This window comes from Pseudomonas sp. GW821-FHT02B10 (genome assembly GCF_059421865.1).
The window spans coordinates 395,657-451,419 of sequence record NZ_JBWKVU010000005.1; the positions used below are offsets into that span (position 1 = coordinate 395,657).

Genomic DNA, 55,763 nt, shown 5'->3' on the forward strand with positions numbered 1-55,763 from the left:
GCTCGCCGAAGAGATCCTGTCGCGCTGGAACACCAGCGACGGCATGCTCGCGCAGATGAGCAAGTTCCCCAACCAGCGCTACGCCGACTCCCATGAGGCCATCGCCGACCTGCTGCGGGTCCAGGTCACCGCGCTGGACACCCTGAAGAAGAAGCTCGGCACGCCGATGGGCCGTCAGAGCAAGGGCATTCCACAGCCGTTCCAGGCCGACGCCTGGCGCAGCCAGTCGTCCATGCAGAGCCTGGAAGCCAGCCTCGCCGCGGCCCAGACCGTCTGGGCCGGGGTCGACAACAAGGGCCTGCGCGGCCTGTTGCCGGCCGAGCAGAAGCCGCTGGCCGACAAGATCGACGCCGCCTACACCGCCTCGCTGAAGCTGTTCGCCAGCACCCAGCGTTCGCTGACCGAGCTGCTGGCCGACGACGCCGGCCGCCAGCAACTGAACGATATCTACGACAGCCTCAACGTCGTCCACCGCCTGCACGAAGGCGAACTGGCCAAGGCACTGGGCATCCAACTGGGCTTCAACGCCAACGACGGTGACTGATCATGCTGCGACGTCAGGCTTTGGCACTCGGCAGCCTGCTGCTGAGCGCCGTCACGCTGGGTGGCTGGACGCTGTTCAAGCACAAGGACCAAGGCCCGCTGCTGCTCTCGGCGCGCGATGACGGCGACGGCAAGCACTACGCCGTCGGCTATCGCCTGGACGGCACGCAAGTGTTCGCCACCCGGGTCGGTCAACGCTGCCATGACATCGTCAACCACCCGACGCTGCCGATCGCCCTGTTCGTCGCCCGTCGCCCGGGCACCGAAAGCTACCTGATCGACCTGCGCGACGGCACCCTCCTGCAAACCCTGGCCTCGCAGCCGAACCGGCACTTCTATGGCCACGCGGTGATCCACAAGAGCGGCGACTGGCTGTACGCCACCGAGAACGACACAAGCGATCCGGGTCGTGGCCTGCTCGGGGTATACCGGTTCGAGGGCGAACGCCTGGTGCACAGCGGCGAGATCCCGACCCACGGTATCGGCCCGCACCAGGTGTCATGGATGCCGAACGGCGAAACCCTGGTGGTGGCCAACGGCGGGATTCGCACCGAAGCAGAAAGCCGCGTCGAGATGAACCTCGACGCCATGGAACCGAGCCTGGTGCTGATGCAGCGCGACGGTAACCTGCTGAGCAAGGAAACCCTGGCCCAGCAGATGAACAGCGTGCGCCACATGGGCATCGCCGGCGACGGCACCATCGTCACCGGCCAGCAGTTCATGGGTGACGTCCATGAGTCGTCGCAACTGCTGGCGATCAAGCGCCCGGGCCAACCGTTCCAGGCCTTCCCGGTGGCCGAGCACCAGTTGCAGGCGATGGGGCATTACACCGCCAGCGTCGCGGTGCACAGCGAACTGCGCCTGGTGGCCCTCACCGCCCCGCGCGGCAACCGCTTTTTCATCTGGGACCTGGACAGCGCCGAAGTGCGCCTGGACGCGCCCTTGCCGGACTGTGCCGGGGTCGGTGCGGTGGCGGATGGTTTTGTCGTGACCTCGGGCCAGGGGCGCTGCCGCTTCTATGACTGTCGCCAGAAACAACTGGTGGCAAAACCCCTGGATTTGCCGGCAGGGCTCTGGGACAACCATTTGCACCTGGTCTAGTTTTTCGCCGCCGCGCAGGATTGGAAAACAGGACTCTGGATGACCGGACTGTCATCTGGAAGCCCCCGAAAAGTCGGAGTAATGTCTTCGGCAATCAGCTTGGTTTTCCCAGCTTCGTTTTCCAAGGAACCGGAATATGCTGCGTCGCCGCATGTTTATCATGTTGGGTGTCGTCCTGCTGATCGTGCTGTTGCTGGCAGGCTACAAGGCCTTCTCCATCTATCAGCAGGTCAAGCTCTTCTCGGTGCCCAAGCCGCCGATCAGCGTGGCCGTGGCCACGGCTCGCGAACAACCGTGGCAAACCCGCCTGCCCACGGTCGGCACCCTCAAGGCCCTGCAGGGGGTCAACCTCAGCCTGGAAGTGGCCGGGACCGTCAAGGAGCTGCAGTTCGAGTCCGGGCAGAAGGTCAGCGCCGGGCAGCCCTTGCTGCAACTCGACAGCGACGTGGAAAGCGCCCTGCTGGAAACCGCCCAGGCCGACCTGGGCCTGTCCCGGCTGGACTTCGGCCGCGGCAGCCAACTGGTGGGCAGCCAGGCGATTTCCCGTGGCGAATACGATCGCTTGTCGGCACTGCTGCAAAAGAACAAGGCCACGGTCAATCAGCTCAAGGCTTCGCTGGCGAAAAAACGCCTGCTCGCGCCCTTCAGCGGCACCATCGGCATTCGCCATGTGGATGTCGGCGACTACCTCGCCAGCGGCACGGTGATCGCCACCCTGCAAGACCTCAGCAGCCTGTACGTGGACTTCTTCGTCCCGGAACAGGCCGTGCCGAAAATCGCCCTGGGCCAATCGGTCAGCGTGATGGTCTCCGCCTATCCGGAGGAGCAGTTCAGCGCCACCATCAGCGCCATCAACCCCAAGGTCGAAGACACCACGCGCAACGTGCAGGTGCGCGCCACCCTGGCCAACCCAGACGGCAAGCTGCTGCCGGGCATGTTCACCAACCTGCAGGTGCTGCTGCCCGATCCGCAGCCCCGGGTGGTGGTACCGGAGAGCGCCATCACCTACACCCTGTACGGTAACTCGCTGTACGTGGTGGCCGAGAAAAAGGCCGCTGATGGTAGCCCCGAGAAAGACGACAAGGGCCAGCCGGTGCTGGTCGCCGAGCGGCGTTTCATCGAAACCGGCGAACGGCGCAACGGCCTGGTGCTGATCAACAAGGGCGTGCGCAGCGGCGAACAGGTGGTGAGCGCCGGGCAGATCAAGCTGGACCATGGCGCGCACATCGCCATCACCCCGGACAAGATGCTACCCCCCGAACAGAGCGGCCAGCCACGCGCGAACTGATCAAGGAATCCTCATGGCTTTTACAGATCCGTTCATCCGTCGTCCGGTGCTGGCCACCGTGGTCAGCCTGCTGATCGTGCTGCTGGGCTTCCAGGCCTGGAGCAAACTGCCGCTGCGCCAGTACCCACAGATGGAAAACGCCCTGATCACGGTCACCACCGCCTACCCCGGAGCCAACGCCGAGACCATCCAGGGCTATATCACCCAGCCGATGCAGCAGAGCCTGGCCAGCGCCGAGGGGATCGACTACATGACCTCGGTCAGCCGCCAGAACTTCTCGGTGATCTCGGTCTACGCCCGCATCGGCGCCAACAGCGACCGCCTGTTCACCGAGCTGCTGGCCAAGGCCAACGAGGTGAAGAACAAGCTGCCCCAGGACGCCGAGGACCCGGTGCTGAGCAAGGAAGCCGCCGACGCCTCGGCGCTGATGTACATCAGCTTCTTCAGCCAGGAGCTGAACAACCCACAGATCACCGACTACCTGTCGCGGGTGATCCAGCCGAAGCTGGCAACCCTGCCGGGCATGGCCGAGGCCGAGATTCTCGGCAACCAGGTGTTCGCCATGCGCCTGTGGCTGGACCCGGTCAAGCTCGCCGGCTATGGCCTGAGCGCCGGCGACGTGACTAGCGCGGTGCGCCGCTACAACTTTTTGTCCGCGGCCGGCGAGGTCAAGGGCGAGTACGTGGTCACCAGCATCAACGCCAGCACCGAACTGAAATCCGCCGAGGCCTTCGCCGCCATTCCCCTGCGGACCGAGGGTGACAGCCGGGTGCTGCTCAGCGACGTGGCACGGGTCGAGATGGGCGCGGAGAACTACAACGCCATCAGCTCCTTTGGCGGCATTCCTTCGGTCTATATCGGCATCAAGGCAACCCCCAACGCCAACCCGCTGGACGTGATCAAGGAGGTGCGCAAGATCATGCCGGAGCTGGAGGCCCAGTTGCCGCCCAACCTCAAGTCGGAGATCGCCTACGACGCCACGCTGTTCATCCAGGCCTCGATCAACGAGGTGGTGAAGACCCTGTTCGAAGCCGTGTTGATTGTGATCGTAGTGGTGTTCCTGTTCCTCGGCGCACTGCGTTCGGTGGTGATCCCGGTGGTGACCATTCCGCTGTCGATGATCGGCGTGATGTTCTTCATGCAGTTGATGGGCTACTCGATCAACCTGCTGACCCTGCTGGCGATGGTGCTGGCCATCGGCCTGGTGGTGGACGATGCGATCGTGGTGGTGGAAAACATCCACCGCCATATCGAGGAAGGCAAGACGCCACTGGACGCGGCCCTCGAAGGCGCCCGGGAAATCGCCATGCCGGTGGTGTCGATGACCATCACCCTGGCGGCGGTCTACGCCCCCATCGGCTTCCTGCAGGGGCTCACCGGGGCGCTGTTCAAAGAGTTCGCCCTGACCCTGGCCGGCGCGGTGGTGATTTCCGGCATCGTCGCCCTGACCCTGTCGCCGATGATGTGCGCCCTGCTACTGCGCCACGATGAAAACCCCAGCGGCCTGGCCCACCGCCTCGACCTGATTTTCGAAAGCCTCAAGCGCCGCTACCAGAGCCTGCTGCATGGCACCCTCAACACTCGGCCGGTGGTCCTGGTGTTCGCCCTGATCGTGCTGTGCCTGATCCCGGCCCTGCTCACCTTCACCAAGTCGGAACTGGCCCCGGACGAGGACCAGGGCATCATTTTCATGATGGCCACCGCGCCCCAACCGGCCAACCTGGATTACCTCAACGCCTACACCGACGAGTTCCTGGAGATCTTCAAGACGTTCCCCGAGTACTACTCCTCGTTCCAGATCAACGGCTTCAACGGCGTGCAATCGGGTATCGGCGGCTTCCTGCTCAAGCCCTGGAACGAGCGCAAGCGCACGCAGATGCAGATCCTGCCCGAAGTCCAGGCCCGGCTCGCGGGCATCGCCGGGCTGCAGGTCTTCGGTTTCAACCTGCCGTCCCTGCCGGGCACCGGCGAAGGGCTGCCGTTCGCCTTTATTATCAATAGCCCCAACGATTACGAGTCGCTGCTGGAACTGTCCGACCGGGTGAAGAAGCGCGCCATGGAATCGGGCAAGTTCGCCTTTGTCGATATCGACCTGGCCTTCGACAAGCCGGAAGTGGTGGTCGACATCGACCGCGCCAAGGCGGCGCAGATGGGGGTGTCGATGCTGGACCTGGGCGGAACCCTTGCCACCTTGCTCGGCGAGGCGGAAATCAACCGCTTCACCATCGAGGGACGCAGCTACAAGGTCATTGCCCAGGTCGAACGGCCTTATCGCGACAACCCCGAATGGCTGAACAACTACTACGTGAAAAACGCCAAGGGCGAGGCGCTGCCGCTGTCGACCCTGATCAGCGTCCACGATCGGGCCCGCCCGCGACAGCTCAACCAGTTCCAGCAACTCAACGCCGCGACCATTTCCGGATTCCCGGTCGTGAGCATGGGTGAAGCGATCGATACCGTACGCCAGATCGCCGAGGAAGAGACCCCACCAGGCTACGCCTTCGACTATGCCGGGGCGTCACGACAGTTCGTCCAGGAAGGCAGTGCGCTATGGGTGACCTTTGGCCTGGCGCTGGCGATCATTTTCCTGGTGCTGGCGGCGCAGTTCGAGAGTTTCCGCGATCCGGTGGTGATCCTGGTGACGGTGCCGCTGTCGATCTGCGGGGCCTTGATCCCACTGTTTCTCGGTTGGTCGAGCATGAACATCTATACCCAGGTCGGGCTGGTGACCCTGATCGGCCTGATCAGCAAGCACGGGATCCTGATCGTCGAGTTCGCCAACCAGCTGCGCAAGGACCAGGGACTGACGCCGCGCGAGGCCGTGGAAGCTGCCGCGGCCATTCGCCTGCGGCCGGTATTGATGACCACCGCGGCGATGGTCTTCGGCATGGTGCCGCTGATCCTGGCCACGGGTGCCGGCGCGGTCAGCCGGTTCGACATCGGCACGGTGATCGCCACGGGAATGTCGATCGGCACCCTGTTCACCCTGTTCGTGCTGCCTTGCATTTACACCCTGCTGGCCAGGTCGGACAAGTGAAGGACGCGCAATAAAAAAGGCCTCGCGATGCGAGGCCTTTTTATCGGGCTTGATGGTCTTCAACTCTGTGGCCTCATTCCCTGAGTCAGGCCGAACATGAACAACAACAGGTCACGATCGGGCTGGGCTCCCTGGGTCGTCTTGACGACCCGTGGCAACGGGCAATGCGCATCACCCTGCGCCGTGCTGAGGACTTCCATGCGTGGCTGCTCCCAGGCAGCCACCGCCAAGGATGCAACTGCCAAGGCTCCTACTAAAAACAAACCTCGTGCAATTTCGAGCTTCATCACTATAAGCCTTTGATAGCGCTGCCAAACGCCGTTCTATAAAAATAGTAGAGTTTGTCCCAGTCCGTGGTGCTCCACGACGAGTGGCGCCGCAATTGTTTGATGTCATGGGCCGCAGCCCGTTTAGCGGTCAGGCGTTGGCGGCATTTCTCGAAATCCAGCAGCGCGATATCCACTTTCGCCGCTTCGCCCTCACCCATGACCCGCACGAACACATGCTTGCTATACAGGCAGCCATGCTGCCAGCGGCCCCGGTGCATGCGCGCCAGCGTGGCTGCCAGTTCCTTGAGCACACGCTCGTGCAGGGCCTCGCCGTGGCGCTCGCGCTCGCCAGCGGCGTACCAGTGGTCGATTTCCACGAAGCCGTCCAGCGCCTCGGTCACCAGCAAGGCACGCCACTGGCCCTGGGAATCACGCTGCGCACCACAGAACACCAGGTGCGGCACCGCCACGTTGAGCTGGCTCAGGCCCTTGAGCGCATCCTGCTCGCGCAGCACCGTGGGGCGGCCGAAGGGGTGCAACCAACTGCGATAGATATGGCCGACCTGGCGCTTGGCATACAGCACACGCCCGTCAGTGCCCGGAAGACGTTGGACGCCACTTTCCCCGCCTCGACGTTGATTGGGCTCTTCGACCCACTCCCCCTGTTGACTCCAGAAGTAGTCGAAACGGTCTGCAGCAGCGACTTCCATTCCCGGTGCACATTCAACGGCCATCCTGTTACCTCTTGCGTAATACGTAGACTCGCCACATGGCGTAGAGCGGAAAAAAGTCCAGATGATCCTGAACGCGAAACCCGGCCTGCTTGAATTCTTCTTCAACCGTGGCAGCCGGTAACACAAAACGGTTCTGGTAACCTTCCTGCCCGGATTCTTCCTTGCGCCGGACTTCCATGCGCTTGCGTTTCCAGGCCTTGAAATTGCCGTCGACCCACAGTGAAACGATCACGCTGTCCCGGGTAACCCGCTGGAACTCCCGGAGCAGAGCCAGGCGATGAGACGACTCGCCAATGTGGTGCAGCAGGCGCATGCAGAAAATGCTGTCGACGGCGTTATCCGGCAAGTCGATGTCGAAGGCAGACGTCTGCAAGGGTTGTACCCGTTTCACCACGTCGGCCGGTTGCGCCACCGTGGCGATCTTCAACATCGCCGCGGAATTGTCCGCACCGATGATCACGCGGTTGGGTTTCTCCGCCAGCAACGGCCAGAAACGCCCGGCACCACAGGGCAGGTCAAGCACCAGCCCCGGCTCTCCGGCCATGGCCAGCGCCGCACGCGCCAACTGCTCGTCGCGCTTGTGGGACAGACGGCGAGCGACGCCATCCTGATGTTTGAGCAGATACTCCTGAGCGTGCTGTTCGTCGTACTTCTCGGAAAATTCCAGCTTGATCGGGGTTGCCATCACACAGTCTCCTGAATCTGATGGCCCCACCTTAGGCAGCGGCTTGTCAGTGTCAGGTCATGTCTTTGTGAAAACTTCGTCCGGTCCAGAGTGGAAATATTTCAGAGTTTTACAGGCTCCCATAAGTGGCCTGGGGCCATCAACCGGGGAAATTCCCGTGATGACCCGCGCAGTAGTCATGGAGACCCATCATGCCGTGCGGCGGTTCAATTCGACATGAAACCGGCAGCCGTTGGGCTCCATGGTGCTGAGGCTGACGCTCCAGCCCTGGTCCTCGCAGATCCGCTGCACCAGCGACAGGCCCAGGCCCAGGCCCTCGCCGCGCTTCTCGTTGCCACGCACGAAGGGCTCGAACATCGCCTCGCGTTTCTCCTCGGGAATGCCCACACCGCTGTCCTCGACCACAAAGCCGCTCGGCTCAAGGCTCAAGCGAATGAAGCCGTGCTCGGTGTAATGCAAGGCATTGCGCAGCAGGTTGCCCATCACCGCGTGCAAAAAGGTGGCGTTATAGCGGGTGTCCAGCGGCTGGCCGGCGTCGAAGATCAGCTCCAGGCCCTTTTGCCGGATCGGTCCGCCCCACAGGCCCATCAGGTCTTCGGCCACCTGGCTCAAGGTCGCCTGGGGCGACATGCCGCCGTCTTCGCGCTGGGCACGGGCCAGCATCAGGAAGGTCTGGACCAGCTCGCGCATTTCGCCGCATGCCCGGGCGATACGCTCGACCTGCGCCCGACCACGCTGATCGATCGCCGGGTTTTCCAGCAACAGCTCGCAGGAACTGGCCAGCACCATCAGCGGCGTACGCAGTTCGTGGCTGACATCGCTGGTGAACAGGCGCTCGCGGTTCAGGGCCTGGCGCAAGCGCCCCAGGGTGGCATCGAAGGCCACTGCCAGCTCCCCCACTTCGTCGGCCGCGTAGTCCGGTGCCAATGGCGGCGCCAGCCCCAGCAGCTGGTCGCGATGGCGCACCTGCCGCGCCAGCCTTACCACCGGCGCCATGACCCGACGCGCCAGCACCCAGCCGAGGAACACCGCCAAGGCCAGGCTCAGTACAAAGCCCACCAGCACCACCGCGAAGAGCACCCGTTCGCGCTCTTCGAAATCGCTCTGGTCCTGCAGCAGCACATAGCGTCGACCGTCGACCACTTCGACCATGGCGTGATACGACAGCTGTTCGCGGAAGACCTCATGAAAGCCCGGATCCAGATGCCGCAGATCCTTGGGCAGCTCGAAATCGCCGCGCCCGCCGCTGAAATAAAACAGCTGGTCCGGCTCGGGACGGTGGCTCCAGTCGGAAACGTTGTCCATCAACAGCAGACGCTGAAGGTCACCCCCCAGGCCCGCGGAAATCAGCTTCTCTTCCACCAGGTGCACCGTCGCCACGATACCCAGGGCGAAGGCTCCAGCGACCAGCGCGCTCATCAGCGCAAAGGCGATGATGATCCGCTGGGAAAGGCTTTGCTTAAACTCCATCACGACCCTCGGCCAGGCGGTAACCGACGCCGTGCACGGTATGCAGCAACGGTTTGCCGAACGGCTTGTCGATCACCTGGCGCAATTGGTGGACATGGCTGCGCAGGCTGTCGCTGTCCGGGCAGTCGTCGCCCCACAGCGCCTCTTCGAGAATTTCCCGGCGCAGCACATGGGGGCTCTTCTGCATCAGCACCGCCAGCAACTTGAGCCCCACCGGGTTGAGCTTGAGCAGGCGCCCTTCGCGGGTGACCTCCAGGGTGTCGAGGTCATAACTCAGGTCGCCGACCTGCAGGGCCCGGCGCCCGCCGCCCTGGGTCCGGCGCATGACCGCCTCGACCCGCGCGGCCAGCTCGGACAAGGCGAAGGGCTTGACCAGGTAATCGTCGGCCCCGGACTTGAAGCCCTGCAGGCGATCGTCCAGTTGATCACGGGCGGTGAGCATGATCACCGGCGTATCGCGGCGGGCATCTTCGCGCAGGCGCTTGCACAGGGTGTAACCGTCGATACCCGGCAGCATGATGTCGAGCACGATCAGGTCGTAATGTTCGGTGGCGGCCAGGTGCAGGCCCGACAGACCGTCCTGGGCGCAGTCCACGGTGTAGCCTTTTAGCCCCAGGTAGTCGGCCAGGTTGGCCAGAATATCGCGGTTGTCTTCAACCAGTAGAATTCGCATGGGCACTCTCTCCACACACAGTTACGGCCGTCTTGGCTCGCGCAGCTTAAGGCCAAGCGTGGCTGGCGGCTAGGGTTGTTCAAGCCCCCGCGGCGAATGCCGCCGCAGGGTTCCAGGGCCTTGACGAGTTTTTCACCCAGGGTTCACACGCTGACGACAAGGGCCGCTCCAGACTCCGCGGGAACCCGCGACCGCAACGCTTCCCTCGAAGGACTTTCCATGGCTTTGACCCTCGCTCGCCCCGCCTCCAGAGCGCTGAACTGGTGGATCTGCCTGGGCATACCCGCCCTGGCTGCCGTCATCCTGCTGCTGCTTGAACTGACCACCCTGGACATGGACCTTGCCCGGTACTTTTATGACCCCGCCGCTGGCGGTTTCATCGGCGGCCATAGTTATTTCCTGGAAAATATCCTGCATGACCGGGCCAAGCAGCTGGTCATCGTCTTTTCGGTGCTGGCCATTGTCGGCTTCATCGGCGCCTTCTTCGTCCAGCGTCTCAAGCCGTTCAAGCGCGAGCTGGGTTGCCTGGTGCTGTCCCTGGGCCTGGCCACCGCCTTTGTCACCCCAGTCAAGGCGGTCACCGCCGTGCAATGCCCGTGGAGCCTGAAAGAGTTCGGCGGCAAGGAAACCTACAGCGAACTGCTCAGCCCCCGGCCAGCGACCGACAAGCCTGGTCGCTGCTGGCCAGGCGGCCATGCCGCCACCGGTTTCACCCTGTTCGCGCTGTTTTTTGTCCTGCGTGATCGCCGCCCGCGCCTGGCGCGCAAGGCGCTGGTGTTCGCCTTTGCCCTCGGCACGGTGTTCTCGGTCGGGCGCATGCTGCAGGGCGCGCACTTCTTCTCCCACAACGTCTGGACCGCGATCTTCTGCTGGCTGATCTGCCTGGGGGCGTACTACTTCATTCTCTATCGACCGGCAGCCAAGGTTGAGCCGGTGGTGGAGGCGGAAGCGGTCAACGCCTGAGGTCTTTTCGCGAGCGAGCCCTCCCTACGAAACCACGCACACCTGTAGGAGCGCGCTTGCTCGCGGCGATGGCCCAGGCAAAAACTCCCACCCATAAAAAAGCCCCGCCGGCTTTCGCCGGCGGGGCTTTTTCGTACAGGGGTAAGGCTGGCTTACATCATGCCGCCCATGCCACCCATGCCGCCCATGTCTGGCATGCCGCCAGCCGCAGGCTTGTCTTCAACGATTTCAGCAACAGCCGCTTCGGTGGTCAGGATCAGACCGCCGATGGAGGATGCCGCTTGCAGCGCCGAACGGGTCACCTTGGTTGGGTCCAGGATGCCCATTTCGATCATGTCGCCGTATTCGCTGGTAGCAGCGTTGTAACCGTAGTTACCTTCACCCTGCTTGACCTTGTCGACCACTACGCTTGGCTCGTCGCCGGAGTTGGCAACGATCTGGCGCAGAGGTGCTTCGACAGCGCGACGCAGAACAGCGATACCCACGTCCTGGTCGGCGTTGTCGCCTTTCAGGCCGCTGATCGATTGCAGGGCACGGATCAGGGCTACGCCACCGCCAGGTACCACGCCTTCTTCAACGGCTGCACGGGTAGCGTGCAGGGCGTCTTCAACGCGGGCTTTCTTCTCTTTCATTTCAACTTCGGAACCGGCGCCAACCTTGATCACCGCAACGCCGCCGGACAGCTTGGCCAGACGCTCTTGCAGTTTTTCACGGTCGTAGTCGGACGAAGTGTCGGCCACTTGTTGACGGATCTGGGTCACACGAGCCTGGATGTCCGCTTCAACGCCAGCACCGTCGATGATGGTGGTGTTTTCTTTGGACAGGATCACGCGCTTGGCGTTACCCAGGTGCTCCAGGGTGGTGCTTTCCAGGCTCAGGCCGATCTCTTCGGAGATGACGGTACCGCCGGTCAGGACGGCGATGTCCTGCAGCATGGCCTTGCGACGGTCGCCGAAGCCTGGTGCCTTGACGGCAGCGACTTTGACGATGCCACGCATGTTGTTCACAACCAGAGTCGCCAGGGCTTCGCCTTCAACGTCTTCAGCCACGATCAGCAGAGGGCGGCCGGCTTTGGCAACGGCTTCCAGCACTGGCAGCATTTCGCGGATGTTGGAGATCTTCTTGTCCACCAGCAGGATCAGCGGGCCGTCCAGCTCGGCGACCATGGTGTCCGGCTTGTTGATGAAGTAAGGGGACAGGTAGCCACGGTCGAACTGCATGCCTTCAACGACAGACAGTTCGTTTTCCAGGCCCGAGCCTTCTTCAACGGTGATCACGCCTTCTTTACCGACTTTTTCCATGGCTTCGGCAATGATGTCGCCGATGGAGTTGTCGGAGTTGGCGGAGATGGTGCCGACCTGAGCGATGGCCTTGGAATCGGCGCATGGCTTGGACAGACCTTTCAGCTCTTTGACGATGGCGATGGTCGCCTTGTCGATGCCGCGTTTCAGGTCCATCGGGTTCATGCCGGCAGCGACAGCTTTCAGGCCTTCGTTGACGATCGACTGAGCCAGTACGGTGGCGGTGGTGGTACCGTCGCCGGCGTCATCGTTGGCACGGGAAGCAACGTCTTTTACCAGCTGCGCGCCCATGTTTTCGAAGCGATCTTTCAGCTCGATTTCTTTGGCGACGGAAACGCCGTCCTTGGTGATGGTCGGAGCGCCGAAGCTCTTCTCGATGATCACGTTACGGCCTTTCGGGCCCAGGGTCGCTTTTACCGCGTCAGCCAGGACGTTAACGCCAGTGAGCATTTTCTTGCGGGCGGAGTCGCCGAATTTAACTTCTTTAGCAGCCATGATCGATATTCCTTAAATACTTTGTAGTAACGGGAAAATGAGCGGGTAATCAGCCTTCGATAACGGCGAGAATTTCGTTCTCAGCCATTACCAGCAGGTCTTCGCCGTCTACCTTCACAGTGTTGCTGCCGGAGTAAGGGCCGAACACAACCTTGTCACCCACTTTCACGGCCAGCGCACGTACTTCACCGTTTTCCAGAGCGCGGCCTGGACCTACAGCAAGAACTTCACCGGTGTTGGCTTTTTCAGCAGCCGAACCTGGCAGAACGATACCGCCAGCGGTTTTCTTCTCTTCTTCGCTGCGACGGATAACGACGCGGTCATGCAGAGGACGAAGCTTCATTGTCGATCTCTCCTAATTATGGTTTTCAGCGGCCGGTGTCGTTACCGGCGGGTTAACAAATCCGGCGTGGCCGGTTGCGGCTCGACGAGCGAGACGCGGAAGTCTGTCTGGTGTCGCCACCAGAAACCTTGCGGTGACCGATACATGTGGGCGCATATGCTTATTACAAGGGCTGCCCAGTGAATTTTTTTAGATTTTCAGTCGGGCAAAACGAACACGGCACCCGAAGGTGCCGTGTCGATCATTGAGAGACTCAGGAATCGCGGTGCTCGAACTCGCCTTCGATCACATTCGGCTCACGCCCCAGAGGGCGCTGCGGCGCGGGTCCGCCACGGGCGGCCTGCATGTCGTCGGCAAAGGCACGCTGACGAATGGCCTGTTCTTCGGCACGCTGGCGCATCTTGTTGGCCAGCAGGCGACGGGTGATCGGCAACAGCATGAACAGGCCGAAGATGTCGCTGATGAAGCCAGGCAGGATCAACAGGCCGCCCGCCAGGGCCAGCATCAGGCCTTCGAGCATGGTCTGGGCCGGCAGCTCGCCGCGGTTCAGGCTTTCACGGGCACGCAATGCCGTGGCCAGCCCCGCGACGCGCAAGACCAGCACACCCAGCATCGAGCCCAGGATGATCAGCAGCAATGCCGGGAAAAACCCGATCGCACCGCTGACTTTGACGAAGACGAACAGCTCTAGCACCGGGAACAGCAGAAAGAGCAACAGAAAAGGGCGCATCAAATGGTTTCCTCTACGGAAGAATGCCTTCCAGTAGACCCTAGATGACGTCGGCAATTCGTGAATTCAAGCCTCGGCCCCGGCATTTTTCGGCCATTGCTCGGCGTGAGCCAGAAAAACCAAGGCCTCGCGTACTTGTGTCGGCGTATTACAAGGGCTTGGGAACGGCAGCCAGTACACCCCCTGGCCGATCCGCAGGTGCATGCCTTCGGTATCGATGCCAGCCAGTTGCGCCGCAGCAGTTTTCGGCAGGCCGGCCAGGTCCACGTAATGGGCTATCGCCTTGGCGTGATCGCTGTTCATGTGCTCGACCATGCTCAGCTCGGCCTTGCCGGCGAACGGATTGGCCAGCGTCACCTGGTCGATCCAGTGGATCGCGCCAAAGCCGCCGATGTAGCGATGACGTACCGGCTTGAGCCGCCAGAAATCGAAATCGTGGGCCTTGTGGTAGTTCCGCGACTCCGGGAAATAGCGGTAGTAGCGTTCGGCGGCCGCCTCGATCGCCGCGGCGTCTTCGAGTTTTTCGGCTTCGGCCAGATAGGTCAGGCGCCCCACTGCCTGGACGTCCTCGGCTTCGCGCTCGCCCACCAGCAGCGAACACTTGGGATCCTTCTGCAGGTTATGGGTGTGCTGGGCAATGCGGCTGATCAGGATCAGCGGCTGCCCCTGCTCGTCCAGGCAATAGGGAACCACCGAGCCAAAGGGAAAACCCGGCATGGCCTTGGAGTGCGTCGACAGCACGCCACGGTATTCCTTGAGCAGTAATTCTCGTGCATGCTTCGCAGCTTCAACGCTCAATTTATGACTCCTTATATAGAATCCGTCTAAAACGGACGGGCGTCTGGAGCAAAGTTCCAGCGACGCCATCGGGGCAATTCTCAATCTGCAGCCAGGCCATGCCCGACGCACAAGAGAGGCGCCTTGAAGGACACCACTCCAGTTCTGCTTTCGGAGCATGCGAATGCAACTCAATGACAAAGTAATCATTATCACCGGCGGTTGCCAGGGGCTGGGCCGCTCCATGGCGGAGTATTTCGCCAGCAAAGGCGCCAGGCTGGCGCTGGTCGACCTGAACCAGGAAAAGCTCGACCAGGCCGTTGCCGCCTGCCAGGCCGCGGGAGTCGAAGCCCGCGCCTACCTGTGCAACGTTGCCAATGAAGAGCAGGTGGAACACATGGTCGCCCAGGTCGCCGAAGACTTCGGCGCCATTCATGGCCTGATCAACAACGCCGGCATCCTGCGCGACGGCCTGCTGCTCAAGGTCAAGGACGGCCAGATGAGCAAGATGAGCCTGGCCCAGTGGCAGTCGGTGATCGACGTCAACCTGACCGGCGTGTTCCTCTGCACCCGCGAAGTCGCGGCGAAGATGGTCGAGCTGAAAACCAGTGGCGCGATCATCAATATTTCCTCGATTTCCCGTGCCGGCAATATCGGCCAGACCAACTACTCCGCCGCCAAGGCCGGGGTCGCCGCGGCGACCGTGACCTGGGCCAAGGAGCTGGCGCGCTACGGCATTCGCGTGGCCGGCATCGCACCGGGCTTCATCGAAACCGAAATGACCCTGGGCATGAAACCCGAAGCCCTGGAGAAAATGACCTCCGGCATTCCGCTCAAGCGCATGGGCAAACCGGAAGAGATCGCTCATTCGGCGGCCTACATCTTCGAGAACGACTATTACACCGGCCGGATCCTCGAGCTGGACGGCGGCCTGCGGATCTGAAACCCGCCCATGAAATGCTCATAAAAAAGCCCGGTGCAGCGCACCGGGCTTTTTTGTTGGCCCAACCGGCTCAGTCGTCGCTGACGGTGATGTTCGGCATCGCCGGTGCCGCGGCTTCCTGCAGCACGATGCGCGCGCCGACATGGCGGGCCAGTTCCTGGTAGACCATGGCGATCTGGCTTTCCGGCTCGGCGATCACAGTCGGCTTGCCACCGTCGGCCTGCTCGCGAATCAACATCGACAGCGGCAGCGAGGCCAGCAGCTCGACACCGTACTGGGTCGCCAGCTTCTCGCCACCGCCCTCGCCGAACAGATGCTCGGCGTGGCCGCAGTTGGAGCAGATATGCACGGCCATGTTTTCCACCACGCCCAGCACCGGGATGTTGACCTTGCGGAACATCTCCACGCCCTTGCGCGCGTCCAGCAACGCCAGGTCCTGCGGGGTGGTGACGATGACCGCGCCGGCCACCGGGACCTTCTGCGCCAGGGTCAGCTGGATATCGCCGGTACCCGGCGGCATGTCGATCACCAGGTAGTCCAGGTCGCCCCAGGCGGTCTGGGTCACCAGTTGCAGCAGGGCGCCGGAGACCATCGGCCCGCGCCAGACCATCGGCGTGTTGTCGTCGGTCAGGAAGGCCATGGACATGACCTCGACGCCGTGGGACTTGATCGGCACGAACCATTTCTGGTCCTTGACCTGCGGCCGGGTACCCTCGGCGATGCCGAACATGATGCCCTGGCTCGGGCCATAGATGTCGGCATCGAGAATCCCCACCTTGGCGCCTTCGCGGGCCAACGCCAGGGCCAGGTTGGCCGCCGTGGTGGACTTGCCCACACCGCCCTTGCCGGATGCCACCGCCACCACGTTCTTGACGTTGGCCAGGCCCGGAATCTGCGCCTGAGCCTTGTGCGCGGCAATCACGCTGGTGACATTGACGCGAGCGATGACCACGCCGTCCATGTTTTCGATGGCCAGCTTCAGCAACTGGGTCCAGCCGCTCTTGAACAGACCGGCGGCATAACCGATCTCCAGTTCGACACGCACCTCGTCGCCCTGGATGTCGATGGAACGGACACAACCGGCGCTGACCGGGTCCTGGTTCAGGTAGGGGTCGGTGTATTGGCGAAGAACGGCTTCCACCGCTGCGCGATTGACGGCGCTCATGGGCAACTCCGATAACAAGACGGGAAAATCAGGCGGCTATCCTACCTGTTCCGTGGCGTGGGCGGGATGCCAAAGCATCATATAGCACGCCCGCCGATGGCTACGACGGCCGTGGAAAACCGGGCTCACGGGGTGAAATATATTTCTCGGCGCTTTATAGTGGCCGACCTCCGTTTCATCAAGTAGCCGAGCCCCATGTCCGAGCCACGCAAGATCCTCGTCACCAGCGCCCTGCCCTATGCCAATGGTTCCATCCATCTTGGCCATATGCTTGAGTACATCCAGACCGATATGTGGGTGCGCTTCCAGAAGCATCGCGGCAACCAATGCATCTATGTCTGCGCGGACGACGCTCACGGCTCGGCCATCATGCTGCGCGCGGAAAAGGAAGGCATCACCCCGGAACAACTGATCGCCAACGTCCAGGCCGAACACAGCGCCGACTTTGCCGACTTCCTGGTGGACTTCGACAATTTCCACTCGACCCACGCCGAAGAAAACCGTGAGCTGTCGAGCCAGATCTACCTGAAACTGCGCGACGCCGGGCACATCGCCACGCGCTCGATCACTCAGTATTTCGACCCGGAAAAACAAATGTTCCTGGCCGACCGCTTCATCAAGGGCACCTGCCCGAAATGCGGCACCGAGGACCAGTACGGCGACAACTGCGAAAAATGCGGCGCCACCTACGCGCCGACCGACCTGAAGGATCCGAAGTCGGCGATTTCCGGTGCCACCCCGGTGCTCAAGGATTCCCAGCATTTCTTCTTCAAGCTGCCGGACTTCCAGCAGATGCTGCAGCAATGGACCCGCAGCGGCACCCTGCAAGACGCCGTGGCGAACAAGATCGCCGAATGGCTGGATGTCGGCCTGCAGCAGTGGGATATCTCCCGCGACGCGCCGTATTTCGGCTTCGAGATCCCCGACGAGCCAGGCAAGTACTTCTACGTCTGGCTGGACGCGCCGATCGGCTACATGGCCAGCTTCAAGAACCTGTGCAACCGCACGCCGGAGCTGGACTTCGATGCGTTCTGGGGCAAGGACTCGACCGCCGAGCTGTACCACTTCATCGGCAAGGACATCGTCAACTTCCACGCGCTGTTCTGGCCCGCCATGCTCGAAGGCGCCGGCTACCGCAAGCCGACCGGCATCAACGTGCACGGCTACCTGACCGTCAACGGCCAGAAGATGTCCAAGTCCCGCGGCACCTTCATCAAGGCCCGGACCTACCTCGACCACCTGTCGCCGGAATACCTGCGTTACTACTACGCGGCCAAGCTGGGCCGCGGCGTCGACGACCTGGACCTGAACCTCGAAGACTTCGTGCAGAAGGTCAACTCCGACCTGGTGGGCAAGGTGGTGAACATTGCCAGCCGTTGCGCCGGCTTCATCCACAAAGGCAACGCCGGCGTGCTGGTGGACCAGAACGCCGCGCCGGAGCTGACCGAGGCCTTCCTGGCGGCCGCACCGAGCATCGCCGACGCTTATGAGGCCCGTGACTTCGCCCGCGCCATGCGTGAAATCATGGCCCTGGCCGACCGCGCCAACGCCTGGATCGCCGACAAGGCGCCGTGGTCGTTGAACAAGCAGGAAGGCAAGCAGGATGAGGTCCAGGCCATCTGCGCCACCGGCGTCAACCTGTTCCGCCAGCTGGTGATTTTCCTCAAGCCGGTGCTGCCGCTGCTGGCCGCTGACGCCGAGGCGTTCCTCAATGTCGCCCCGCTGACCTGGAACGACCACCAGCACCTGCTGAGCAACCACCAGTTGAACGCATTCAAGCCGCTGATGACGCGGATCGACCCCGTGAAAGTACAAGCCATGACCGACGCCTCGAAAGAAGACCTGACCGCCAGCCAGACCGACACCGGTGAAGCCAAGCCTGCGGGCAACGGCGAGCTGGCCAAGGATCCGCTGTCGCCGGAAATCGACTTCGACACTTTTGCCGCCGTCGACCTGCGCGTGGCGCTGATCGTCAAGGCCGAGCATGTGGAAGGCGCCGACAAGCTGCTGCGCCTGACCCTGGATATCGGCGACGAGCAACGCAACGTGTTCTCCGGGATCAAGAGCGCTTACCCGGATCCGTCCAAGCTCGACGGTCGCCTGACCATGATGATCGCCAACCTCAAGCCACGAAAAATGAAATTCGGCATCTCCGAAGGCATGGTGATGGCGGCCGGCCCTGGTGGCGAAGAGATCTACCTGCTGAGCCCGGACAGCGGCGCCAAGCCGGGCCAGCGGATCAAGTAACTCCGCTTGCGGGATCGATCCCCCCGTCGCGCCGCTGCGTGGCGGGGGGATTTTCATATCTGGATGGGCCTGCGCCCTTGCCGGATAATTGCCTAGTCTTCAGGTATCCGCCCGCCCTCACCGGCCACGAACATGACCGAGATTGTCCTCACGCTCATCAGCGCTGCCCTGATCAACAACTTCGTGTTGCAGTGGCCGCTGGGCGTCGATCCGCTGTTGCAGGCCAGTGCCGACCCGCAGGTTGCGCGGCGGCGGATCCATGCCCTGGGGATCGCCACCAGTTGCCTGATGCTGCTCTGCAGCCTGCTGGGCTACGGGCTTTATCAGGCGCTGCTGGTGCCGCTGGGCCTGACCTCGCTGCAACTGTTCGTATTCCTGCCGCTGGGCGTGCTGCTGATCGCACCGCTGCTCAAGCTGCTGACCCGAATGTTGCCCGGGCTGCCATTCGACGGCCTCTGGCCGCTGCTGCTGGGTAACGCCGGCGTGCTCGGCGCGTTGCTACTGGCGGTCCAGGCCAATCGCGGGCTCGGTCATGGCCTCGCCCTGGGCCTGGGTGCGGGCCTCGGTTTCTGGCTGGTATTGAGCCTGTTCAGCGACCTGCGCCAGCGCATTCTCAACAACGATGTGCCCCTGCCCTTTCGCGGCCTGCCGATCGACCTGATCAGCGCCGGCCTGATGGCGGTGGCATTTCTCGGTTTCAACGGACTGCTCAACCCATGAGTCTGATTCAACGCATCGACGCCCTGCTGCCGCAGACCCAATGCGGCAAGTGCGGCCACCCCGGATGCAAGCCCTACGCCGAAGGCATCGCCAACGGCGAGGCGATCAACAAGTGCCCGCCCGGCGGCGACGAAACCATTGCCGGCCTGGCCAGGCTGCTGAATATCCCGGTCATGGAACTGGACATCAGCCGCGGCCCGGCGCCAGCCCAGGTGGCCTTTATTCGCGAAGCCGAATGCATCGGCTGCACCAAGTGCATCCAGGCCTGCCCGGTGGATGCCATAGTCGGCGCGGCCAAGCAGATGCACACGGTGCTGATCGACGAATGCACCGGCTGCGATCTCTGCGTGGCGCCGTGCCCGGTGGACTGTATCGAGATGCATCCGCTGCCGTTGAATGACGTATTGCCGATCGTCGGCGGCCTGGCCACCGGTCTCGAAGAACTACGCGCCCGGACCGCCAAACGCGATCACGCGCGCCAGCGCTTCGAGCGCCGCAATGCCCGGCTGCAACGCGAAGAACAGCACAAGCAGGCCGAACGGGCCGCCCGCGCGCAACGTGCGACGCAGCCCAGTGAAACCAGCCTGGACCCGGTGCAGGCGGCCATCGAGCGGGTGCGCGCGCAAAAGGCCGCCGCCGATGCCGCGGTGAAAAAAGCCAAGATCGATCTGGCGATGAGCCGGGCCCAGTTGAACAAATCGCTGAAAGCTTTCGGCCATCCGCCGACCTTCGAGCAACAGTCGCAACTGATCGTCCTGCAGCGCCAGTTCGAGGCCGCCGAGCAAGCCCTCGCGCAGTTGGAAGGCGCTGTCGAAACCACCGTCGAAACCGTGGCCTCAGCGCCCCCGGCCAAAGACGCCGAGCTCAAGCGCGCAAAAATCCAGCTGGCGATGCGCCGCGCGGAACTGAAAAAGGCTCAGGCCAACCAGGCGCCTGCCGAGCAACTGGCCAGTCTGCAGCAGGCACTGAAAGACGCAGAACAGGCCTTGCACGCGACCGAAGAAGCAAGCGGGCAACCAGCGCCCAATCTGGTGCGAGTCGAAAAGCGCCCGATCGACACCCGCCTGCGGCAACTGAAAACCGAACTGGCTTACGCGCGGGCAGAAGTCAGCAAGCTGGAGCGTCACAGCGACACCCCGCCACCACTGTTGGCCAAGGCCCGCGAGCGACTGGCCGAAGCCGAGCGCCAGGTACAAGCCCATGACGCCCCTTGAGCAACCGGACGAACGCCTGCGACAAGCCATGCAGCGTGTGCTTCTGGCGACCCTGCCGGGGCTGCTGGCGCTCTTCTGGCTGTTTGGCTGGGGAATTCTGATCAACCTGCTGCTGGCCTGTGTCACCGCCCTTGCCGTCGAAGCCGCGGTGCTGCGATTGCGCCAGTGGCCATTGCGTCCTTTCCTTGGCGATGGCAGTGCCCTGGTCAGCGCCACCTTGCTGGCCCTGGCCTTGCCGCCGTATTGCCCGTGGTGGCTGACAGTCAGCGCGGCCGCTTGTGCCTTGCTGTTCGGCAAGCACCTGTATGGTGGCGTCGGCAAGAATCCGTTCAACCCGGCGATGCTCGGTTATGCCCTGGTGCTGGTCTCTTTCCCCCAGCAGATGACTCATTGGCCGGCCTCCCATGGCCTTGACCTGCTGGGCGGCCTGCAGCAGATCTTCGGCATAGCCCTCGACAGCACGGCGCCCGATGCCTGGGCCCAGGCCACGGCACTCGACAGCCTGCGCATCAACAAGAGCCTGACCATCGATGAACTGTTCGCCGGCAATACCGCCTTCGGCCATTTCGGCGGCAAGGGCGTGGAATGGGTCAACCTGGCCTTTCTCGCCGGCGGCGCCTTTTTGCTGCAGCAACGGGTGTTCAGCTGGCACGCCCCGGCCGGCATGCTCGGCAGCCTGTTCGTCATCAGCCTGCTGTGCTGGAACGGTTCCGGGTCGGACTCCCACGGCTCGCCGTTTTTCCATCTGCTGAGCGGCGCGACCATGCTTGGCGCCTTTTTTATCGTCACCGAGCCGGTCTCCGGTCCGAGGAACGCAAAGGCACGCCTGCTGTTCGGGGTCGGCGTCGGCCTGCTGACTTACCTGATCCGCACCTGGGGCGGTTACCCGGACGGAGTCGCCTTCGCCGTACTGCTGATGAACCTCGCCGTCCCCGCCCTGGAGCGCCTGGCTGCTCCGCCTCCCGAGCCTTCCCTGCCATGAACCGCGCAACGAGTCTGGGAGTGTTGGCACTGCTGGCGGCTATCGGCGCCACTGGCACTTTCTTCGTCCAGCAGACGACGGCTCCCCGCATCGAGCGCGAACAGCGCGCCATCCAGGCTCGCAACCTGCTGGATCTCCTGCCCGTCGACAGCTACGACAATCAGCCGCTGGATCAGCCGCTGGCCATCGATAACATCCAGCTCAGCCACAGCACCCTGCTCGTCGGTTATCGCGCCACGCGCAACGGCCAACCCAGCGCTGTGCTGCTGCGCAGCCAGGTCAGCGGTTATGGCGGCCCGATCGAGCTGCTGATCGGCATCGCCGCCAACGGCAAACTGCTGGGCAGCAAGGCTCTGCGGCATTCGGAAACGCCCGGCCTGGGCGCGCGCATCGCCGAGCGTCCGAATACCTGGCTGCAGGGTTTCATCGGCAAGTCACTGGGTGACCCGGGCGACGCCGGCTGGGCGCTGAAAAAAGACCATGGCCAATTCGACCAGATGGCCGGGGCCACCATCACCTCACGGGCGGTGGTCGAGGGGATTCACGACAGCCTGCGCTACTTCGACGAGCACCGCGAACAACTGCTGGGAAGTCCCGCCCATGAATAAATCCTCGACCCTGCAGAACGCCATGATGCTCGCGCCGCTGATCGGCGCCAGCGACTCACTGGTCAAGGCCCTGGGGCTGGCCCTGGTATTTCTCTGTGTGAGCGCGGTATTCGGCCTGTGCATGAATGCCCTGCGCCCGCGCCTGGCTGGCCAGGGCCGCCTGGGCGCCAGTATCCTGCTCAGCGCCACGCTCACCAGTTGTGCCATGCTGGCCGCGCAAGCCTGGGCGTTCGAACTGCAACAACAGTTGGCCCTCTACCTGGGCCTGATTGCCGTGCAATGCGTAGTGCTGGAGTACCAGGATTTTTTCCAGCGTCCCGTGCGCTTGCTTTTCGCCGGCCTGTTCTGCCTGCTGCTGATTATCCTGGGTGCACTGCGCGAAGCCTTCGGCAGTGGCTCAATCGGCAATCATCTGCAATGGCTGCTGGGGACGAACGACGTCGACTGGCCAGGCTGGGTTCTGACCGCCCAGGGTGGCGTGCACCTGCTTACACTCGCACCTGGCGGTTTTATCCTGCTGGGGCTGTTGCTGGCCGCCAGGCAAGCCTGGGCCGCTTCTACGACCTCACACCGACCGCCTTCAAGGAAATGACTCACCCATGAATGCCGCAAAACGCCTGGAAATTTTCCGCAGGCTGCACGAAGACAATCCGGAACCGAAAACCGAACTGGCCTATTCGTCGCCCTTCGAGCTGCTGATTGCCGTGATCCTTTCGGCCCAGTCCACCGATGTGGGGGTCAACAAGGCGACGGCCAAGCTCTTCCCCGTGGCCAATACGCCGGCCGCCATCTATGCCCTGGGCGTCGAAGGCCTGTCCGAGTACATCAAGACCATCGGCCTGTACAACAGCAAGGCCAAAAACGTGATCGAGACCTGCCGCCTGCTGGTGGAACGGCACAACAGCGAAGTCCCGCAGACCCGGGAAGAGCTCGAAGCCCTGCCAGGCGTCGGCAGGAAGACCGCCAACGTGGTACTCAATACGGCTTTCCGCCAACTGACCATGGCCGTCGATACGCACATCTTCCGGGTCAGCAACCGCACAGGGCTGGCCCCCGGGAAGAATGTCGTGGAGGTCGAAAAGAAACTGATGAAATTCGTGCCCAAGGAGTATCTCCTCGACTCCCATCACTGGCTGATCCTCCATGGCCGCTATGTGTGCCTGGCCCGCAAGCCGCGCTGTGGAAGCTGCCGGATCGAGGACCTGTGCGAATACAAGCACAAGACCTCTGACGATTGAGCAATCATTGATTTTGATGATAGGTCGATTGAAAAAATCTTTTTTACCAGTCCCGAGAATATCGATATAAGGAGCGCCAATGGCAGTCTTAGCCTGGAGTTAACCTTATGAGTACTGGCAAAGAACAACTGGACGTAGAAGACGACTTCACCCCTGTTGAAACAGAAGATGCAGAGCCCGTGGTAGAGGTGGCCAAGACCAACTTGAGCAAACGTCGGACCATCGACAACCTTCTGGAAGAGCGGCGCTTGCAAAAGCAACTGGCCGATTACGACTTTGATCTTTAGTAACAAAAAGCCTCCTTTGACGGAGGCTTTTTTGTTACACCAGCCAACATTTCAAGTCGCTTCTTTTCAAACCAGGCCATGCGCGGCTGAGGGATCCAACATCGCCGACAGACCGGCAAGCCCGCAACGCAATGAAAGCTCGCAAAAGCCGCTGTTTTTCCCTCCCGCGCCTTGTTGTAGCGCCTCAACCTTCATACCAGCTGATGGCGCTTGGCAAACTCGATCAGGTCCACCAGCGAGCGGGCGTTGAGTTTCCCCAACAGCCGCCTTTTGTAGGTGCTCACCGTTTTACTGCTCAAGCACAGGCCCTCGGCAATCTCCTTGTTGGTCTGCCCACCGGCGAGTTGCTTCAGGACCATCAACTCTCGACCCGACAGGCTGGACAACATCCCCTCCTCGCTGGCGATGCCCAGGCTTGAGCGCAGGGTATGCAAGGCTTCGTTGGGAAAATAACTGTAGCCGGCCAGGACTGCCCTGACGGCACTGATCAATTCAGTGATGTCCTGCTGCTTGCACACATAACCCGCCGCACCAGCCTGCATGCAGCGCATGGAGAAAGGGCCAGGTACTTGCAGGCTCAATACCAGCACTTTGGTCGACATGGCTTTTGACGAAAGTCTGGCGATAACTTCCAGGCCATCGAGTTTGGGAATACCAATATCAAGAATAAGGATGTCTGGAACATGTTCATAAGACAGTTTCAGGGCATCCATGCCATTGTCCGCCTCGGCAACTACTTCAAAGCCGTGCCGCTCCATCAGCATGCGCACAGCCAGACGAGTGACGGGATGATCATCTACGATCAAAACTTTCTTCATGGGTAAGTCCAGAGTCCGCTATTGGTTTTTCAAGCAAACACCATAACCCAGTCATTTGGCCCGTGGCATGGCCATGCCCTGGGCCAGCATCGCCCCGAGAAGTTCCTTACAAACAATACGGATTTGCCCTACAAGGAAAAATTGAACGTCGCCCCCTATATATAACTACTCCTGACTTTCCTACACTTCGTATTGAAAAGAACGGACTGAAAGATAGTCGAGATCCCATTGAAACAATGGCCAGTGGAAACTTTTAGTTATGGTCTCCAGACACCCGCTTGATCGATTAAAACATCAGGCATAAAAAAGCCCCGCTCATGGCGGGGCTCTTTTAAAACGACTCAAGGCATCAGAACAGAGTCCGCCCCTTGTTGGCCGCAATACGCATGCGCAGGGCATTGAGCTTGATGAAGCCAGCCGCATCCGCCTGGTTGTAGGCGCCGCCGTCTTCTTCGAAGGTCGCAATGTTGGCATCGAACAGCGACTCATCGGACTTGCGACCGGTGACGATCACATTGCCCTTGTACAGCTTCAGGCGAACCACGCCGTTCACGTGGGCCTGGGAGGCGTCGATCATCTGTTGCAGCATCAGACGCTCAGGGCTCCACCAGTAGCCGGTGTAGATCAGGCTGGCGTACTTGGGCATCAGCTCGTCTTTGAGGTGAGCGACTTCACGATCCAGAGTGATCGATTCGATCGCCCGGTGAGCGCGCAGCATGATGGTGCCGCCAGGGGTTTCGTAGCAGCCGCGGGACTTCATGCCGACATAGCGGTTTTCCACGATGTCCAGACGACCGATGCCGTTTTCACCGCCGATGCGGTTCAGGGTCGCCAGCACGGTGGCCGGGGTCATCTCGACGCCGTCGATCGCCACGATGTCGCCGTTGCGGTAGGTCAGCTCGATGTAGGTCGGGGTGTTGGGAGCCTTCTCCGGGGAGACGGTCCAGCGCCACATGTCTTCTTCGTGCTCGGTCCAGGTGTCTTCCAGCACGCCGCCTTCATAGGAGATGTGCAGCAGGTTGGCATCCATCGAGTACGGGGATTTCTTCTTGCCGTGACGCTCGATCGGGATCGCGTGCTTCTCGGCATAGTCCATCAGCTTCTCGCGGGACAGCAGGTCCCACTCACGCCAGGGAGCAATCACTTTCACCCCTGGTTTCAAGGCGTAGGCGCCCAGCTCGAAACGAACCTGGTCGTTGCCCTTGCCGGTAGCGCCGTGGGAAATGGCGTCGGCACCGGTTTCGTTGGCGATCTCGATCAGGCGCTTGGCGATCAACGGACGAGCGATGGAGGTACCCAGCAGGTACTCACCTTCGTAAACGGTGTTGGCGCGGAACATCGGGAAAACGAAATCGCGGACGAACTCTTCGCGCAGATCATCGATGTAGATCTCTTTCACGCCCATGGCTTGCGCCTTGGCACGTGCAGGTTCGACCTCTTCGCCCTGACCCAGGTCAGCGGTGAACGTCACCACTTCACAGTTATAAGTATCCTGCAGCCACTTGAGGATCACCGAAGTGTCCAGGCCGCCGGAATACGCCAGAACGACCTTGTTTACGTCCGCCATGCCATCACTCCACGGGGTTCTACGGAAAGCCGTCAAGTCTACCGATCAACGCGGATAATTTACAGAGGCGCGACAGCTTATGACGACGAAGCGACAGATTATGTCGAGTGCGCGACGACGACAGCCGTTTCAGGAAGTCGCCGCGGCATTGGCGGGGGCAGCGGCCTGGGGTACCGGTTTTTCCGCGACCGGGACACGTTGCAGCTGTACGTTGACCCGACGATTCTTCGCCCGGTTCGCCGCATTGGTGTTGGGCGCCAACGGGTAGCGCTCACCGTGGAAACGCATCTCGATCTGCGACTCGGGAATGCCATTGGCCTTGAAGAACTCCATCACCGCCAGCGCCCGGCGCCGCGACAGGTCACGGTTGGTCAAGCGGTTGCCGCTGTTGTCCGAATGGCCATCGAGCTGGATGTGATTGACCGTCGGATCGGCCTTGAGAAACTCGAGCATCACCTGCAGCCTGGCCTTGGCTTTCGCGTCCAGGTCGATGCCGCCCCCGGGGAAGCCGACCTCGGATTGCCTGACCTGATCGAAATTCTTCGGCAGCAACTTGGCGACACAGCGTTGGTAGTCGCCATACGCCTTGCTGAACTTGACTGGCAACAAGCGCACCTCGGACACCCCACCCTCGCGGGAGTAGTGGCGAACCACCGGGCTGCGCCCATCCATCAATCCACCGATCAGTCGCCCGGCCTGCAGTTGCGAGCTGTTGAACAGCACATCGCCGCTGCCGAGCCGTACCGAACCCAGGTTGATGTCGCCCCGTCCCGGCTGCCACGGCGCAGCCGCCGCGAGCAGCGTGGCCGAACCGCCAGCAAGCATCGGGTTGTAGGCCTTGAGGCGAAAGGTCGCCTGCTCGCCGGCGCGACGCACGAACTCCCCGGAACCGAAATCGGTGATCGGCTGGCTCAGACGGCACTCGAATTTATCGCCTTCGACCGTCCACTCAATGCTCTCCAGACGGGTCTGGAAAGTCAGCGCCATCGCGGGAAGGCAGGCGAACACACTGAGCAAGGCTAGATAACGCTGGCGCACGGGAGGCTCCACTGACTTGTACATCACGAAAATCGAAATGCCTGTTTACGGCATACCTTCGGGATATCGGAAGCTTCACGCAAAACTTGATAGCGAGTGCCTGGAAGAGTCTTTTCCGGTAGCATTCACTGGAGTTTGACCCGCCTGGAATCCCCAATGTCCGACCGCCTGACCCTGCTGCGTCCCGACGACTGGCATATTCATCTTCGCGATGGTGCCGTGTTGACCAATACTGTCGCGGATGTCGCGCGCACCTTTGGCCGCGCCATCATCATGCCTAACCTGGTACCTCCAGTGCGCAACGCCGCTGAAGCCGATGCCTATCGCCAGCGCATTCTCGCTGCGCGGCCGGCCGGCAGCCGCTTCGAGCCGCTGATGGTGCTCTACCTTACCGATCGCACCCAGCCCGAAGAAGTTCGCGCGGCCAAGGCCAGTGGTTTCGTCCATGCCGCCAAGCTCTACCCAGCCGGTGCGACCACCAACTCGGACTCGGGCGTCACCAGCATCGACAAGATCTTCCCGGCGCTGGAGGCCATGGCCGAAGTCGGCCTGCCGCTGCTGATCCACGGTGAAGTCACCCGCGGTGAAGTCGACGTGTTCGACCGCGAGAAGCTGTTCATCGACGAGCACATGCGCCGTGTCGTCGAGCGCTTTCCGACGCTCAAGGTGGTGTTCGAACACATCACCACCCGTGACGCCGTGCAGTTCGTCAACGAGGCCTCGGCCAACGTTGGCGCGACCATCACCGCCCATCACCTGCTGTACAACCGCAACCACATGCTGGTTGGCGGCATTCGCCCGCACTTCTATTGCCTGCCGATTCTCAAGCGCAACGTGCACCAGGAAGCGCTGCTCGACGCTGCCGCCAGCGGCAACCAGAAGTTCTTCCTCGGCACCGACTCCGCGCCCCACGCCCAGCATGCCAAAGAAGCGGCCTGCGGCTGTGCCGGTTGCTACACCGCCTATGCCGCGATCGAGTTGTACGCCGAAGCCTTCGAACAGCGCAACGCGCTGGACAAGCTGGAAGCCTTTGCCAGCCTCAACGGCCCACGCTTCTACGGCCTGCCGGCCAACACCGATCGCATCACCCTGGTTCGTGAAGAATGGACCGCCCCTGCCAGCCTGCCTTTCGGCGAGCTGACCGTCATCCCGCTGCGCGCCGGTGAAAAACTGCGCTGGCGCCTGCTGGAGGAACACGCGTGAGTGAAGACCATTTCGACGACGAGCAGGACGGTCACAACGGTGGTGGCTCGCGTCATCCAATGGCGGCACGCTTTCGTGGTTACCTGCCGGTAGTCGTCGACGTTGAAACCGGTGGTTTCAACTCGGCCACCGACGCCTTGCTGGAAATTGCCGCGACCATCATCGGCATGGACGAAAAGGGCTTCGTGTTCCCCGAACACACCCTATTTTTCCGCGTAGAGCCTTTCGAAGGCGCCAACATCGAAGCCGCGGCGCTGGAGTTCACCGGGATCAAGCTCGACCATCCGCTGCGCATGGCCGTCAGTGAAGAAACCGCGCTGAACGATATCTTCCGCAGCGTGCGCAAGGCGCTGAAGGCCAACGGCTGCAAGCGCGCGATCCTGGTCGGGCACAACAGCAGCTTCGATCTGGGCTTCCTCAACGCGGCTGTCGCGCGCCTGGACATGAAGCGCAACCCGTTTCATCCGTTCTCCAGCTTCGACACCGCGACGCTTGCCGGCCTGGCTTATGGCCAAACCGTGCTGGCCAAGGCGTGCCAGGCTGCCGATATCGACTTCGATGGCCGTGAGGCGCATTCCGCCCGCTACGACACCGAGAAGACTGCCGACCTGTTCTGCGGCATCGTCAATCGCTGGAAGGAAATGGGCGGCTGGCAAGACTTCAACGACTGATACTGCCGCTGAACGACCGCGCATAAAAAAACCGGCCCTGGGGCCGGTTTTTTTATGCGTGAAGCGCGGCTTACAGCTTGCCAGCGTTCTCGCTCAGGTAAGCAGCAACGCCTTCTGGCGAAGCAGTCATACCCTTGTCGCCTTTCTTCCAGTTGGCCGGGCAGACTTCGCCGTGCTCTTCGTGGAACTGCAGAGCGTCGACCAGACGGATCAGCTCTTCCATGTTACGGCCCAGCGGCAGGTCGTTGACGATCTGCGAACGAACGACACCTTTGTCGTCGATCAGGAACGCGCCACGGAAAGCCACGCCGCCTTCGGACTCAACGTCGTAGGCCTTGGCGATGTCGTGCTTCATGTCGGCAGCCATGATGTACTGGACCTGACCGATGCCACCGGCATTGATCGGGGTGTTGCGCCAGGCGTTGTGGGTGAAGTGCGAGTCGATCGAAACAGCGATCACTTCAACGTTGCGTGCCTTGAAGTCAGCCATGCGGTGGTCCAGGGCGATCAGCTCGGACGGGCAGACGAAGGTGAAGTCCAGCGGGTAGAAGAACACCAGGCCGTATTTGCCTTTGATGGCCGAGGACAGGGTGAAGCTGTCGACGATTTCGCCATTGCCGAGAACGGCGGGAACGGTGAAGTCAGGGGCTTGTTTGCCTACGAGTACGCTCATTGGATATCTCCTGGTGTGATCGAATGAAGAATGAGACCCAGCCCAGTTTGCCACCGCCAAGCGACAGCCCTGTGACTCGATCCCGCTTCGTAAGGACCGCACATCATACACCGCGTTTTTGAGCTGTCCTTAGTGGTTTTTCCATCCCCTGGGTTCAGGCCGCAAAAAAGCCGCCCTGCTGGACAGCTCGTCACCCGTGCTAGAAAAAACCGTTCGTCTGCCAGATACGCATCTGGCAAAAAGCCCCAGGAAACCACTTTGACAATCATTCTCGTTAACATTAAGATCCGTCGCATTGAGCCATAACCAGCGACGGTTCTCACCTTATGTATGTCTGCCTCTGCACTGGCGTCACCGACGGACAAATCCGCGATGCAATCTACGACGGTTGCTGCAGCTATCGTGAAGTACGCCAAGCGACCGGCGTGGCCAGTCAATGTGGCAAATGTGCCTGTCTCGCCAAGCAGGTGGTACGTGAAACCCTGACCGAACTGCAAAGCAGCCAGCCAGCGATTCCTTACCCAGTAGAATTTAATGTTGCGTAATTAACACCATTTAAAAGAGCCGGACTTCATGTCCGGCTTTTTTATGCCTGTAATTCAATCGCTTAGCATCAAAACGCGGAACACAAACATTCTTATTCCGATTAATTTTCATATATTATTCAATAACTTAGGTTTGACACTAATCATCGTGCGGCTCAGACTCTGCCTTATATACCGCTAATTACAGGGCAGGACCCCATCATGAAAGGCGACGTCACAGTCATCCAGCATCTCAACAAGATCCTTGCCAATGAACTGGTCGCGATCAATCAGTACTTCCTGCACGCACGCATGTATGAAGACTGGGGCCTGAACAAGCTGGGCAAGCACGAATACCACGAGTCCATCGACGAGATGAAGCATGCGGACAAGCTGATCAAGCGCATCCTCTTCCTCGAAGGCCTGCCGAACGTCCAGGACCTGGGCAAGCTGCAGATCGGCGAACACACCAAGGAAATGCTCGAGTGCGACCTGCGCATCGAGCGTACCGGCCACGCCGACCTGAAAGCCGCGATCGCCCATTGCGAATCGGTCGGCGACTTCGGTAGCCGCGAGCTGCTGGAAGACATCCTGGAATCGGAAGAAGAACATATCGACTGGCTGGAAACCCAACTGGGCCTGATCGATAAAGTCGGCCTGGAGAACTACCTGCAATCGCAGATGGGCGACGAGTAACTCCCCTCAAGGTTCAGCCCATGAAAAAGCCCCGCCTCTCTCACGAGGGCGGGGCTTTTTATTGCGTGGATAAATCCACACAACCCGGCAGGAGCGAACTTGTCGCTCCTACCAGGGGCGAATCAGGCTTCGGTCTTGGCAGCGGCTTTTTCAGCGGCGGCCTTGATCAGGGTCTGCAACTCACCATTGGCAAACATCTCAGCCATGATGTCGCTGCCGCCGACCAGTTCGCCGGCTACCCACAGTTGCGGGAAAGTAGGCCAGTTGGCGTATTTAGGCAGGTTGGCGCGGATTTCCGGGTTCTGCAGGATGTCCACGTAAGCGAACTTCTCACCACACCCCATCACGGCCTGAGCGGCTTTCGCGGAGAAGCCACACTGCGGGGCATTCGGCGAGCCTTTCATGTAAAGCAGAATGGTGTTGTTGGCAATCTGCTCTTTAATAGTTTCGATGATATCCATGGAGCACCTCGGCTGAACTTTCCGACTCTGTTGTCGACACGGTGGCGCATTGTAACGGAAAGCCGAGCGCCATGCTCGGCCTCTCCGACAGACTCCTCAGGCCGCCTCCACCGTCACCGGCACGCCATTGAGCGCCGCATTGCCCGATAGCTCGTCCAGCTGACGCTCGTCGGTCAGGTCATTGGCACTCGACCCGGGTTGGGCCATGGCGATACTCATCTGCACCCCCGGCCGACCATGCCCCCAGCCATGGGGCAGGCTGACCACCCCGGGCATCATCTCGCTGCTGGCGAGGACTTCCACCTCGATCGCCCCGACCCGCGAACTGACCCGCACGCGCTGTCCGTCAGTCAGCCCTCGCCGGGCCAGATCAGCGGGATTCATCAGCAACTGGTGCCGTGGCTTGCCCTTCACCAACCGATGGTAGTTGTGCATCCACGAATTATTACTGCGTACATGGCGCCGGCCGATCATCACCAGCTCATCCGCTGCCGGAGCCTGCAACGCGGCAAAGCGCTCGAGGTCCGCCATGATCACCGCGGGAGCGGCCTGTACCCGACGGTTCTCGGTTTTCAGGCGCGCTGCCAGGCTGGGCTTGAGTGGCCCCAGGTCGATCCCGTGGGGGTGGTCGGCCAGCGTCGCCACCGACAGATTGAACTCGGACGCCTCGCCATACCGCCCCGCTCGTAGCCCCCTGTCGATCATCTGTGCCGGCGGCACGGTCGGCTTGAGCTCCTTGCCGGTCCGCGCGGCGAAGGCCCTGGCCAGGCCGACGAAGATTTCCCAGTCATGCAGCGCGCCTTCCGGCTTGGGCAGGATCGCCCGGTTGAAACGGCTGACATTGCGCACCGCGAACATATTGAACGTGGTGTCGTAGTGATCGTTCTCCAGGGCCGAGGTCGATGGCAGGATCAGGTCCGCATAACGAGTGGTTTCGTTGATGTACAGGTCGATACTGAGCATGAACTCCAGGCCATCCAGCGCCTGCTCCAGCTGCCGTCCGTTGGGTGTGGACAGCACCGGATTGCCGGCCACCGTGATCAGCGCCCGCACCTGCCCTTCGCCTGCGGTCAGCATTTCTTCGGCCAGGGCCGAGACCGGCAGTTCGCCGCCATATTCAGGGCGTCCGGAAACCCGGCTTTGCCAGGCATTGAAGTGCCCGCCCGAAGTCGCCGCCACCAGATCCACCGCCGGCTCGGTGCATAGAGCGCCGCCGACCCGGTCGAGGTTGCCGGTCACCAGGTTGAGCAGTTGCACCAGCCAATGGCAGAGGGTACCGAACGACTGGGTGGACACACCCATCCGGCCATAACACACCGCCCTGTCCGCCGCGGCGAAGTCGCGCGCCAACTGGCGGATTTGCTGCGCCGGCACCGAACACAAAGGACTCATGGCTTCGGCACTGAAACGGGAAATGGCCTCACGCACCTCGGCCAGGCCGTCCACCGGCAGATGGCTGTCACGCGTCAGCCCCTGCGCGAAAATCGTATGCAGCATACCGAACAGCAGCGCCACATCCCCGCCGGGACGAACAAACACATGCTGGTCGGCCATGACCGCCGTCTCGCTGCGCCGTGGGTCGACCACCACCACTTTGCCGCCTCGCGCCTGGATCGCCTTCAGGCGCTTCTCCACGTCCGGCACGGTCATGATGCTGCCGTTGGACGCCAGCGGGTTGCCGCCCAGGATCAGCATGAAATCGGTGTTATCGATATCCGGGATCGGCAGCAGCAACCCATGGCCATACATCAGGTAGCTGCTCAGGTGCTGCGGCAACTGGTCCACCGAGGTGGCGGAAAACCGGTTCTGGGTTTTCAGCAGGCCGAGGAAATAGTTGCTGTGGGTCATCAACCCATAGTTGTGCACGCTGGGATTGCCCTGATAGACCGCCACCGCATGGTTGCCGTGCCGCTCCTGAATCGCCGCCAGGCGCTCGGCCACCAGTTTGAAGGCCTCGTCCCACTCGATCGCCTGCCAATCGCCGCCGACCCTGCGCATGGGCTGGCGCAGCCGATCCGGGTCGTTCTGGATGTCCTGCAGCGCCACCGCCTTGGGGCAGATATGGCCGCGGCTGAAACTGTCCTGGGCATCGCCCTTGATCGAGGTGATCTGCGGGCCGGCGCCGTCGACTTCAGTGGTTTCGATGGTCAAGCCGCAGATGGCTTCACACAGGTGGCAGGCTCGGTGATGGAGAGTCTTGGTCATGGCCAGTCTCTATTTTATTCGAGGCGGCCAGCGTCAGGCCGCGGGAACAAAACTATGGTGCCAGACCGGCATCAGCACCAGAGACGTTCGTCTTGTGAATCGGCAAGCATCAAGCCAGCCGATGACTCAGTTGGAGGGCAGCCTCGGTGGATCGTCCTGCCGGGCGATCGGCGTCATGCCGTCCATCGGCGCCTCACCGCCCTGCATCCCGCTGAATTCGGCAAGCAGCCGCCAATGCTCATCGAGATTGCTGCTGATGGTCAGCATGCGCTCGATCATCTGTCGCGCGGCGTTGCGCGTGGTACTGTCCTCGCTGCGTAGCAACTCGAAGGACATCGAGGTGATCGATGCCGTCAGGTCGGTCAGGGTTCGCGTCGTCAACCCCAACAGTGTCTTCAGTTGCTGTTCTTTCGAGTCCATTCCAAGCACTTCCCTGTTGCCGGTGCGCATTTATAACCCCAGCCCTTTGCCTGAGGAAATATTTCTGCCGAGATCCCCTGCCGCGAACCTTTCCATTTCCCGCCCGGCTCGAAGTTCCCAAGAGCCAGGCCAGAGAAAAACCCAGCCCGCGCCAGCCATATGCCTGATAGCGGCATGCGCCACGAGGCGCGTTGCAAAGCGGCCAAGGCGCAGTGTACAAATGCTGCTGCGGACCTATGCAAAGTGGATTGACTCCACATCCGACTGGGCCCATCTGAACATGCTGTAAACGTCACGAATGGCCCACTTTTTTGGCCCAGGCCACTCGCTGCAAGTGGTGAAAGCCTTAGAAACCAAGCCTGCTATTGGTAAGACGCGACATTTAATTATAAGATCGCGCCTTCCCCTATTTCGTCGCCCCGTGCGGCTTTCGCCGCAGGTCTCGCCCGTTTCTCGATAAAACAAGGCTTTGAGTATCTGCGGTCTGTTGCAAAAAGGTAGTTAATGATGAGCGCAAGGCACTTTCTCTCCCTGATGGATTGCACGCCCGAAGAGCTGGTCAGCGTGATTCGTCGAGGCATCGAGCTGAAGGACCTGCGTAACCGCGGCGTACTCTTCGAGCCCCTGAAAAACCGCGTTCTCGGGATGATTTTCGAGAAGTCGTCTACCCGCACCCGCCTGTCCTTCGAAGCCGGCATGATCCAGCTCGGCGGCCAGGCAATCTTCCTGTCCCCGCGCGACACCCAACTGGGTCGCGGCGAGCCGATCAGCGACTGCGCCATCGTCATGTCGCGCATGCTCGACGCGGTGATGATCCGTACCTTTGCCCACAGCACCCTGACCGAGTTCGCGGCCAACTCCCGCGTACCGGTGATCAACGGCCTGTCCGACGACCTGCACCCGTGCCAGTTGCTGGCCGACATGCAAACCTTCCTCGAACACCGCGGCTCGATCCAGGGCAAGACCGTGGCCTGGATCGGCGACGGCAACAACATGTGCAACAGCTATATAGAAGCGGCGATCCAGTTCGACTTCCAACTGCGCATCGCCTGCCCCGAAGGCTATGACCCCAACCCTGAATTCGTCGCCCGCGCCGGCGACCGGGTGAGCATCGTGCGCGATCCGCAAGACGCGGTGATCGGCGCCCACCTGGTGAGCACCGATGTCTGGACCTCCATGGGCCAGGAAGAAGAAACCGCCCTGCGCCTCAAGCTGTTCGCGCCGTTCCAGGTCAATCGCGCGCTGCTCGACCTGGCCGCCGAAGACGTGCTGTTCATGCACTGCCTGCCCGCCCACCGCGGCGAAGAAATCAGCCTCGACCTGCTGGACGATCCACGCTCCGTGGCGTGGGACCAGGCAGAAAACCGTCTCCACGCACAAAAGGCCCTGCTCGAGTTTCTGGTCGAGCCGGCGTACCACCACGCATGAGCCAGCCATTACTGCTTAACCTGCGCAATCTCGCCTGCGGCTACCAGGACCAACGGGTCGTGCAGAACCTCAACCTGCACCTCAACGCCGGCGATATCGGTTGCCTGCTCGGTTCCTCCGGCTGCGGCAAGACCACCACCCTGCGCGCGATTGCCGGTTTCGAGCCGGTGCACGAAGGTGAAATCCAGCTGGCCGGCGAAACCATCTCCCGCGCCGGCTTCACCCTGGCGCCGGAGCGCCGGCGGATCGGCATGGTGTTCCAGGACTACGCCCTGTTCCCGCACCTGAGCGTGGCGGACAACATTGCCTTCGGCATCCGCAAGCACCCGCAGAAGAACCGGGTGATCGAGGAACTGCTGGAACTGGTCAACTTGAAGAACCTCGGCAAGCGTTTCCCTCATGAGCTGTCCGGCGGCCAGCAACAGCGCGTCGCACTGGCCCGGGCCCTGGCGCCGGAGCCGCAGTTGCTGCTGCTCGACGAACCCTTCTCCAACCTCGATGGCGAACTGCGGCGCAAGCTCAGTCACGAAGTGCGCGACATCCTCAAGGCGCGGGGCACCAGTGCGATCCTGGTGACCCACGACCAGGAAGAAGCCTTCGCCGTCAGCGATCACGTCGGAGTGTTCAAGGAAGGCCGCCTGGAGCAATGGGACACGCCGTACAACCTCTATCACGAACCGTTGACGCCGTTCGTGGCGAGCTTTATCGGCCAGGGCTACTTCATTCGCGGCCAGCTGGACAGCCCGGAATCGGTGCAGACCGAACTCGGCGTACTGCGCGGCAACCGTGCCTACACCTGGCCGCCCGGCGGCGCGGTGGATGTACTGCTACGCCCGGACGACATCGTTTATGCACCGGACAGCGACCTCAAGGCGCGGATCGTCGGCAAGAGTTTCCAGGGCGCGTCGACCCTGTACCGCCTGCAACTGCCGACCGGCAGCCAGCTCGAGTCGATCTTCCCAAGCCATGCCGATCATCTGATAGGCGCTGACGTCGGAATCCGCGTCGCCGCCGAACACCTGGTGCTGTTCCAGGCCTCCGGCAGCACCGCGGCGCAACTGCCACAGTCTGAATCAGGCGTCCGCCGCTACAGTAGCGCCCACTGATCCAGCGGATTCCGCAGGCGCCGCTCCGGCGCCTGCGGTTTCAATCCAGGAACAGCTTGCCACTGGCCACCAGCATCGCCTGGCCGCCAATCTTCACCCGCGCCCCTTCCAGCCGACAGAACAACGCCCCTCCGCGCTTCGAGCATTGATAGGCCGTCAGGCTCGCCTTATCCAAGCGTTCGGCCCAGTACGGAATCAGGGCGCAGTGGGTTGACCCGGTGACCGGGTCTTCGTTGACGCCAATGGCCGGCGCGAAATAGCGCGAGACAAAATCATGCTGGCTGCCCTGCGCGGTCACGATCGCGCCAGGCCAGGGCAGCTTGGCCAGCGCCGCCATGTCCGGCTGACAGTCGAGCACCGCCTGCTCGGACTCCAACACCGCGAACAACTCGTTGGCCCCCAGTAACGCCACGACCCTCGTGCCCAAAACGCGCTCCAGCTGTTCGCGGCCGTCGATCGCGCGCGGTGCGCGAACCGGGAAATCCAGCCAAAGCTGCGCATCTTCGCGACTGACGCTCAAGGGGCCTGACTGGCAGACGAAGTCGATACGCGGCCCCGGCTCGCCATACACCTCGAACAGCACATGGGCGCTGGCAAGGGTGGCATGGCCGCACAAGGCGATTTCAGTGGTCGGGGTAAACCAGCGGATACGCCAGCCTTGAGGCTCGCGCACGACAAAAGCGGTCTCCGCCAGGTTGTGCTCGGCGGCGATGTTCTGCATCAACTCATCGGCCGGCCAGGCCGGCAGTCGATAGACCATCGCCGGGTTGCCGCTGAACGGACGATCGCTGAACGCGTCGACCTGATGAAACTCAAGCTGCATAAACATTTCTCCTTGAACATGCCGCGCAAGCATGGGGCTGCCCGTCCTGGCGCCGACAGCCACAGAGAAAGTTATTTTTTGCCATACAGCGCCGATACTCATCGGCGCACTGACGGTCAGTCGCGCCCGATATCGGCGAAGGTCGCCTGAGTGTGCTCGGCCAGCACGGCGGCCGAGAGTTCGACCTCAAGCCCACGCCGACCGGCACTGACGAAGATGCTGGCAAAGGGTTGCGCACTGTTATCGATAAAGGTGCGCAGGCGCTTTTTCTGGCCCAGGGGGCTGATCCCGCCCAGCAGGTAACCGGTCGCTCGCTGCGCCGCAGCCGGGTCGGCCATCTCGGCCTTTTTCACCCCCGCCGCGTGCGCCAGGGCCTTGAGGTCGAGACTTCCGACGACCGGCACCACGGCCACCAGCAATTCGCCCTTTTCACTGCTGGCCAGTAGCGTCTTGAACACCTGCGCCGGGTCAAGGCCAAGCTTTTCCGCCGCCTCCAGACCATAGGAGGCCGCCTTCGGGTCGTGTTCATAACTGTGCACCCGATGTTCGGCGCGAACTTTTTTCAGCAGATCCAGTGCAGGGGTCATGGCAACTCCATAGGCAGGGAAAAGAACACCGGCGATTCTAGGATATCCGCCAGCAAAAGGCTCTATTCCAAGGCCCATACCTCAGTTCCGGCAGCCGTCGGCACCAGGCTGGCTGCGCCTTTTGCGCAAAACCCATGCGCTTCCCGCAGGATCATTCACACGACTGATAGTTATAAAATGACTAACGGTTCACTTTCGACCTTTGACAGTAATGTTTCTTGTCTATATTTTTTCGTTTGCGAATATCATGTGGTAGATCCAACAGCCGTACCCAGCAGTAAGCCGCGTCCAGGATGGGGATCCTGCCGACGGTGAAAATCGCGCTCGGCGCCCTTCACGCCAGTGCCAGACAACAACAAAAACCGAGGTTTTCCATGACAACTGCGTTACAACAACCGTCGCTCTCCGGCCAGTGCATGGCCGAGTTCCTGGGTACAGCCTTGTTGATCTTCTTCGGCACCGGTTGCGTCGCCGCGCTCAAGGTCGCGGGCGCCAGCTTCGGCCTGTGGGAAATCAGCGTCATCTGGGGGATCGGCGTGAGCATGGCGATCTACCTCACCGCCGGCGTTTCCGGCGCGCACCTCAACCCCGCGGTCAGCATCGCGCTGTGCATCTTTGCCGACTTCGAGAAACGCAAACTGCCGTTCTACATCGTCTCCCAGATCGCCGGCGCCTTCTGCGCGGCGCTGCTGGTCTACACGCTGTACAGCAACCTGTTCTTCGATTACGAACAAGCCCACCAGATGGTCCGCGGCTCCCAGGCCAGCCTTGAACTGGCGTCGGTATTCTCCACCTATCCCAACCCGGCGCTGTCCACCGCCCAGGCGTTCCTGGTCGAAGTGGTGATTACCGCGATCCTGATGGGCGTGATCATGTCCCTGACCGACGACAACAACGGCTTGCCGCGCGGCCCGATGGCGCCGCTGCTGATCGGCCTGCTGATCGCCGTGATCGGCAGCGCCATGGGGCCGCTGACCGGTTTCGCGATGAACCCGGCGCGGGATTTTGGCCCTAAACTGATGACATTCTTCATGGGTTGGGGCGAGGTTTCCTTTACCGGCGGCCGCGACATTCCGTACTTCCTGGTTCCGATCTTCGCGCCGATTATCGGTGCCTGCCTCGGCGCCGTGGCTTACCGCGGGTTGATTGCCCGCCACCTGCCAACCGTCGCCCCTGCTCCAACGGATGCCGAAAAAGCCATTGACGGCAAAGTAAGAACTTCTTGAAACCGGCGGCGCAAGGTCCTGCCCAACCCCGACCTGCGCCTCTTGCCCACTTCCTTATTTTTGTCCAAGGCAATCGACATGACCGACATTCAGAATAAGAACTACATCATTGCCCTCGATCAGGGTACGACCAGCTCGCGCGCGATCATTTTCGATCGCGACGCCAACGTCGTGTGCACCGCCCAGCGCGAATTCGTCCAGCATTACCCGCAAGCCGGCTGGGTCGAACACGACCCGATGGAAATCTTCGCCACCCAGAGCGCGGTGATGGTCGAGGCCCTGGCGCAAGCCGGCCTGCACCATGACCAGGTCGCCGCCATCGGCATCACCAACCAGCGTGAAACCACGGTGGTCTGGGACAAGACCACCGGCCGGCCGATCTACAACGCCATCGTCTGGCAGTGCCGCCGCAGCACCGAAATCTGCCAGCAGCTCAAGCGTGACGGCCTGGAAGAGTACATCCGCGACACCACCGGCCTGGTCACCGACCCGTATTTCTCCGGCACCAAACTGAAGTGGATCCTCGACAACGTCGAAGGCAGCCGCGAACGCGCGCGCAACGGCGAACTGCTGTTCGGCACCGTCGACAGCTGGCTGATCTGGAAATTCACCGGCGGCAAGACCCACGTCACCGACTACACCAACGCCTCGCGCACCATGCTCTTCAACATCCACACCCTGGAGTGGGATGCGAAGATGCTGGAAGTGCTGGATATCCCGCGGGAAATGCTGCCGCAAGTGAAGTCGTCCTCGGAAATCTACGGCCGCACCAAAAGCGGCATCGCCATCGGCGGTATCGCCGGCGACCAGCAGGCCGCGCTGTTCGGCCAGATGTGCGTCGAGCCGGGCCAGGCGAAGAACACCTACGGCACTGGCTGCTTCCTGCTGATGAACACCGGCGACAAGGCGGTCAAGTCCAAGCACGGCATGCTCACCACCATCGCCTGCGGCCCTCGCGGCGAAGTGGCTTATGCCCTCGAAGGCGCGGTGTTCAACGGCGGCTCTACCGTGCAGTGGCTGCGGGACGAACTGAAGATCATCAACGACGCCCACGACACCGAATACTTCGCCAGCAAGGTCAAGGACAGCAACGGCGTGTACCTGGTCCCGGCCTTCACCGGCCTGGGCGCTCCGTACTGGGACCCCTACGCCCGTGGCGCGCTGTTCGGCCTGACCCGTGGCGTGCGCGTGGACCACATCATCCGCGCCGCGCTGGAATCGATCGCCTACCAGACCCGCGACGTCCTCGACGCCATGCAGCAGGACTCCGGCGAACGCCTTAAGGCCCTGCGCGTGGACGGCGGTGCGGTCGCCAACAACTTCCTCATGCAGTTCCAGGCCGACATCCTCGGCACCCAGGTCGAGCGCCCGCAAATGCGCGAAACCACGGCCCTGGGCGCGGCCTACCTGGCCGGCCTGGCCTGCGGCTTCTGGGGCAGCCTGGAAGAGCTGCGCGGCAAGGCGGTGATCGAGCGCGAGTTCGAACCGCAGTTGGCCGAAACCGAGAAGGAAAAACTCTACGCCGGCTGGAAAAAAGCCGTCAGCCGCACCCGCGACTGGGAACCGCACGAAGGCGCTGAATAAGCCAGGTCGCGGATTCGTATCGGGTTGTAACTGGTCGGGAGCGGATTCCTGCGGCATCATGGGCAAATTTTGCATGGCAGCCCAAAGGAAGCCCCATGAATCTGCCTCCCCGTCAGCAGCAAATCCTCGAGCTGGTCCGCGAACGCGGCTATGTCAGCATCGAGGAAATGGCCCAGCTGTTCGTCGTTACACCGCAAACCATCCGCCGCGATATCAACCAACTGGCGGAAGTGAACCTGTTGCGTCGCTACCATGGCGGCGCAGCCTACGACTCCAGTGTCGAAAACACCGCCTACGCCATGCGCGCCGATCAGATGCGCGACGAGAAACAACGCATCGGCGAAGCCATCGCCGCGCAGATCCCCGATCACGCCTCGCTGTTCATCAATATCGGAACCACCACCGAATCCATTGCCCGGGCGCTGCTCAATCACAGCCACCTGAAGATCATCACCAACAACCTGCACGTGGCGTCCATGCTCAGCGCCAAGGACGACTTCGACGTGCTGCTGACCGGCGGCAATGTGCGTCGCGATGGCGGTGTGGTCGGCCAGGCCAGCGTCGACTTCATCAACCAGTTCAAGGTCGACTTCGCCCTGGTCGGCATCAGCGGTATCGACGAAGACGGCAGCCTGCTGGACTTCGACTACCAGGAAGTGCGGGTGTCCCAGGCAATCATCGCCAATGCCCGGCAGGTGATCCTGGCCGCCGACTCCAGCAAGTTCGGGCGCAATGCCATGATCCGCCTCGGCCCCATCAGCCTGATCGATTGCCTGGTCACCGACCAGCAGCCGGTTCCGGCGCTGACCCAGTTGCTGCAGCAACACAAGATTCGCCTGGAAGTCGTCTGATCCCCTCCCCGTGTAGCCGCTGCCGCAGGCTGCGATAAGGCCGAAGGCCTTCAGCGAACTGGAGATCCTGCGCCCCCTTCGGGCGCGATCGCAGCCTTCGGCAGCGGCTACAGCTTGCTCCTCTGTAAGCCGCGGACGCCTTGCGTCCGACAATGTTCGTAAATTTTCCTTTCCCCGCCTTTCGATGAGTTTTTTCAATCGAATCCCGCTGGCTGTCGGCGTGTTTCTGCGCTAGTATTTTCGCAAATGAACATTAATGTTCGATTTCAAATACCAGAAGAACACGAGGCCAGTCGATGCCCACTTCCACCTTGCCCGCGCCCCCTCTCGCCGAGATTTATGACATTGCCGTGATCGGCGGTGGGATCAATGGTGTCGGCATCGCCGCCGATGCCGCCGGGCGTGGCCTGTCCGTGTTCCTTTGCGAAAAAGACGATCTGGCCAGCCACACTTCCTCGGCCAGCAGCAAGCTGATCCACGGTGGCCTGCGCTACCTCGAACATTACGAATTCCGTCTGGTGCGCGAAGCCCTGGCCGAACGCGAAGTGCTGCTGGCCAAGGCCCCGCATATCGTCAAGCCCATGCGTTTCGTCCTGCCGCACCGCCCGCATCTGCGTCCGGCGTGGATGATCCGCGCCGGCCTGTTCCTTTATGACCACCTGGGCAAGCGGGAAAAACTCGCCGGTTCCAAGAGCCTCAAGTTCGGTGCCGACAGCCCGCTGAAAGCCGAGATCACCAAAGGCTTCGAATACTCCGACTGCTGGGTCGACGACGCCCGCCTGGTGGTGTTGAACGCCATGGCCGCCCGCGAAAAAGGCGCCCATGTGCACACCCAGACCCGCTGCATCAGCGCCCGCCGCAGCAAGGGCATGTGGCACCTGCACCTGGAGCGCGCCGACGGCAGCCTGTTCTCGATTCAAGCCAAGGCCCTGGTGAACGCCGCCGGCCCATGGGTCGCCAAGTTCATCAAGGACGACCTGAAGCTGGATTCGCCTTACGGCATCCGCCTGATCCAGGGCAGCCACCTGATCGTGCCGAAGCTGTACGAAGGCGAACATGCGCACATCCTGCAGAACGAAGACCAGCGCATCGTCTTCACCATTCCGTACCTGAACCACTTCACCCTGATCGGCACCACCGACCGCGAGTACACCGGTGACCCGGCGAAGGTGGCGATTACCGAAGGCGAAACCGACTACATCCTGAAAGTGGTCAACGCCCACTTCAAAAAGCAGCTGAGCCGCCAGGACATCGTGCACACCTACTCCGGCGTGCGCCCGCTGTGCAACGACGAATCCGACAACCCGTCGGCCGTGACCCGCGACTACACCCTGGCGCTGTCCGGCAATGCCGACGAAGCGCCGTTGCTGTCGGTGTTCGGTGGCAAGCTGACCACCTACCGCAAGCTGGCCGAATCGGCCATGGCCCAGCTGACGCCGTTCTTCAAGGGCATCAAGCCGAGCTGGACCGCCCACTCGACCCTGCCCGGCGGCGAAGACATGACCACCCCGCAGGCACTGGCCGAAGCGATTCGCCAGAAGTTCGACTGGGTACCCAGCGAAATCGCCCGCCGCTGGGCCACCAGCTACGGCAGCCGCACCTGGCGCCTGCTGGAAGGCGTACACAGCCTGAGCGACCTGGGCGAGCACCTGGGTGGCGGCCTGTACACCCGCGAAGTCGATTACCTGTGCAGCGAAGAATGGGCGGTCAATGCCCAGGACATCCTGTGGCGCCGCAGCAAGCTGGGGCTGTTCACGACCCCGGCAGAGCAGGAAAAACTGCAGCACTACCTGCAGAAGGTCGAGCAGAACCGGGCGAAGATCGAAGCCGCCTGATCGCCCGTCCTATTAAAGAAGCCCCCGCGTCACATGGCCCGGGGGCTTTTTCATGGCAGCAGCGTCTGTAGGAGCGAGGCTTGCCCGCGATCCGCGCAACGCGGTGCAACAGGATCAGCGCGGTGATGCCATCGCGGGCAAGCCTCGCTCCTACGGGAATGAGCCCGGCCCTGCTGGGCATTCGGTTTTCCGAACGCGACTTTCGGGTCAATTCGGATAACCGGATAAAGACCGCCGACAATATCCGCCATAAATATTTAATAGCCTTTCAAATCAAGGTCTTGATACGGATCAGCTGGCCTGGCACGACTCATGCTCTACACTCTTCGACGAATGCCTGATGGGCCAACACACATCAGGAGCCGTCAAGGCATTCGCTGTATAAGAGAGCCGTCGAACTGGCTTCATAAAAAAAACAAATGTCGAGGAAATATTGATGCGCATCGTTCCCCATCTGTTGGGCGCAGCCATTGCTGCTGCTCTGATTAGCACTCCAGTGGTCGCCGCCGAACTCACCGGCACGCTGAAGAAAATCAAAGACTCCGGCACCATCACCCTCGGACATCGCGACGCTTCCATTCCGTTCTCCTACATCGCGGATGCATCCGGCGTTCCAGTCGGCTACTCCCACGACATCCAGCTGAAAATCGTCGAAGCCATCAAGAAAGACCTCGACATGCCGGATCTCAAGGTCAAATACAACCTGGTTACCTCGCAGACCCGTATCCCGCTGGTGCAGAACGGCACCGTGGACGTCGAGTGCGGTTCCACCACCAACAACGTCGAGCGTCAGCAGCAGGTCGACTTCTCCGTCGGCATCTTCGAGATCGGCACCCGTCTGCTGTCCAAGAAGGATTCGCCTTACAAGGACTTCGCCGACCTGAAGGGCAAGAACGTCGTGACCACCGCCGGCACCACGTCCGAGCGCATCCTCAAGGCGATGAACGCCGACAAGCAGATGGGCATGAACGTGATCTCGGCCAAGGACCATGGCGAGTCCTTCAACATGCTCGAAGGCGGCCGCGCCGTCGCCTTCATGATGGACGACGCGCTGCTGGCCGGTGAAATGGCCAAGGCCCGCAAACCGACCGACTGGGCTGTGACCGGTACCGCGCAATCCTACGAAATCTACGGCTGCATGGTCCGCAAGGGCGACGCACCGTTCAAGAAGGCCGTGGACGACGCCATCGTCGCCACCTTCAAGTCGGGCGAGATCAACAAGATCTACGACAAATGGTTCCAGTCGCCAATTCCACCAAAAGGCCTGAACCTGATGTTCCCGATGAGCGACGAGCTCAAGGCCCTGATCGCCAACCCGACCGACAAAGCGGCTGACGATAAAAAGTCCTGATTCCTGACTAACCTTGTCTCCTGAAAGGGCGCGGCCCTTTCAGGAGCCTGTCACTACCTGCTGGCTTTTTTTGGAAACACTCGAACCGGTGGTTGTCGAGCCGATCGCGTGTGCCTGGGCGTCATCCAGGCGGGAACGGATTTCCCCAAGCGGGTGCTTGTACATCGATCGATCAGAGGGGAGACCCTAATGAATTACAACTGGGACTGGGGCGTGTTCTTCAAGTCCACCGGCGTGGGCAGCGAGACCTATCTCGACTGGTACATCGCGGGCCTGGGCTGGACCATCGCCATCGCCGTGGTAGCCTGGATCGTCGCACTGCTGCTGGGCTCGATCCTGGGCGTCATGCGTACCGTGCCGAACCGCCTGGTGTCGGGCATCGCCACCGTCTACGTGGAGATTTTCCGTAACGTACCGCTGCTGGTTCAGCTGTTCATCTGGTACTTCCTGGTGCCGGACCTGCTGCCGCAAAACCTGCAGGACTGGTACAAGCAGGACCTCAACCCGACCACCTCGGCCTACCTGAGCGTCGTCGTGTGCCTGGGCCTGTTCACCGCCGCCCGTGTCTGCGAACAGGTGCGCACCGGTATCCAGGCGCTGCCACGCGGCCAGGAATCCGCGGCCCGCGCCATGGGCTTCAAGCTGCCGCAGATCTACTGGAACGTGCTGCTGCCCCAGGCCTATCGGATCATCATTCCGCCGCTTACCTCGGAATTCCTCAACGTCTTCAAGAACTCCTCCGTGGCCTCGCTGATCGGCCTGATGGAGTTGCTGGCGCAGACCAAGCAGACCGCCGAGTTCTCGGCCAACCTGTTTGAAGCCTTCACCCTGGCCACGCTGATCTACTTCACCCTGAACATGAGCCTGATGCTGCTGATGCGCATGGTCGAGAAGAAAGTCGCGGTGCCCGGCCTGATCTCCGTGGGGGGCAAATAATGGAATTCGATTTCACTGGCGTCGTCCCGGCCATTCCCGGCCTGTGGAACGGCATGCTGATGACCCTCAAGCTGATGGCCCTGGGCGTCGTCGGCGGGATCGTCCTCGGCACCATCCTGGCGCTGATGCGTTTGTCCCACAGCAAACTGCTGTCGAACATCGCCGGCGTCTACGTCAACTACTTCCGCTCCATCCCGCTGCTGCTGGTGATCACCTGGTTCTACCTGGCGGTCCCCTTCGTGCTGCGCTGGATCACCGGCGAAGACACCCCGATCGGCGCGTTCGGCTCGTGCATCGTGGCCTTCATGATGTTCGAAGCGGCGTACTTCTGCGAAATCGTCCGCGCCGGCGTGCAGTCGATTCCCAAGGGCCAGATGGGCGCCGCCCAGGCACTGGGCATGAGCTATGGCCAGATGATGCGCCTGATCATCCTGCCCCAGGCGTTCCGCAAGATGACCCCGCTGCTGCTGCAGCAGAGCATCATCCTGTTCCAGGACACCTCGCTGGTGTACACCGTGGGCCTGGTGGACTTCCTCAATGCTTCGCGCTCCAGCGGCGACATCATCGGCCGCTCCAATGAGTTCCTGATCGTTGCCGGTCTGGTGTATTTCACAATCAGCTTTGCCGCCTCGCTGCTGGTCAAGCGTCTGCAAAAAAGGTTTGCCGTATGATCTCTATCAAGAACATCAACAAGTGGTATGGGGACTTCCAGGTGCTGACCGATTGCAGCACCGAGGTCAAGAAAGGCGAAGTGATCGTGGTGTGCGGACCGTCCGGCTCCGGCAAATCCACCCTGATCAAATGCGTCAACGCCCTGGAGCCGTTCCAGAAAGGAGACATCGTGGTCGACGGCACCTCCATCGCCGACCCGAAGACCAACCTGCCGAAACTGCGCTCGCGCGTGGGCATGGTGTTCCAGCACTTCGAGCTGTTCCCGCACCTGACCATCACCGAAAACCTGACCATCGCGCAGATCAAGGTGCTGGGCCGCAGCAAGGAAGAAGCCACCAAGAAAGGCCTGCAATTGCTGGAGCGCGTCGGCTTGTCCGCCCACGCCCACAAGCACCCGGGTCAGTTGTCCGGCGGCCAGCAGCAGCGTGTGGCGATCGCCCGCGCGCTGGCGATGGACCCGATCGTCATGCTGTTCGACGAACCGACTTCCGCGCTCGACCCGGAAATGGTCAACGAAGTGCTGGACGTGATGGTGCAACTGGCTCACGAAGGCATGACCATGATGTGCGTGACCCACGAAATGGGCTTCGCCCGCAAGGTCGCGGACCGGGTGATCTTCATGGACGCCGGCAAAATCATCGAAGACTGCCCGAAAGAGGAATTCTTCGGCGACATCAACGCCCGCTCCGAGCGTGCGCAGCATTTCCTCGAGAAAATCCTGCAGCACTAAAGCACAGCCTGTAGCCGCTGCCGCAGGCTGCGATCGGCTCCGAAGGAGACGTGCTCTTCGGATCCGGATAAGGTCCTGCGGACCTTATCGCAGCCCGCGGCAGCGGCTACAGGAATCGTGCAGTGGTTGACCCAAGGCATCTGTGATGAAATGCGACCCCACTCTCTATCGCGCCGCGCCGCCATCACTCGCCGTGAAACCCCGTCTGATCCGCCACCTGTTCCTGCCGCCACTGGTCATCGCGCTGATGATCGGCCTGGGCTACGTCGGCTTCTGGATCAGCGAGCATTACGGCATCCGCAGCCTCAGCGAGAACGGCGAACGCCAGCTGGAACTGCACGCCCGCGCGGTCGAAAGCGAGATCAGCAAATACACCTACCTGCCCAGCCTGCTGGAACTCGAATCCAGTGTGTCGCTGCTGCTCAACGACCCGACGGCGGAGCACCGGCAGACCGTCAACAATTACCTCGAAGGCCTGAACCGGCGCAGCCGCAGTCGGGCCATTTACGTGATGGACACCACCGGTCGCGTGCTGGCCACCAGCAACTGGCGCGACGTCGACAGCTACCTGGGTGAAGACCTGTCGTTCCGGGCCTATTTCCAGAATGCCGTGCGCGGCCAGCCCGGGCGCTTCTACGGCATCGGCAGTACCAACGGCGAGCCCGGCTACTACCTGGCCCACGGCCTGGAAGAACAGGGCAAGATCATCGGCGTGGCGGTGGTCAAGGTGCGCCTGGAGGCCCTGGAAGAACGCTGGCAACGCGCCCGCCTGGAAGGCTTCGTCAGCGACGAGAACGGCATCATCATCCTTTCCAGCGACCCGGCCCGGCGCCTCCGCTCGGTACGCCCGCTGAGCGACGACACCAAGGAGCGCCTGGCGCGCAGCCTGCAATATTACTGGTTCACCCTCAACGAACTGGAGCCGCTGGCCCGCGAACGCCTGGCCGAAGGCGTGGAGAAGCTGACCTTCCCGGCCAACACCGAGCTGGTGTCCGACGACAAGGAAATCAGCTACCTGTCCCAGACCCGGCCCCTGAGCGATACGCCCTGGAACTTCACCCTGCTGACCCCGCTCAAGGACCTGCGCCGCGAAGCCATCAACCAGGGCATCCTGGTGGCCGTGGCCTTTGCCCTGGTGGCTTTCCTGCTGATTGCCTGGAACGAGCGGCGCAAGGTCATCGCCACCCGCCTCGCCGCCCGCGAAGCCCTGCAGGAAGCCAACAACCAGCTGGAACGGCGGATCGCCGAACGCACCAGCGACCTGCGCGCCAGCAACGAACGGCTCAAGGGCCAGATCCGCGAGCGCCGCCAGGCCGAGGAAACCCTGCGCCGCGCCCAGGACGAACTGGTCCAGGCCGGCAAGCTCGCCGCCATCGGCCAGATGTCCACCAGCATCGCCCATGAACTGAACCAGCCGCTGGCCGCCCTGCGCACCCTGTCCGGCAACACCGTGCGTTTCCTCGAGCGCGGCGCCCTGGATACCGCCAGCACCAACCTCAAGACTATCAACGAACTGATCGACCGCATGGGCCGCATCACCGCCAGCCTGCGTTCCTTCGCCCGTCGTGGTGAGGACCAGGGCGAAGCCAGCCTCGGCAAGGCCGTGGACGCCGCCCTGCAACTGCTCAACGCGCGCCTGGAAAACCTGCCGCTGCAATTGCACCGCGACTTCAGCGAAGTCCAGGTAAGGATCGACCAGACCCGCCTGGAGCAGATCCTGGTCAACCTGATCGGCAACGCCCTGGACGCCATGCAGGCCCAGCCGCGGCCGGAGCTGTGGCTGGAAGGCGAAAGCGTCGAAGGCAAATACCGCCTGCGGGTGCGCGACAACGGCCACGGCATCGACGCCGAGGCGCGCAAGCATCTGTTCGAACCCTTCTTCACCACCAAACCCGGCGAACAGGGCCTGGGCCTCGGCCTGACCCTGTCCGCCAGCCTGGCCGCCGCCACGGGTGGCAACCTGGGCGTCGAGCACCCGGCCGACGGCGGCACCGCCTTCGTCCTCAGCCTGCCCCTGGTCAGCCCTACACAAGCCGAGCCGCTATGAACAACGACCTTACCGTCCTGATCGTCGAAGACGACCCCCATGTCCTGCTCGGCTGCCAGCAGGCCCTGGCCCTGGAAGACATTCCCTGCGTCGGCGTCGGCAGCGCCGAAGAAGCCCTGGAGCGGGTCGGCGACAACTTCGCCGGGATCGTCATCAGCGATATCCGCCTGCCGGGCATCGACGGCCTGGAACTGCTGACCCGCCTCAAGGCCCGCGACCGCAGCCTGCCGGTGGTGCTGATCACCGGTCACGGCGATATCTCCATGGCCGTCGGCGCCATGCAGAAAGGCGCCTATGACTTCATGGAAAAGCCCTTCTCCCCCGAGCGCCTGGTGGAGGTCGCCCGCCGTGCCCTGGAGCAGCGCGGGCTGGCCCGGGAAGTGTCGTCGCTGCGCCGCCAGCTGGCCGAGCGCGACTCCCTCGAAGGACGGATCATCGGCCGTTCGCCGGCCATGCAGCACCTGCGGGAGCTGATCGCCAACGTCGCCGACACCTCGGCCAACGTGCTGATCGAAGGCGAGACCGGCACCGGCAAGGAACTGGTCGCCCGCTGCCTGCATGACTTCAGCCGCCGCCACACCCACCAGTTCGTCGCCCTCAACTGCGGCGGCCTGCCGGAAAACCTGTTCGAAAGCGAGATCTTCGGCCACGAGGCCAACGCCTTCACCGGCGCCGGCAAGCGGCGCATCGGCAAGATCGAGCACGCCCACGAAGGCACGCTGTTCCTCGACGAAGTGGAAAGCATGCCGATGAACCTGCAGATCAAACTGCTGCGGGTGTTGCAGGAGCGCACCCTGGAGCGCCTGGGCTCGAACCAGAGCGTGGCGGTGGATTGCCGGGTGATCGCGGCGACCAAGTCCGACCTCGACGAACTGGGGCGCGCCAACCAGTTTCGCAGCGACCTGTATTACCGCTTGAACGTGGTGACCCTGGAGCTGCCACCGTTGCGCGAGCGTCGCGAGGACATCCTGCAGCTGTTCGAACACTTCCTGCAGCAATCGTCCCTGCGCTTCGACCGCGCCGCGCCGGAGCTGGACAACCAGACCCTGTCGAACCTGATGAGCCACGACTGGCCGGGCAACGTGCGCGAGTTGCGCAACGTCGCCGAACGTTTTGCCCTGGGCCTCCCGGCGTTCAAGAAGTCCAGCGGCAACGCCGCGCAGGGCCTGGGCTTTGCCGAGGCGGTCGAGGCCTTCGAGCGCAACCTGCTGGGCGACGCCCTGCAACGCAGCGGCGGCAACCTGACCCAGGCCAGCCAGGAACTGGGCATGGCCAAGACCACGCTGTTCGACAAGGTCAAGAAATACGGCCTGAGCCACTAACCAGACTGCGAGAAGTACCGTGGATTTATTGCTCAAAGCCTGCCTGGGCGCCGCCGTGGTGGTGATCCTTGCCGCCCTGGCCAAGACCCGGAATTACTACATCGCCGGCCTGGTGCCGCTGTTCCCGACCTTCGCCCTGATCGCCCACTACATCGTCGGCAAGGGCCGTTCCATCGACGACCTGAAGACCACAATCCTGTTCGGCATGTGGTCGATCATTCCCTACTTCGTGTACCTGGCGACCCTCTATGTAATGGTCGACCGCCTGCGCCTGGAAGCCTCCCTGGCAGTGGCCGCGGTGGCCTGGCTGATGGCCGCCACCGTGCTGGTCAGCGTCTGGGTCCGCGTCCACGCCTGACTCCCCCTGTAGCCGCTGCCGCAGGCGGCGATAAGGCCGAAGGTCTTCAGCGATCTCAAGACCTCTGCGGCCCCTGCGGGGGCGATCGCAGCCTCGCGGGCCCGGCAGCGGCTACAGGTGCCGTTCAGCGCCCTGGCCCGTCCCTTGCATTTACCCTGTAAAGCCCGCTCTGCCTGCGTTTGCGACCTGTGACGCAGGCTTTTCCGAGGGGCGCTGCCATGGGTAAATCCTGCTTTGAACATTCTCGATCTCGACCACAGCCTGACCGCCCAGGAGCCTGTCCAACGCCGGCTGCGCAGCGGCCAGGCGCGACGCCTGGACCTGCTGGACCTGGGCCCGAAACTGCGGCTCTGGTCCACCGAACGCACCTACCGCCACTTCACCGAGCGCCTGCGGCAAAGGCCCGCCCACAGCGGCCCGCAGCCGGAAATCTTCTTTGTCGGCTCCGGTGACTACCACCACCTGACCCCGGCCTTCCTCGCCGACCTGCAACAGCCGGTCAGCCTGATCCACTTCGACAACCACCCCGACTGGGTGCGCTTCGCGCCGCGCCGGCACTGCGGTTCCTGGGTCAACCGGGCGCTGCAGCTGCCGCACATCCAGCGCATCGTCACCCTCGGGCCGTGCAGCGACGACCTGCACAACCCGCAGCTGCGCGGCGGCAACCTCGGCGCGCTGCGCCACGGCAAGCTGCAGCTGTTTCCCTGGGAGCACGCGCCCTCCAAGGTCTGGGGCCGGGTCGGCGACGGCGCCGGGCACCAGCAGCAGGAAAACCACCTGCACTGGCGCAACCTGGCCGGGCTCGACTGGCCAGCCTTCCTCGACCAGTTGATCGCCAGCCTGCCCACCCAGGCGATCTGGATCACCATCGACAAGGACGTGCTGGCCAGTGCCGACGCGGCGACCAACTGGGACCAGGGCGGCATGCGCCTGAGCCACCTGCTGCAGGCCCTGCGCAGCCTGGCGGCGGGCAAGCGCATCCTCGGTATCGACATCTGCGGCGAATTCGCCGCGCCGGCCTTCAGCAACGCCTTCAAGCGCTGGGAAGCACGCTCCGACCAACCGCCGGCCGAACGCTGGAGCGCGGCCGACCTGCTGCGTAATTCGACCACCAACGAAGCCCTGATGGCGCTGTTCGAGGAGCTGTTCCCGTGACCCTGACCGTTGTCTTGCTGGTGGCGTTTTCCATTGTCCTGGACGTAATCGGCCAGCTCTGTTTCAAGCTCGGCCTGGACCGCCTGCCGGAGCTGGAAGGCGGTTTTCGCCTGAATGCCTTCTGGGGCCAGGTGTTCAACGCGCCGCTGCTGTGGTGCGGCATCGGCGCCTATGTGATCGAGTTTTTCGTCTGGCTCGAAGCCCTCTCCCGCGCGCCGCTGAGCCTGCTGTTTCCGGCGGCGGCCCTGGCCTATTGCGGCGTGGTCCTGGCCGGCAAGCTGATTCTCGGCGAGCACGTCAGCCGCCGGCGCTGGCTGGGCACCCTGGTCATCACCCTCGGCGTGATGCTGGTGTGCGTCGCCAGCACCTGAGCCCCCTCAACGCTTCACAAGGAAAGATTTCATGACTGCACAGACTCACGGCTGGCTCCACGGGCGCCTCGGCACCCTGGTGCTCTGGGCCCTGCTGATCGGCTTCGAAAGCGCCGGCCAGATCGCCACCAAGGTCGGCGGCGACCAGTTGGGCCAGATGGATTTCAACCTGCAATGGCTGGCCGCGGTGGCGGTCAACCCGGGGGTGCTGCTGGCGATTGCCTGCTACATCGGCGCGTTCTTCGTGTGGATGCTGATCCTGCGGCGCAGCAGCCTGTCCCTGGCTTTCCCCCTGAGTTCGCTGGTGTTCGTGGTGGTGTTGCTCGGTTCCTGGCTGGGCCTGGGCGAGCAGATCAGCCTGCTGCACTGGGTCGGCGTGCTGGTGATCGTCGGCGGGATTGCCCTGCTGGCCGAGGGCGAGGAGGCCTAGAATAGGGGGGCGCATAACGCCCCTGTAGCCGCTGCCGAGCCCGCGAGGCTGCGATAAGGCCCGCAGGGCCTTGGTTCCCAATCTCCCGCCGAACCTTTCGCGGTCTTCAGAACGCCACGACCGTACCGGTCGATCGCAGCCTGCGGCAGCGGCTACAGGTGCGCGGGTGTCAGCTCTTGGGGTGTTTCAGCAGAAAGCCCAGGCCATGGGCCAGCGGAATCACCTTCACCCCCGCCGCCCGCTGCTGTTCGCGGATCTCGCGGTGGAAGGCCTTGACCCGGGTCCAGTGCATCTTCGGCCGGTAGTGGTGTTCGGCGTGGTAGCCGTTGTTCATCCAGATCAGGTTGTAAAGCCAGCTGTAGGAACTCACGCCCCAGGCGATCGGCAGGTCCGGGTTGCCGCCCAGGTGTTCGTAGTAGCCGTTGAGCGAGGACAGCGACTGTCCCAGGTACCAGAACGGCAGCAGCACCAGCAGCGCATGCCAGTCGTATAGCCCCAGCGCCACGTAGGCCAATACCGTCACGCCGATTTCCACCTTGACCCAACGCGCGTCCGCCGGGCGCTTGCGCTGCATTTCCTGGTAGATGGCCTTGGGGTCGTCGCGGAAAAAACTCAGGAAGGTGTAGGCCCAGACATTGTCTGGCTGGCCGTTGCGGCCATGCAGGTAGATCGACAGCGGATCGACCGTGGTGCCGTCCGGGCCGGGCCGATCCGAGTTGCCACGGTGATGGCGGTTATGGATATCGCGGTACAGGGTCTGGGAAAAACCAATGGTCACCGACAGCAGCAGATCGAAGCCGCGGTTCAGCCACGGCAGGCTGAAATAGGCGTTGTGGATCTGGTTGTGGGAAATGCTGTTGATGCTCCACGACAGGCTGAGCGCATACAACGACGCCGCCGGCAGGATCACCCACCAGGACAGGCTGTGAAAGGCCAGCACCAGCCACAGGACGAAGGAAAAATGCGCCAGGGCCATCAGGATCGGGACGATGTCCCACAGCGAATGGGCGAGCAGGCGATAAGCGGGACGAGCCATGAAGAACTTCCTGAAAAGTGGGTTCATTGCGGTGATTGCAAAGGCCGGACCAGCCTTGCTTTGTGTAGCCGCTGCCGCAGGCTGCGATAAGGCCCGAAGGGTCTTCGAAGGCCCTCAAGAGCAACCCCTGCTGCGTCGGAGTGCCGCCCAAGTCGATCGCAGCCTCCGGTAGCGGCTACAGGGGCGACGGATTCAACAGGGCCGGCCTCAGAACTGGTAGCTGAGGGCGGTCTGGACCTGGCCCTGGTTCACTTCGCCGCGCTCGCGCACCAGGGTGCTGTCGGCCGCCGAGCCCGTCAGGTGGATCCAGCTGGCGCTGGTCATCCACGACCAGTTGCCGCCCAGGGGCACCTGCAGGTTCTGGGTCAGGGTCAGGTTCTGCAAACCGCCACCGGCGCTGTAGCGGCCGATGTCCGTCGCCTGGGCTTCGGCGTCGCTGATGCCAAAGAAGGTCTGGGTCTGCCGGGCGTCGGCGAAATGCGCGGTGAGGTTGCTGCTGCCGATGATCCCCAGGCCCAGGGGATAACCGATTTCGCCGCCGACCTTGCCCAGCAGGCCGCCCTGGCCGGAGCCCGCGCCCACCGCGCTGCCGAGGGAGGCGAACAGGCGCCAGAAGTCGTCCGGCGCGTATTGGATGTAGCCGCCGACATCGGCCATGTTCGGCACATCCCGCAGGCCGCGCAGCGAGCCGTTGGCGTTGCGTCCCGGCAAGTAGTTGATATAGGGCCCGGCGCTGAAACCATTGCCCTTGAAGGCATCCCAGGTCAGGCCGTCGTCGGTGTCGAGGCTGACATCGCCCCACTCCAGATCGACATAGGGCAAGGGCACGGTGTCATGCCGGCTGCCGCTGGGGTCATGGGGCTGGTAACCGATGCCCAGGCCCAGCGCGCCGCTCAGACCATCCTGGCCTCCGTCCTCGGCGAAAGCCCCGCAGACAGCCCCCAGAGACAGCAGAGCGGCGAGCAGGGCGGAGCGTGTGAAGCTGAACATGGCGCGGGTTTCCTTAAGTGAAGATGCGCGCATCAATCACCACCGTGCCCCCTCCCTGCAAGCACTGATGTTGTTTGTAGCGAGCTACAAAATTTGTAGCTCCAACCCGCCCATCCAACGCCTTGTTCCCGCGCAAAGCCCGGCCCGCCTGGGCTTGAGCCACTTGGCACAGTCCCTGCTCCAGTGCCTGGCATGCGCAAAGTGCGCTCCTCTACAACAGGTAACTGCAGATGATGCACTGGCATATCGTGTGTGACTTCGACGGGACCATCACCCGCACCGACGTGATCGACAACATCCTCCAACGCTTCGCCGACCCGAGCTGGGAAGACATCGAGCAACAATGGCTGGATGGCCATATCGGCTCCCGGGAATGCCTCAGCCGCCAACTGGCGCTGGTCAAGGCCTCGCCCGCCGAATTGCTGGCCTGCTTCGACAGCGTCGAGATCGATCCCGACTTCCCCGACTTCGTCGATCACGTGATCGGCCTGGGCGCGTCCCTGGAAGTGGTCAGCGACGGCATCGAGCAAGGCATCGCGCGAATCCTCGCGCGCCACTACGTGAGCCTGCTGCCGATCCTCGCCAACCGTCTGCGCCAGGTCGACCAGCGCAGCTGGCGCATCGACTTCCCGCATTCCAGCGACGCCTGCCGCGCCGCGTCCGGCAACTGCAAATGCAAATCCACGCCCAAGGGCAAGCGGGTGCTGGTGATCGGCGACGGCCAGTCCGACATGTGCGTGGCCGCCAGCGCCGACTTCGTGTTCGCCAAGGGCCGCCTGGCCGAGTACTGCCAACGCCACGCCATTCCCCACGCGACCTTCGACTCCTTCGCCGAA

At 62.3% G+C, this 55,763-nt stretch carries 56 protein-coding genes (2 of these 56 running past the window's edge); 35 read left to right on the plus strand and 21 right to left on the minus strand.

Going from position 1 to position 55,763, the window contains the following annotated elements; all coding sequences use genetic code 11:
- The 4 genes from AC07VU_RS14560 to AC07VU_RS14575 form a co-directional block, all read left to right on the plus strand.
- Positions 1-544: the 3' portion of an imelysin family protein gene (locus AC07VU_RS14560; protein WP_053262432.1), read on the plus strand. Its footprint begins 521 nt before the window's first position; only the last 544 of its 1,065 coding nucleotides appear in the window; the start codon falls outside the window, past its left edge; it ends in the stop codon at positions 542-544.
- Positions 545-546: 2 nt separating this feature from the next.
- Positions 547-1,644: a DUF1513 domain-containing protein gene (locus tag AC07VU_RS14565; protein ID WP_495030059.1), complete on the plus strand. Its 1,098-nt coding sequence runs from the start codon at positions 547-549 to the stop codon at positions 1,642-1,644.
- Positions 1,645-1,780: 136 nt separating this feature from the next.
- Positions 1,781-2,932, plus strand: a complete 1,152-nt coding sequence (locus tag AC07VU_RS14570) for an efflux RND transporter periplasmic adaptor subunit (protein WP_457274740.1) — start codon at positions 1,781-1,783, stop codon at positions 2,930-2,932.
- Between the two features lie 13 nt (positions 2,933-2,945).
- Complete coding sequence (locus AC07VU_RS14575; RefSeq protein ID WP_457274741.1) at positions 2,946-5,969, plus strand: multidrug efflux RND transporter permease subunit; 3,024 nt, start codon at positions 2,946-2,948, stop codon at positions 5,967-5,969.
- Positions 5,970-6,028: 59 nt separating this feature from the next.
- Here AC07VU_RS14575 and AC07VU_RS14580 read toward each other — a convergent pair whose 3' ends face one another.
- From AC07VU_RS14580 to colR, 5 genes are all read right to left on the minus strand, one after another.
- Positions 6,029-6,256, minus strand: coding sequence for a hypothetical protein (locus AC07VU_RS14580; RefSeq protein WP_037004964.1), 228 nt, complete (start codon positions 6,254-6,256; stop codon positions 6,029-6,031).
- A 2-nt stretch (positions 6,257-6,258) separates the two neighbouring features.
- The gene (locus tag AC07VU_RS14585; protein WP_274304486.1) at positions 6,259-6,972 is read right to left on the minus strand and encodes a lipopolysaccharide kinase InaA family protein; all 714 of its coding nucleotides are present in this window, start codon (positions 6,970-6,972) and stop codon (positions 6,259-6,261) included.
- Between the two features lie 4 nt (positions 6,973-6,976).
- Positions 6,977-7,657, minus strand: coding sequence for a class I SAM-dependent methyltransferase (locus tag AC07VU_RS14590; RefSeq protein ID WP_009045350.1), 681 nt, complete (start codon positions 7,655-7,657; stop codon positions 6,977-6,979).
- Positions 7,658-7,846: 189 nt separating this feature from the next.
- A complete protein-coding gene (locus tag AC07VU_RS14595) occupies positions 7,847-9,127 on the minus strand; it encodes a sensor histidine kinase (protein ID WP_053262437.1) in 1,281 nt (426 codons plus the stop codon).
- Positions 9,117-9,800, minus strand: a complete 684-nt coding sequence (colR, locus tag AC07VU_RS14600) for a two-component system response regulator ColR (protein WP_009050537.1) — start codon at positions 9,798-9,800, stop codon at positions 9,117-9,119. Before colR ends, AC07VU_RS14595 begins: the two co-directional genes overlap by 11 nt.
- A 219-nt stretch (positions 9,801-10,019) precedes the next feature.
- Between colR and AC07VU_RS14605 the strand changes: the two genes are divergently transcribed.
- Positions 10,020-10,763 carry a phosphatase PAP2 family protein gene (locus AC07VU_RS14605; RefSeq protein WP_495030060.1) on the plus strand — a complete coding sequence of 248 codons (744 nt, stop codon included), beginning with the start codon at positions 10,020-10,022 and terminating at the stop codon, positions 10,761-10,763.
- A 152-nt stretch (positions 10,764-10,915) separates the two neighbouring features.
- Here AC07VU_RS14605 and groL read toward each other — a convergent pair whose 3' ends face one another.
- The 4 genes from groL to AC07VU_RS14625 form a co-directional block, all read right to left on the minus strand.
- The gene (gene groL / locus AC07VU_RS14610; RefSeq protein WP_007932705.1) at positions 10,916-12,559 is read right to left on the minus strand and encodes a chaperonin GroEL; all 1,644 of its coding nucleotides are present in this window, start codon (positions 12,557-12,559) and stop codon (positions 10,916-10,918) included.
- Between the two features lie 49 nt (positions 12,560-12,608).
- Positions 12,609-12,902, minus strand: coding sequence for a co-chaperone GroES (locus AC07VU_RS14615; protein ID WP_007932704.1), 294 nt, complete (start codon positions 12,900-12,902; stop codon positions 12,609-12,611).
- Positions 12,903-13,155: 253 nt separating this feature from the next.
- Positions 13,156-13,632 carry an FxsA family protein gene (locus AC07VU_RS14620; protein WP_009045354.1) on the minus strand — a complete coding sequence of 159 codons (477 nt, stop codon included), beginning with the start codon at positions 13,630-13,632 and terminating at the stop codon, positions 13,156-13,158.
- A 66-nt stretch (positions 13,633-13,698) separates the two neighbouring features.
- Positions 13,699-14,430, minus strand: coding sequence for a HugZ family pyridoxamine 5'-phosphate oxidase (locus AC07VU_RS14625; RefSeq protein ID WP_274304489.1), 732 nt, complete (start codon positions 14,428-14,430; stop codon positions 13,699-13,701).
- A 163-nt stretch (positions 14,431-14,593) separates the two neighbouring features.
- Here AC07VU_RS14625 and AC07VU_RS14630 point away from each other — a divergent pair, with 163 nt between their 5' ends.
- Entirely contained in the window at positions 14,594-15,352 is a 759-nt protein-coding gene (locus tag AC07VU_RS14630) for an SDR family oxidoreductase (RefSeq protein WP_053262440.1), read from the plus strand.
- Between the two features lie 70 nt (positions 15,353-15,422).
- Here AC07VU_RS14630 and apbC read toward each other — a convergent pair whose 3' ends face one another.
- Positions 15,423-16,517: an iron-sulfur cluster carrier protein ApbC gene (apbC, locus tag AC07VU_RS14635; RefSeq protein WP_495030061.1), complete on the minus strand. Its 1,095-nt coding sequence runs from the start codon at positions 16,515-16,517 to the stop codon at positions 15,423-15,425.
- A 195-nt stretch (positions 16,518-16,712) separates the two neighbouring features.
- On the opposite strand from apbC, the gene metG reads away from it, so the two are divergent.
- From metG to AC07VU_RS14675, 8 genes are all read left to right on the plus strand, one after another.
- Entirely contained in the window at positions 16,713-18,764 is a 2,052-nt protein-coding gene (gene metG, locus AC07VU_RS14640) for a methionine--tRNA ligase (RefSeq protein ID WP_007932694.1), read from the plus strand.
- 132 nt (positions 18,765-18,896) lie between these two features.
- Positions 18,897-19,484 (plus strand): Rnf-Nqr domain containing protein, encoded by a 588-nt coding sequence (locus tag AC07VU_RS14645; RefSeq protein WP_495030062.1) that lies wholly within the window; start codon positions 18,897-18,899, stop codon positions 19,482-19,484.
- Positions 19,481-20,698 (plus strand): electron transport complex subunit RsxB, encoded by a 1,218-nt coding sequence (gene rsxB, locus AC07VU_RS14650; protein ID WP_495030063.1) that lies wholly within the window; start codon positions 19,481-19,483, stop codon positions 20,696-20,698. Before AC07VU_RS14645 ends, rsxB begins: the two co-directional genes overlap by 4 nt.
- Complete coding sequence (locus AC07VU_RS14655) at positions 20,685-21,680, plus strand: RnfABCDGE type electron transport complex subunit D (protein ID WP_495030064.1); 996 nt, start codon at positions 20,685-20,687, stop codon at positions 21,678-21,680. Before rsxB ends, AC07VU_RS14655 begins: the two co-directional genes overlap by 14 nt.
- Complete coding sequence (locus AC07VU_RS14660; protein ID WP_277589499.1) at positions 21,677-22,288, plus strand: RnfABCDGE type electron transport complex subunit G; 612 nt, start codon at positions 21,677-21,679, stop codon at positions 22,286-22,288. Before AC07VU_RS14655 ends, AC07VU_RS14660 begins: the two co-directional genes overlap by 4 nt.
- Positions 22,281-22,880 (plus strand): Rnf-Nqr domain containing protein, encoded by a 600-nt coding sequence (locus tag AC07VU_RS14665; protein ID WP_495030065.1) that lies wholly within the window; start codon positions 22,281-22,283, stop codon positions 22,878-22,880. The genes AC07VU_RS14660 and AC07VU_RS14665 overlap by 8 nt, the downstream gene beginning before the upstream one ends.
- A gap of 7 nt (positions 22,881-22,887) precedes the next feature.
- On the plus strand, positions 22,888-23,526 hold the full coding sequence (gene nth, locus AC07VU_RS14670; RefSeq protein WP_007922445.1) for an endonuclease III: 639 nt from the start codon (positions 22,888-22,890) through the stop codon (positions 23,524-23,526).
- Between the two features lie 107 nt (positions 23,527-23,633).
- Positions 23,634-23,813 carry a PA3496 family putative envelope integrity protein gene (locus AC07VU_RS14675; protein WP_007922443.1) on the plus strand — a complete coding sequence of 60 codons (180 nt, stop codon included), beginning with the start codon at positions 23,634-23,636 and terminating at the stop codon, positions 23,811-23,813.
- Positions 23,814-24,004: 191 nt separating this feature from the next.
- Here AC07VU_RS14675 and AC07VU_RS14680 read toward each other — a convergent pair whose 3' ends face one another.
- The 3 genes from AC07VU_RS14680 to AC07VU_RS14690 all read right to left on the minus strand — a co-directional run bounded on the left by AC07VU_RS14680 (position 24,005) and on the right by AC07VU_RS14690 (position 27,236).
- Positions 24,005-24,631: a response regulator transcription factor gene (locus tag AC07VU_RS14680; protein WP_007922442.1), complete on the minus strand. Its 627-nt coding sequence runs from the start codon at positions 24,629-24,631 to the stop codon at positions 24,005-24,007.
- A 349-nt stretch (positions 24,632-24,980) separates the two neighbouring features.
- On the minus strand, positions 24,981-26,198 hold the full coding sequence (locus AC07VU_RS14685; RefSeq protein WP_009045364.1) for an argininosuccinate synthase: 1,218 nt from the start codon (positions 26,196-26,198) through the stop codon (positions 24,981-24,983).
- 129 nt (positions 26,199-26,327) lie between these two features.
- Complete coding sequence (locus tag AC07VU_RS14690; RefSeq protein WP_087090140.1) at positions 26,328-27,236, minus strand: flagellar protein MotY; 909 nt, start codon at positions 27,234-27,236, stop codon at positions 26,328-26,330.
- A gap of 156 nt (positions 27,237-27,392) precedes the next feature.
- On the opposite strand from AC07VU_RS14690, the gene pyrC reads away from it, so the two are divergent.
- Together pyrC and rnt are read left to right on the plus strand one after the other, a co-directional pair.
- Entirely contained in the window at positions 27,393-28,439 is a 1,047-nt protein-coding gene (gene pyrC, locus AC07VU_RS14695; RefSeq protein ID WP_087090138.1) for a dihydroorotase, read from the plus strand.
- A complete protein-coding gene (gene rnt / locus AC07VU_RS14700) occupies positions 28,436-29,110 on the plus strand; it encodes a ribonuclease T (RefSeq protein ID WP_007922434.1) in 675 nt (224 codons plus the stop codon). The genes pyrC and rnt overlap by 4 nt, the downstream gene beginning before the upstream one ends.
- Before the next feature lie 70 nt (positions 29,111-29,180).
- On the opposite strand, the gene AC07VU_RS14705 is transcribed toward rnt, so the two are convergent.
- Positions 29,181-29,783 carry a peroxiredoxin gene (locus AC07VU_RS14705; RefSeq protein ID WP_007922432.1) on the minus strand — a complete coding sequence of 201 codons (603 nt, stop codon included), beginning with the start codon at positions 29,781-29,783 and terminating at the stop codon, positions 29,181-29,183.
- A gap of 326 nt (positions 29,784-30,109) precedes the next feature.
- Between AC07VU_RS14705 and AC07VU_RS14710 the strand changes: the two genes are divergently transcribed.
- Both AC07VU_RS14710 and bfr read left to right on the plus strand, forming a co-directional pair.
- Positions 30,110-30,328, plus strand: a complete 219-nt coding sequence (locus tag AC07VU_RS14710) for a bacterioferritin-associated ferredoxin (protein WP_007922430.1) — start codon at positions 30,110-30,112, stop codon at positions 30,326-30,328.
- A gap of 201 nt (positions 30,329-30,529) precedes the next feature.
- Positions 30,530-31,003, plus strand: coding sequence for a bacterioferritin (gene bfr / locus AC07VU_RS14715; protein ID WP_053262450.1), 474 nt, complete (start codon positions 30,530-30,532; stop codon positions 31,001-31,003).
- Positions 31,004-31,125: 122 nt separating this feature from the next.
- Here the strand turns inward: bfr and grxD are convergent, their stop codons facing one another.
- The 3 genes from grxD to plzR form a co-directional block, all read right to left on the minus strand.
- The gene (gene grxD / locus AC07VU_RS14720) at positions 31,126-31,464 is read right to left on the minus strand and encodes a Grx4 family monothiol glutaredoxin (protein ID WP_007922425.1); all 339 of its coding nucleotides are present in this window, start codon (positions 31,462-31,464) and stop codon (positions 31,126-31,128) included.
- Positions 31,465-31,560: 96 nt separating this feature from the next.
- On the minus strand, positions 31,561-33,669 hold the full coding sequence (locus AC07VU_RS14725; RefSeq protein ID WP_495030066.1) for a molybdopterin oxidoreductase family protein: 2,109 nt from the start codon (positions 33,667-33,669) through the stop codon (positions 31,561-31,563).
- Between the two features lie 126 nt (positions 33,670-33,795).
- On the minus strand, positions 33,796-34,089 hold the full coding sequence (gene plzR / locus AC07VU_RS14730; protein ID WP_274306842.1) for a PlzR type 4 pili assembly inhibitor: 294 nt from the start codon (positions 34,087-34,089) through the stop codon (positions 33,796-33,798).
- Positions 34,090-34,596: 507 nt separating this feature from the next.
- On the opposite strand from plzR, the gene argF reads away from it, so the two are divergent.
- Both argF and AC07VU_RS14740 read left to right on the plus strand, forming a co-directional pair.
- Positions 34,597-35,517, plus strand: coding sequence for an ornithine carbamoyltransferase (argF, locus tag AC07VU_RS14735; RefSeq protein ID WP_009045370.1), 921 nt, complete (start codon positions 34,597-34,599; stop codon positions 35,515-35,517).
- A complete protein-coding gene (locus AC07VU_RS14740) occupies positions 35,514-36,623 on the plus strand; it encodes an ABC transporter ATP-binding protein (RefSeq protein ID WP_457274748.1) in 1,110 nt (369 codons plus the stop codon). The genes argF and AC07VU_RS14740 overlap by 4 nt, the downstream gene beginning before the upstream one ends.
- A 40-nt stretch (positions 36,624-36,663) precedes the next feature.
- On the opposite strand, the gene AC07VU_RS14745 is transcribed toward AC07VU_RS14740, so the two are convergent.
- Together AC07VU_RS14745 and ybaK are read right to left on the minus strand one after the other, a co-directional pair.
- Positions 36,664-37,446, minus strand: coding sequence for a PhzF family phenazine biosynthesis protein (locus AC07VU_RS14745; protein ID WP_457274750.1), 783 nt, complete (start codon positions 37,444-37,446; stop codon positions 36,664-36,666).
- Positions 37,447-37,562: 116 nt separating this feature from the next.
- Positions 37,563-38,033 (minus strand): Cys-tRNA(Pro) deacylase, encoded by a 471-nt coding sequence (gene ybaK, locus AC07VU_RS14750; RefSeq protein ID WP_009045373.1) that lies wholly within the window; start codon positions 38,031-38,033, stop codon positions 37,563-37,565.
- 374 nt (positions 38,034-38,407) lie between these two features.
- Between ybaK and AC07VU_RS14755 the strand changes: the two genes are divergently transcribed.
- The 14 genes from AC07VU_RS14755 to AC07VU_RS14820 all read left to right on the plus strand — a co-directional run bounded on the left by AC07VU_RS14755 (position 38,408) and on the right by AC07VU_RS14820 (position 52,901).
- Positions 38,408-39,259 (plus strand): MIP/aquaporin family protein, encoded by an 852-nt coding sequence (locus AC07VU_RS14755; protein ID WP_007922415.1) that lies wholly within the window; start codon positions 38,408-38,410, stop codon positions 39,257-39,259.
- A gap of 78 nt (positions 39,260-39,337) precedes the next feature.
- Positions 39,338-40,843, plus strand: coding sequence for a glycerol kinase GlpK (glpK, locus tag AC07VU_RS14760; protein WP_009045375.1), 1,506 nt, complete (start codon positions 39,338-39,340; stop codon positions 40,841-40,843).
- Between the two features lie 95 nt (positions 40,844-40,938).
- Positions 40,939-41,694 (plus strand): DeoR/GlpR family transcriptional regulator, encoded by a 756-nt coding sequence (locus AC07VU_RS14765; protein WP_007922413.1) that lies wholly within the window; start codon positions 40,939-40,941, stop codon positions 41,692-41,694.
- A 296-nt stretch (positions 41,695-41,990) separates the two neighbouring features.
- Positions 41,991-43,529, plus strand: a complete 1,539-nt coding sequence (gene glpD, locus AC07VU_RS14770; protein ID WP_053262455.1) for a glycerol-3-phosphate dehydrogenase — start codon at positions 41,991-41,993, stop codon at positions 43,527-43,529.
- A 436-nt stretch (positions 43,530-43,965) separates the two neighbouring features.
- Positions 43,966-44,880 (plus strand): glutamate/aspartate ABC transporter substrate-binding protein, encoded by a 915-nt coding sequence (locus AC07VU_RS14775; protein WP_009045377.1) that lies wholly within the window; start codon positions 43,966-43,968, stop codon positions 44,878-44,880.
- 189 nt (positions 44,881-45,069) lie between these two features.
- Complete coding sequence (locus AC07VU_RS14780) at positions 45,070-45,816, plus strand: amino acid ABC transporter permease (protein WP_007927137.1); 747 nt, start codon at positions 45,070-45,072, stop codon at positions 45,814-45,816.
- Positions 45,816-46,487 (plus strand): amino acid ABC transporter permease, encoded by a 672-nt coding sequence (locus tag AC07VU_RS14785; protein WP_007927139.1) that lies wholly within the window; start codon positions 45,816-45,818, stop codon positions 46,485-46,487. Before AC07VU_RS14780 ends, AC07VU_RS14785 begins: the two co-directional genes overlap by 1 nt.
- A complete protein-coding gene (locus AC07VU_RS14790; protein WP_007927141.1) occupies positions 46,484-47,218 on the plus strand; it encodes an amino acid ABC transporter ATP-binding protein in 735 nt (244 codons plus the stop codon). The genes AC07VU_RS14785 and AC07VU_RS14790 overlap by 4 nt, the downstream gene beginning before the upstream one ends.
- Before the next feature lie 145 nt (positions 47,219-47,363).
- The gene (gene aauS / locus AC07VU_RS14795) at positions 47,364-49,265 is read left to right on the plus strand and encodes a two-component sensor histidine kinase AauS (RefSeq protein WP_274304498.1); all 1,902 of its coding nucleotides are present in this window, start codon (positions 47,364-47,366) and stop codon (positions 49,263-49,265) included.
- The gene (gene aauR, locus AC07VU_RS14800; protein WP_124322103.1) at positions 49,262-50,587 is read left to right on the plus strand and encodes a two-component response regulator AauR; all 1,326 of its coding nucleotides are present in this window, start codon (positions 49,262-49,264) and stop codon (positions 50,585-50,587) included. The genes aauS and aauR overlap by 4 nt, the downstream gene beginning before the upstream one ends.
- 28 nt (positions 50,588-50,615) lie before the next feature.
- Complete coding sequence (locus tag AC07VU_RS14805; protein WP_162136174.1) at positions 50,616-50,945, plus strand: GlpM family protein; 330 nt, start codon at positions 50,616-50,618, stop codon at positions 50,943-50,945.
- 234 nt (positions 50,946-51,179) lie between these two features.
- Complete coding sequence (locus AC07VU_RS14810; RefSeq protein WP_007927145.1) at positions 51,180-52,100, plus strand: arginase family protein; 921 nt, start codon at positions 51,180-51,182, stop codon at positions 52,098-52,100.
- Positions 52,097-52,471, plus strand: coding sequence for a DMT family transporter (locus tag AC07VU_RS14815; protein WP_053262459.1), 375 nt, complete (start codon positions 52,097-52,099; stop codon positions 52,469-52,471). The genes AC07VU_RS14810 and AC07VU_RS14815 overlap by 4 nt, the downstream gene beginning before the upstream one ends.
- 31 nt (positions 52,472-52,502) lie before the next feature.
- Positions 52,503-52,901 carry a DMT family transporter gene (locus tag AC07VU_RS14820; protein WP_007927148.1) on the plus strand — a complete coding sequence of 133 codons (399 nt, stop codon included), beginning with the start codon at positions 52,503-52,505 and terminating at the stop codon, positions 52,899-52,901.
- 169 nt (positions 52,902-53,070) lie between these two features.
- On the opposite strand, the gene AC07VU_RS14825 is transcribed toward AC07VU_RS14820, so the two are convergent.
- Positions 53,071-53,937, minus strand: a complete 867-nt coding sequence (locus AC07VU_RS14825) for a fatty acid desaturase family protein (RefSeq protein ID WP_495030067.1) — start codon at positions 53,935-53,937, stop codon at positions 53,071-53,073.
- 207 nt (positions 53,938-54,144) lie between these two features.
- Positions 54,145-54,927, minus strand: coding sequence for a MipA/OmpV family protein (locus AC07VU_RS14830; protein WP_495030068.1), 783 nt, complete (start codon positions 54,925-54,927; stop codon positions 54,145-54,147).
- Between the two features lie 230 nt (positions 54,928-55,157).
- Between AC07VU_RS14830 and AC07VU_RS14835 the strand changes: the two genes are divergently transcribed.
- On the plus strand, positions 55,158-55,763 hold the 5' portion of the coding sequence (locus tag AC07VU_RS14835) for an MtnX-like HAD-IB family phosphatase (RefSeq protein ID WP_495030069.1). It continues 114 nt past the right edge of the window; 606 of the gene's 720 nt are visible here — the first part of the coding sequence; it begins with the start codon at positions 55,158-55,160; its stop codon lies off the right edge, out of view.

What these genes read in the sequence shown, in the direction of transcription:
- argF (WP_009045370.1), top strand. Translation starts at nt 34,597, where the DNA reads ATGAGCGCAAGGCACTTTCTCTCCCTGATGGATTGCACGCCCGAAGAG.
- AC07VU_RS14765 (WP_007922413.1), top strand. Translation starts at nt 40,939, where the DNA reads ATGAATCTGCCTCCCCGTCAGCAGCAAATCCTCGAGCTGGTCCGCGAA.
- AC07VU_RS14745 (WP_457274750.1), bottom strand. Translation starts at nt 37,446, where the DNA reads ATGCAGCTTGAGTTTCATCAGGTCGACGCGTTCAGCGATCGTCCGTTC.
- AC07VU_RS14660 (WP_277589499.1), top strand. Translation starts at nt 21,677, where the DNA reads ATGAACCGCGCAACGAGTCTGGGAGTGTTGGCACTGCTGGCGGCTATC.
- AC07VU_RS14630 (WP_053262440.1), top strand. Translation starts at nt 14,594, where the DNA reads ATGCAACTCAATGACAAAGTAATCATTATCACCGGCGGTTGCCAGGGG.
- AC07VU_RS14680 (WP_007922442.1), bottom strand. Translation starts at nt 24,631, where the DNA reads ATGAAGAAAGTTTTGATCGTAGATGATCATCCCGTCACTCGTCTGGCT.
- AC07VU_RS14605 (WP_495030060.1), top strand. Translation starts at nt 10,020, where the DNA reads ATGGCTTTGACCCTCGCTCGCCCCGCCTCCAGAGCGCTGAACTGGTGG.
- pyrC (WP_087090138.1), top strand. Translation starts at nt 27,393, where the DNA reads ATGTCCGACCGCCTGACCCTGCTGCGTCCCGACGACTGGCATATTCAT.
- colR (WP_009050537.1), bottom strand. Translation starts at nt 9,800, where the DNA reads ATGCGAATTCTACTGGTTGAAGACAACCGCGATATTCTGGCCAACCTG.
- AC07VU_RS14820 (WP_007927148.1), top strand. Translation starts at nt 52,503, where the DNA reads ATGACTGCACAGACTCACGGCTGGCTCCACGGGCGCCTCGGCACCCTG.
- ybaK (WP_009045373.1), bottom strand. Translation starts at nt 38,033, where the DNA reads ATGACCCCTGCACTGGATCTGCTGAAAAAAGTTCGCGCCGAACATCGG.
- rsxB (WP_495030063.1), top strand. Translation starts at nt 19,481, where the DNA reads ATGAGTCTGATTCAACGCATCGACGCCCTGCTGCCGCAGACCCAATGC.
- AC07VU_RS14790 (WP_007927141.1), top strand. Translation starts at nt 46,484, where the DNA reads ATGATCTCTATCAAGAACATCAACAAGTGGTATGGGGACTTCCAGGTG.
- AC07VU_RS14830 (WP_495030068.1), bottom strand. Translation starts at nt 54,927, where the DNA reads ATGTTCAGCTTCACACGCTCCGCCCTGCTCGCCGCTCTGCTGTCTCTG.
- apbC (WP_495030061.1), bottom strand. Translation starts at nt 16,517, where the DNA reads ATGAGCGCCGTCAATCGCGCAGCGGTGGAAGCCGTTCTTCGCCAATAC.
- AC07VU_RS14780 (WP_007927137.1), top strand. Translation starts at nt 45,070, where the DNA reads ATGAATTACAACTGGGACTGGGGCGTGTTCTTCAAGTCCACCGGCGTG.
- aauR (WP_124322103.1), top strand. Translation starts at nt 49,262, where the DNA reads ATGAACAACGACCTTACCGTCCTGATCGTCGAAGACGACCCCCATGTC.
- AC07VU_RS14665 (WP_495030065.1), top strand. Translation starts at nt 22,281, where the DNA reads ATGAATAAATCCTCGACCCTGCAGAACGCCATGATGCTCGCGCCGCTG.
- aauS (WP_274304498.1), top strand. Translation starts at nt 47,364, where the DNA reads ATGAAATGCGACCCCACTCTCTATCGCGCCGCGCCGCCATCACTCGCC.
- AC07VU_RS14675 (WP_007922443.1), top strand. Translation starts at nt 23,634, where the DNA reads ATGAGTACTGGCAAAGAACAACTGGACGTAGAAGACGACTTCACCCCT.
- AC07VU_RS14615 (WP_007932704.1), bottom strand. Translation starts at nt 12,902, where the DNA reads ATGAAGCTTCGTCCTCTGCATGACCGCGTCGTTATCCGTCGCAGCGAA.
- AC07VU_RS14710 (WP_007922430.1), top strand. Translation starts at nt 30,110, where the DNA reads ATGTATGTCTGCCTCTGCACTGGCGTCACCGACGGACAAATCCGCGAT.
- AC07VU_RS14620 (WP_009045354.1), bottom strand. Translation starts at nt 13,632, where the DNA reads ATGCGCCCTTTTCTGTTGCTCTTTCTGCTGTTCCCGGTGCTAGAGCTG.
- AC07VU_RS14590 (WP_009045350.1), bottom strand. Translation starts at nt 7,657, where the DNA reads ATGGCAACCCCGATCAAGCTGGAATTTTCCGAGAAGTACGACGAACAG.
- AC07VU_RS14740 (WP_457274748.1), top strand. Translation starts at nt 35,514, where the DNA reads ATGAGCCAGCCATTACTGCTTAACCTGCGCAATCTCGCCTGCGGCTAC.
- AC07VU_RS14565 (WP_495030059.1), top strand. Translation starts at nt 547, where the DNA reads ATGCTGCGACGTCAGGCTTTGGCACTCGGCAGCCTGCTGCTGAGCGCC.
- AC07VU_RS14825 (WP_495030067.1), bottom strand. Translation starts at nt 53,937, where the DNA reads ATGGCTCGTCCCGCTTATCGCCTGCTCGCCCATTCGCTGTGGGACATC.
- AC07VU_RS14655 (WP_495030064.1), top strand. Translation starts at nt 20,685, where the DNA reads ATGACGCCCCTTGAGCAACCGGACGAACGCCTGCGACAAGCCATGCAG.
- AC07VU_RS14585 (WP_274304486.1), bottom strand. Translation starts at nt 6,972, where the DNA reads ATGGCCGTTGAATGTGCACCGGGAATGGAAGTCGCTGCTGCAGACCGT.
- AC07VU_RS14575 (WP_457274741.1), top strand. Translation starts at nt 2,946, where the DNA reads ATGGCTTTTACAGATCCGTTCATCCGTCGTCCGGTGCTGGCCACCGTG.
- groL (WP_007932705.1), bottom strand. Translation starts at nt 12,559, where the DNA reads ATGGCTGCTAAAGAAGTTAAATTCGGCGACTCCGCCCGCAAGAAAATG.
- glpD (WP_053262455.1), top strand. Translation starts at nt 41,991, where the DNA reads ATGCCCACTTCCACCTTGCCCGCGCCCCCTCTCGCCGAGATTTATGAC.
- grxD (WP_007922425.1), bottom strand. Translation starts at nt 31,464, where the DNA reads ATGGATATCATCGAAACTATTAAAGAGCAGATTGCCAACAACACCATT.
- AC07VU_RS14775 (WP_009045377.1), top strand. Translation starts at nt 43,966, where the DNA reads ATGCGCATCGTTCCCCATCTGTTGGGCGCAGCCATTGCTGCTGCTCTG.
- AC07VU_RS14645 (WP_495030062.1), top strand. Translation starts at nt 18,897, where the DNA reads ATGACCGAGATTGTCCTCACGCTCATCAGCGCTGCCCTGATCAACAAC.
- AC07VU_RS14725 (WP_495030066.1), bottom strand. Translation starts at nt 33,669, where the DNA reads ATGACCAAGACTCTCCATCACCGAGCCTGCCACCTGTGTGAAGCCATC.
- AC07VU_RS14785 (WP_007927139.1), top strand. Translation starts at nt 45,816, where the DNA reads ATGGAATTCGATTTCACTGGCGTCGTCCCGGCCATTCCCGGCCTGTGG.
- metG (WP_007932694.1), top strand. Translation starts at nt 16,713, where the DNA reads ATGTCCGAGCCACGCAAGATCCTCGTCACCAGCGCCCTGCCCTATGCC.
- AC07VU_RS14685 (WP_009045364.1), bottom strand. Translation starts at nt 26,198, where the DNA reads ATGGCGGACGTAAACAAGGTCGTTCTGGCGTATTCCGGCGGCCTGGAC.
- plzR (WP_274306842.1), bottom strand. Translation starts at nt 34,089, where the DNA reads ATGGACTCGAAAGAACAGCAACTGAAGACACTGTTGGGGTTGACGACG.
- AC07VU_RS14595 (WP_053262437.1), bottom strand. Translation starts at nt 9,127, where the DNA reads ATGGAGTTTAAGCAAAGCCTTTCCCAGCGGATCATCATCGCCTTTGCG.
- bfr (WP_053262450.1), top strand. Translation starts at nt 30,530, where the DNA reads ATGAAAGGCGACGTCACAGTCATCCAGCATCTCAACAAGATCCTTGCC.
- AC07VU_RS14570 (WP_457274740.1), top strand. Translation starts at nt 1,781, where the DNA reads ATGCTGCGTCGCCGCATGTTTATCATGTTGGGTGTCGTCCTGCTGATC.
- nth (WP_007922445.1), top strand. Translation starts at nt 22,888, where the DNA reads ATGAATGCCGCAAAACGCCTGGAAATTTTCCGCAGGCTGCACGAAGAC.
- AC07VU_RS14755 (WP_007922415.1), top strand. Translation starts at nt 38,408, where the DNA reads ATGACAACTGCGTTACAACAACCGTCGCTCTCCGGCCAGTGCATGGCC.
- glpK (WP_009045375.1), top strand. Translation starts at nt 39,338, where the DNA reads ATGACCGACATTCAGAATAAGAACTACATCATTGCCCTCGATCAGGGT.
- AC07VU_RS14705 (WP_007922432.1), bottom strand. Translation starts at nt 29,783, where the DNA reads ATGAGCGTACTCGTAGGCAAACAAGCCCCTGACTTCACCGTTCCCGCC.
- AC07VU_RS14580 (WP_037004964.1), bottom strand. Translation starts at nt 6,256, where the DNA reads ATGAAGCTCGAAATTGCACGAGGTTTGTTTTTAGTAGGAGCCTTGGCA.